This window comes from Woeseia sp. D3-10 (assembly GCF_055809415.1).
Genome location: NZ_JBVVTW010000007.1, coordinates 230,687 through 288,357 on the forward strand (window position 1 = coordinate 230,687; position 57,671 = coordinate 288,357).

At 56.6% G+C, this 57,671-nt stretch carries 51 protein-coding genes (2 of these 51 running past the window's edge); 10 read left to right on the top strand and 41 right to left on the bottom strand.

The genetic code is table 11. The features are described 5' to 3' along the window. From fliF to flgB, 21 genes are all read right to left on the bottom strand, one after another. On the bottom strand, positions 1–309 hold the 5' end (the start) of the coding sequence (fliF, locus tag AC0L8N_RS01840; RefSeq protein ID WP_473665870.1) for a flagellar basal-body MS-ring/collar protein FliF. 1,302 nt of this gene lie to the left of the window's left edge; only the first 309 of its 1,611 coding nucleotides appear in the window; the start codon lies at positions 307–309; the stop codon falls past the left edge of the window. A 17-nt stretch (positions 310–326) separates the two neighbouring features. Then, a complete protein-coding gene (fliE, locus tag AC0L8N_RS01845) occupies positions 327–641 on the bottom strand; it encodes a flagellar hook-basal body complex protein FliE (RefSeq protein WP_473665871.1) in 315 nt (104 codons plus the stop codon). A 10-nt stretch (positions 642–651) separates the two neighbouring features. Further along, positions 652–2,001, bottom strand: coding sequence for a sigma-54-dependent transcriptional regulator (locus tag AC0L8N_RS01850; protein WP_473665872.1), 1,350 nt, complete (start codon positions 1,999–2,001; stop codon positions 652–654). After that, complete coding sequence (locus AC0L8N_RS01855; protein ID WP_473665873.1) at positions 1,994–3,172, bottom strand: sensor histidine kinase; 1,179 nt, start codon at positions 3,170–3,172, stop codon at positions 1,994–1,996. The genes AC0L8N_RS01850 and AC0L8N_RS01855 overlap by 8 nt, the downstream gene beginning before the upstream one ends. Positions 3,173–3,463: 291 nt before the next feature. Next, on the bottom strand, positions 3,464–4,807 hold the full coding sequence (locus AC0L8N_RS01860) for a sigma-54 dependent transcriptional regulator (protein ID WP_473665874.1): 1,344 nt from the start codon (positions 4,805–4,807) through the stop codon (positions 3,464–3,466). Between the two features lie 241 nt (positions 4,808–5,048). Further along, positions 5,049–5,321: a hypothetical protein gene (locus tag AC0L8N_RS01865; RefSeq protein WP_473665875.1), complete on the bottom strand. Its 273-nt coding sequence runs from the start codon at positions 5,319–5,321 to the stop codon at positions 5,049–5,051. A 45-nt stretch (positions 5,322–5,366) separates the two neighbouring features. Then, positions 5,367–5,792 carry a flagellar export chaperone FliS gene (gene fliS, locus AC0L8N_RS01870; RefSeq protein ID WP_473665876.1) on the bottom strand — a complete coding sequence of 142 codons (426 nt, stop codon included), beginning with the start codon at positions 5,790–5,792 and terminating at the stop codon, positions 5,367–5,369. A gap of 18 nt (positions 5,793–5,810) precedes the next feature. Next, a complete protein-coding gene (fliD, locus tag AC0L8N_RS01875; protein WP_473665877.1) occupies positions 5,811–7,202 on the bottom strand; it encodes a flagellar filament capping protein FliD in 1,392 nt (463 codons plus the stop codon). A gap of 113 nt (positions 7,203–7,315) precedes the next feature. Beyond that, positions 7,316–7,675: a flagellar protein FlaG gene (locus tag AC0L8N_RS01880; protein WP_473665878.1), complete on the bottom strand. Its 360-nt coding sequence runs from the start codon at positions 7,673–7,675 to the stop codon at positions 7,316–7,318. A gap of 71 nt (positions 7,676–7,746) precedes the next feature. Next, positions 7,747–8,892 (bottom strand): flagellin, encoded by a 1,146-nt coding sequence (locus tag AC0L8N_RS01885; RefSeq protein WP_473665879.1) that lies wholly within the window; start codon positions 8,890–8,892, stop codon positions 7,747–7,749. A gap of 260 nt (positions 8,893–9,152) precedes the next feature. Further along, positions 9,153–10,346 carry a flagellar hook-associated protein FlgL gene (gene flgL, locus AC0L8N_RS01890; protein WP_473665880.1) on the bottom strand — a complete coding sequence of 398 codons (1,194 nt, stop codon included), beginning with the start codon at positions 10,344–10,346 and terminating at the stop codon, positions 9,153–9,155. Between the two features lie 3 nt (positions 10,347–10,349). Continuing rightward, positions 10,350–12,239, bottom strand: a complete 1,890-nt coding sequence (gene flgK / locus AC0L8N_RS01895) for a flagellar hook-associated protein FlgK (RefSeq protein ID WP_473665881.1) — start codon at positions 12,237–12,239, stop codon at positions 10,350–10,352. Positions 12,240–12,256: 17 nt separating this feature from the next. Beyond that, complete coding sequence (locus AC0L8N_RS01900; protein ID WP_473665882.1) at positions 12,257–13,156, bottom strand: glucosaminidase domain-containing protein; 900 nt, start codon at positions 13,154–13,156, stop codon at positions 12,257–12,259. Between the two features lie 9 nt (positions 13,157–13,165). Continuing rightward, positions 13,166–14,290, bottom strand: coding sequence for a flagellar basal body P-ring protein FlgI (locus tag AC0L8N_RS01905; RefSeq protein ID WP_473665883.1), 1,125 nt, complete (start codon positions 14,288–14,290; stop codon positions 13,166–13,168). A gap of 10 nt (positions 14,291–14,300) precedes the next feature. Continuing rightward, positions 14,301–14,993: a flagellar basal body L-ring protein FlgH gene (locus AC0L8N_RS01910; protein WP_473665884.1), complete on the bottom strand. Its 693-nt coding sequence runs from the start codon at positions 14,991–14,993 to the stop codon at positions 14,301–14,303. A gap of 13 nt (positions 14,994–15,006) precedes the next feature. Beyond that, positions 15,007–15,792 (bottom strand): flagellar basal-body rod protein FlgG, encoded by a 786-nt coding sequence (gene flgG, locus AC0L8N_RS01915; RefSeq protein ID WP_473665885.1) that lies wholly within the window; start codon positions 15,790–15,792, stop codon positions 15,007–15,009. Between the two features lie 27 nt (positions 15,793–15,819). Next, positions 15,820–16,560 (bottom strand): flagellar basal-body rod protein FlgF, encoded by a 741-nt coding sequence (gene flgF, locus AC0L8N_RS01920; protein ID WP_473665886.1) that lies wholly within the window; start codon positions 16,558–16,560, stop codon positions 15,820–15,822. Between the two features lie 37 nt (positions 16,561–16,597). Further along, positions 16,598–17,815: a flagellar hook protein FlgE gene (gene flgE, locus AC0L8N_RS01925; protein WP_473665887.1), complete on the bottom strand. Its 1,218-nt coding sequence runs from the start codon at positions 17,813–17,815 to the stop codon at positions 16,598–16,600. 36 nt (positions 17,816–17,851) lie between these two features. Further along, entirely contained in the window at positions 17,852–18,517 is a 666-nt protein-coding gene (locus AC0L8N_RS01930; RefSeq protein ID WP_473665888.1) for a flagellar hook assembly protein FlgD, read from the bottom strand. 22 nt (positions 18,518–18,539) lie between these two features. After that, a complete protein-coding gene (gene flgC, locus AC0L8N_RS01935; protein WP_473665889.1) occupies positions 18,540–18,959 on the bottom strand; it encodes a flagellar basal body rod protein FlgC in 420 nt (139 codons plus the stop codon). Beyond that, entirely contained in the window at positions 18,959–19,357 is a 399-nt protein-coding gene (gene flgB / locus AC0L8N_RS01940; RefSeq protein WP_473665890.1) for a flagellar basal body rod protein FlgB, read from the bottom strand. The genes flgC and flgB overlap by 1 nt, the downstream gene beginning before the upstream one ends. Before the next feature lie 380 nt (positions 19,358–19,737). On the opposite strand from flgB, the gene flgA reads away from it, so the two are divergent. The 6 genes from flgA to AC0L8N_RS01970 all read left to right on the top strand — a co-directional run bounded on the left by flgA (position 19,738) and on the right by AC0L8N_RS01970 (position 24,417). Beyond that, positions 19,738–20,430 (top strand): flagellar basal body P-ring formation chaperone FlgA, encoded by a 693-nt coding sequence (gene flgA / locus AC0L8N_RS01945; RefSeq protein WP_473665891.1) that lies wholly within the window; start codon positions 19,738–19,740, stop codon positions 20,428–20,430. 148 nt (positions 20,431–20,578) lie between these two features. After that, positions 20,579–20,878 carry a flagellar biosynthesis anti-sigma factor FlgM gene (flgM, locus tag AC0L8N_RS01950; RefSeq protein ID WP_473665893.1) on the top strand — a complete coding sequence of 100 codons (300 nt, stop codon included), beginning with the start codon at positions 20,579–20,581 and terminating at the stop codon, positions 20,876–20,878. Between the two features lie 5 nt (positions 20,879–20,883). Next, on the top strand, positions 20,884–21,339 hold the full coding sequence (locus AC0L8N_RS01955; RefSeq protein ID WP_473665894.1) for a flagella synthesis protein FlgN: 456 nt from the start codon (positions 20,884–20,886) through the stop codon (positions 21,337–21,339). A 27-nt stretch (positions 21,340–21,366) separates the two neighbouring features. Beyond that, positions 21,367–21,579 carry a carbon storage regulator gene (locus AC0L8N_RS01960; RefSeq protein WP_473665895.1) on the top strand — a complete coding sequence of 71 codons (213 nt, stop codon included), beginning with the start codon at positions 21,367–21,369 and terminating at the stop codon, positions 21,577–21,579. A gap of 177 nt (positions 21,580–21,756) precedes the next feature. Further along, on the top strand, positions 21,757–22,347 hold the full coding sequence (locus AC0L8N_RS01965; protein WP_473665896.1) for a hypothetical protein: 591 nt from the start codon (positions 21,757–21,759) through the stop codon (positions 22,345–22,347). Between the two features lie 318 nt (positions 22,348–22,665). Beyond that, the gene (locus AC0L8N_RS01970) at positions 22,666–24,417 is read left to right on the top strand and encodes a phosphoenolpyruvate carboxykinase (GTP) (protein ID WP_473665897.1); all 1,752 of its coding nucleotides are present in this window, start codon (positions 22,666–22,668) and stop codon (positions 24,415–24,417) included. Positions 24,418–24,464: 47 nt separating this feature from the next. On the opposite strand, the gene AC0L8N_RS01975 is transcribed toward AC0L8N_RS01970, so the two are convergent. The 11 genes from AC0L8N_RS01975 to AC0L8N_RS02025 form a co-directional block, all read right to left on the bottom strand. Further along, complete coding sequence (locus tag AC0L8N_RS01975) at positions 24,465–25,364, bottom strand: adenylate/guanylate cyclase domain-containing protein (RefSeq protein ID WP_473665899.1); 900 nt, start codon at positions 25,362–25,364, stop codon at positions 24,465–24,467. 98 nt (positions 25,365–25,462) lie between these two features. After that, positions 25,463–26,275: a methyltransferase domain-containing protein gene (locus AC0L8N_RS01980; RefSeq protein ID WP_473665900.1), complete on the bottom strand. Its 813-nt coding sequence runs from the start codon at positions 26,273–26,275 to the stop codon at positions 25,463–25,465. 148 nt (positions 26,276–26,423) lie between these two features. Beyond that, complete coding sequence (gene dusA / locus AC0L8N_RS01985) at positions 26,424–27,410, bottom strand: tRNA dihydrouridine(20/20a) synthase DusA (RefSeq protein ID WP_473665901.1); 987 nt, start codon at positions 27,408–27,410, stop codon at positions 26,424–26,426. A gap of 284 nt (positions 27,411–27,694) precedes the next feature. After that, positions 27,695–28,951: a hemolysin family protein gene (locus tag AC0L8N_RS01990; RefSeq protein ID WP_473665902.1), complete on the bottom strand. Its 1,257-nt coding sequence runs from the start codon at positions 28,949–28,951 to the stop codon at positions 27,695–27,697. Between the two features lie 756 nt (positions 28,952–29,707). Then, a complete protein-coding gene (locus tag AC0L8N_RS01995; RefSeq protein WP_473665903.1) occupies positions 29,708–30,154 on the bottom strand; it encodes a cupin domain-containing protein in 447 nt (148 codons plus the stop codon). Between the two features lie 20 nt (positions 30,155–30,174). Continuing rightward, positions 30,175–33,039, bottom strand: coding sequence for a TonB-dependent receptor (locus AC0L8N_RS02000; protein WP_473665904.1), 2,865 nt, complete (start codon positions 33,037–33,039; stop codon positions 30,175–30,177). A 383-nt stretch (positions 33,040–33,422) separates the two neighbouring features. After that, complete coding sequence (locus tag AC0L8N_RS02005) at positions 33,423–34,802, bottom strand: glutamine synthetase family protein (RefSeq protein WP_473665905.1); 1,380 nt, start codon at positions 34,800–34,802, stop codon at positions 33,423–33,425. Positions 34,803–34,841: 39 nt separating this feature from the next. Continuing rightward, positions 34,842–35,942, bottom strand: a complete 1,101-nt coding sequence (locus AC0L8N_RS02010) for an ABC transporter ATP-binding protein (protein WP_473665906.1) — start codon at positions 35,940–35,942, stop codon at positions 34,842–34,844. Beyond that, positions 35,939–36,727 (bottom strand): ABC transporter permease, encoded by a 789-nt coding sequence (locus tag AC0L8N_RS02015; protein WP_473665907.1) that lies wholly within the window; start codon positions 36,725–36,727, stop codon positions 35,939–35,941. The genes AC0L8N_RS02010 and AC0L8N_RS02015 overlap by 4 nt, the downstream gene beginning before the upstream one ends. A 17-nt stretch (positions 36,728–36,744) precedes the next feature. Further along, positions 36,745–37,617, bottom strand: coding sequence for an ABC transporter permease (locus AC0L8N_RS02020; RefSeq protein ID WP_473665908.1), 873 nt, complete (start codon positions 37,615–37,617; stop codon positions 36,745–36,747). Between the two features lie 110 nt (positions 37,618–37,727). Next, the gene (locus AC0L8N_RS02025; protein WP_473665909.1) at positions 37,728–38,381 is read right to left on the bottom strand and encodes a TetR family transcriptional regulator C-terminal domain-containing protein; all 654 of its coding nucleotides are present in this window, start codon (positions 38,379–38,381) and stop codon (positions 37,728–37,730) included. A 354-nt stretch (positions 38,382–38,735) separates the two neighbouring features. Between AC0L8N_RS02025 and AC0L8N_RS02030 the strand changes: the two genes are divergently transcribed. From AC0L8N_RS02030 to AC0L8N_RS02045, 4 genes are read left to right on the top strand one after another with little or no spacing between them, the layout of a single operon-like run. Further along, the gene (locus AC0L8N_RS02030; RefSeq protein WP_473665910.1) at positions 38,736–39,761 is read left to right on the top strand and encodes an ABC transporter substrate-binding protein; all 1,026 of its coding nucleotides are present in this window, start codon (positions 38,736–38,738) and stop codon (positions 39,759–39,761) included. A 37-nt stretch (positions 39,762–39,798) separates the two neighbouring features. Next, the gene (locus tag AC0L8N_RS02035; protein WP_473665911.1) at positions 39,799–41,169 is read left to right on the top strand and encodes an aspartate aminotransferase family protein; all 1,371 of its coding nucleotides are present in this window, start codon (positions 39,799–39,801) and stop codon (positions 41,167–41,169) included. Between the two features lie 40 nt (positions 41,170–41,209). Then, positions 41,210–42,025 (top strand): phytoene desaturase family protein, encoded by an 816-nt coding sequence (locus AC0L8N_RS02040; RefSeq protein WP_473665912.1) that lies wholly within the window; start codon positions 41,210–41,212, stop codon positions 42,023–42,025. Beyond that, a complete protein-coding gene (locus tag AC0L8N_RS02045; RefSeq protein ID WP_473665913.1) occupies positions 41,913–42,794 on the top strand; it encodes a phytoene desaturase family protein in 882 nt (293 codons plus the stop codon). Before AC0L8N_RS02040 ends, AC0L8N_RS02045 begins: the two co-directional genes overlap by 113 nt. Before the next feature lie 383 nt (positions 42,795–43,177). Here the strand turns inward: AC0L8N_RS02045 and AC0L8N_RS02050 are convergent, their stop codons facing one another. From AC0L8N_RS02050 to AC0L8N_RS02090, 9 genes are all read right to left on the bottom strand, one after another. Further along, positions 43,178–44,671: an aldehyde dehydrogenase family protein gene (locus tag AC0L8N_RS02050; RefSeq protein WP_473665914.1), complete on the bottom strand. Its 1,494-nt coding sequence runs from the start codon at positions 44,669–44,671 to the stop codon at positions 43,178–43,180. Positions 44,672–44,689: 18 nt separating this feature from the next. Continuing rightward, positions 44,690–46,684: a PhoX family protein gene (locus AC0L8N_RS02055; protein ID WP_473665915.1), complete on the bottom strand. Its 1,995-nt coding sequence runs from the start codon at positions 46,682–46,684 to the stop codon at positions 44,690–44,692. Continuing rightward, complete coding sequence (locus AC0L8N_RS02060) at positions 46,681–48,327, bottom strand: flavin monoamine oxidase family protein (RefSeq protein ID WP_473665917.1); 1,647 nt, start codon at positions 48,325–48,327, stop codon at positions 46,681–46,683. The genes AC0L8N_RS02055 and AC0L8N_RS02060 overlap by 4 nt, the downstream gene beginning before the upstream one ends. Before the next feature lie 10 nt (positions 48,328–48,337). Continuing rightward, a complete protein-coding gene (locus AC0L8N_RS02065; RefSeq protein WP_473665918.1) occupies positions 48,338–49,216 on the bottom strand; it encodes a substrate-binding periplasmic protein in 879 nt (292 codons plus the stop codon). Beyond that, entirely contained in the window at positions 49,176–50,255 is a 1,080-nt protein-coding gene (locus tag AC0L8N_RS02070; protein WP_473665920.1) for a TRAP transporter substrate-binding protein, read from the bottom strand. The genes AC0L8N_RS02065 and AC0L8N_RS02070 overlap by 41 nt, the downstream gene beginning before the upstream one ends. 425 nt (positions 50,256–50,680) lie before the next feature. After that, positions 50,681–52,435 carry an N-acyl-D-amino-acid deacylase family protein gene (locus tag AC0L8N_RS02075; RefSeq protein WP_473665921.1) on the bottom strand — a complete coding sequence of 585 codons (1,755 nt, stop codon included), beginning with the start codon at positions 52,433–52,435 and terminating at the stop codon, positions 50,681–50,683. A gap of 186 nt (positions 52,436–52,621) precedes the next feature. Next, positions 52,622–55,453, bottom strand: coding sequence for a TonB-dependent receptor plug domain-containing protein (locus AC0L8N_RS02080; protein WP_473665922.1), 2,832 nt, complete (start codon positions 55,451–55,453; stop codon positions 52,622–52,624). A 752-nt stretch (positions 55,454–56,205) separates the two neighbouring features. Then, a complete protein-coding gene (locus AC0L8N_RS02085) occupies positions 56,206–56,478 on the bottom strand; it encodes a hypothetical protein (protein WP_473665923.1) in 273 nt (90 codons plus the stop codon). Between the two features lie 451 nt (positions 56,479–56,929). Continuing rightward, positions 56,930–57,671 carry the 3' portion of an NAD(P)/FAD-dependent oxidoreductase gene (locus AC0L8N_RS02090; protein ID WP_473665924.1) on the bottom strand. The gene runs 461 nt beyond the window's last position, so the window shows 742 of its 1,203 coding nt (coding positions 462–1,203); the start codon falls outside the window, past its right edge; its stop codon occupies positions 56,930–56,932.

The window sequence follows — 57,671 nt, forward strand, 5'->3', positions numbered from 1 at the left end:
CTGCATTCTGGCATCGTGCAGATTTGCATCCGGCACCATGATGCTGCCGTTCTCGCTCATCTTGTAGTCGATCTCGGCGCCTTGCAGAACCTCGATAACCTGCGCGGCTTCTGTCGCGTCAAGATTGCCGTAGAGCTGCGAGTAGCTCGGTGTTTGCGACCACAGAAAAATCGCGAACCCCGCCGCTACGGCCGCAGCCACGCCCACGAGCAGCATGACCTGGCGCACCGCCGGAATCTGTATGACGCCACCGAGATTAATCTGGCTCACCGGCATTCCCGATGACTGAACTATTGCTGAATTTTCCATGTGCTTCGTTTACGTCCTTAAACGGGCATGTTCATAATTTCCTGATACGCATTAACAAGCTTGTTGCGTACTTCGGTCATTGCGCGGAACGACAAATCCGCTTTCTGCGAGGCAATCATTACTTCGGCGAGGCTCGAGTCAGTCGCGCCAGTCTCAAACGCCTGCTTCATTCCAGCGGAAGCCTGCTGGGTACTGTTCACTTCGGTAATCGCGTTCTTCAGCAAATCGCCGAAGCCGGTGCCAGCCGCCGGCTGTGCCGACTGCGGACCATGCAGTTCCGACTGCATGGCACGAATCTGGCTGAGCAATTGTTGTGGGCTGATTTCGCTCATCGGTGGATCCTCATCCGTACAGCGTTGATTGTTGATTGGCGTCGGTATCGACACCTTCGTCGCGCATACGCGCAAGTTTGTAGCGCAGCGTTCGTGGGCTTATGCCCAGCGCTTTCGCTGCGGCCGATCGTTTACCGTGGTGTGCACCCAGCGCACTGCGGATACGTTCGTATTCGTGTTGTTTGACTTCGTCCTGCAAATTGGCTGCAGCAGGTAGCGCGGCTGGCAGCGGCGCTGCATCGCATTCTTCGAAGGCGAGGTCTGTTGCCCTAACCGTTGCACCACTGAGCATGATGAGGCTGCGTTGCACGAGGTTGTCCAGCTCGCGAACATTACCGGGCCAATCGTGACTCAATAAGCGGGCAATGGCGCACTCGGCCAGGAGAGGCCGCGGCCCACTGGCATTGTGATGGCGTGCGATAGCCAGTTCCGTCAGCGGCAGGATGTCACCACTGCGTTCGCGCAACGGCGGAATTCGCAGTGGAAAGACGTTCAATCGGTAGTAAAGGTCCTCGCGGAACGCGCCATCGCTGACGCATTGCCGAAGGTTGCGGTTGGTGGTGGCGAGCACACGAACGTCGAGTGCTATCGTCGTGCGACCCGCCAGGCGTTCAACTTCGCGCTCCTGAATGACGCGCAGCAGTTTGGCCTGCAGGGACAAATCCATCTCGCTGATTTCGTCCAGCAACAAAGTGCCACCTTCGGCCTGTTCGAATTTGCCGGGATGCGCCGACGTTGCTCCCGTGAATGCGCCTTTCTCGTAACCAAACAGGACCGCTTCCAGCATGTTTTCCGGAATGGCCGCGCAGTTAATGGCTACAAACGGCTTGTCACGTCGCAGTGAGCGGTCGTGTATGAAGCGGGCGAACACTTCTTTACCGCAACCGGATTCACCACTGATGGTCACCGTCGCATCGCTGCGAGCAACTCTCTCGGCGATACGCAGCAGTTCGATGGTCTTGGCATCGCCGGCAATGGGTTGACTGTCAGCGACATCAACGTGCATGTAGCGATCAACCACGGCGATCAGTTCATCGGCTGCAAACGGTTTGACGAGATAGTCTGATGCGCCATCGCGCATGACATCAACCGCGTTTTCGATCGTGCCGTAGGCCGTCATCAAGACAGCAGGCATGGCCGGGTGTTGCCGACGGATTTCGCTGAGCAACTGATGGCCACTCATCGGCTCCATTTGAATGTCGCTGACCACAAGCCCTACTCGCTCGCGGTCCAGTATGTTCAAAGCTTCGGCACCACTGCCCGCGGACAACACCGGGTAGCGACCGCTGGCCAGGGTATCGGATAAGGCAACGCGTAAATTCGCGTCATCTTCAACAATCAGTACGGCAGCATCATGCATGGCAGAAGCCCCGCTCGGGTGCGCGTAGCGACGCGGGTATTGCGGCTGCCGGCAAGCACAACGAAACAGTGGTGCCCGCGCTGCTGGATTCGAGTACGACCTCCCCTTGATGGGCGTCGACAACTGAGCGAACCACGGCAAGGCCCAGGCCTGTGCCTTGTGGCCGGGTGGTAAAGAACGGTTCGAATACTCTCGCGAGTTCCTCATCAGGAATTCCGCAACCGTTATCAGACACTGTCAGGCAGATACGATCTGCATCCCGCCAAGCACCGAGATCGACCCGGCCTACATCGCCACAAGCGATCAATGCATTGTCCAGTAGATTCAGTAGCGCGCCTTTCAGTGCGCCACGATTGCCCGCTATGCGGAGATTGCTATCGGCGACATTGACGGCAACACGTGATGAGGCGCCCATCGGCACCGAGCCGGTTTCAGCGACATCGGCGAGGAGCAACGCGACGTCAATGCCTTCATCGTCGTGATTCGGACCCGATGCAAACTGCAGCATATCGTCGACCATTCGATCGAGTTCCCGCAGTCTCGCCACCACCTTGCCTCCAGGACTGGCATCGGAACTATCACCAGGCGACATTTGCGAGGCATACAACAAGGCTGATGCCAAAGGCGTGCGAATCTGGTGGGCCAGTCGCGCCGTCATTTCACCGATGGCAGACAAGCGCTGTTGGCGGGCCAGCATTTCGGTCATTCGTCGGGTTTCTGACACATCAGTTAGCAACAGGATTTCGCCAAGATCACGACCCAGCCGCCGGCGTTGCATGCTCAGCACCCGACCATCGTGTAATTGCAGCTCACCGTCCGCGTTGTCGACGGGAGCGAATTCGCGTTTCGCGACTTCAGACCAGGGTCGGCCGAGCAACGGCTGATTCAGCAACGTGGCCGCTACTGCATTGCATTCGCTGATGATGCCGCGGCAGTCGAGAACGACGACTGCGCCGGGCAGTGCTTCCAGCGTATTCGCAAGCTGTTCGCCGAGACGCTCTTTCGCCAGCAACTCGCGGTGCCGGGCCGATTGCGATTCGTCGAGACGCGCCGTCAGACTGGCAACCCGCTGTTGCAGTTCACGGTACGAACTCTCGAGCAGTGCTGACTGCTCGTTGAACGCATTGAACGCTGACTCTAGCGTTGCGGCATTTGTGGCGCTGGCGATCACTGACGAACTCCGATATTCCTCTTCCTGCCCTATCAAAGCAAGATATGTGCCAAGGTGTCTTTACTTGAAAAACAATAACTTACGAACGATTCATGACGGCTTCCGGCGTCGGAAATCTGACACCTGGCGGACTACTGACGAACTCCTGAGACTTCACCCGTGCGTAACGAAGACCGTAATGCGCGCGCTGGCGCATCCGGCCGTTGCCGGCTCGCGGTGCATGTGCAAAGGATTGGAGTGGCTACCGCACGGACGCGCAGTAGCCCCATAAAAGGCGGTGGTGACCGCGTTTCAGGCGATGCCGTACTTGTTGATCTTTTCCAGCAGTGTCGTGCGCTGCATCTGCAAACGACGCGCCGCTTTGGCGACAACACCCTCCGAGGCTTCCAGCGCCTGCACGATGAGATCACGCTCAACATCCTGCAAGTACTGCTTCAGATTGGCAGTGGTTGCGCTGCCGACTGCCGATAATTCCGGCGATTGGCCGGCATCGGCTGTTGCTGATTCGGTGGTTTGGTACTTGTGCGGCAAATCAGCGAGGTCTATCTCGCCTTCCGGAAACATGATCGCCAGGCGCTCGACCAGATTGCTCAGTTCACGAATATTGCCCGGCCACGGGTAGCGCGCCAGGGCGGCAATCGCAGCAGGTGTCAGCCGTAAGCTGCTGTCTGAGCCCGGCACGTGCTGCATCAGTAACTCGTCCAGCAATGCGGGCAAGTCTGCCGCACGCTTGCACAATGGCGGCATCTCAATCGGGAATACATTCAGGCGATAAAAAAGATCTTCGCGGAACGTGCCATCGGCAACCATAGCCGGCAGATCGCGATGCGTAGCGGCTATGATTCGCACGTTGCATTGCTGAGTCGCGTTGCTACCTACCCGTTCAAAAGTACGTTCCTGCAATACGCGCAGAAGTTTCACCTGCATTGGCAAACTCATGTCGCCGATTTCATCCAGAAACAGTGTTCCGCCTTCCGCCAGCTCGAAACGGCCAACCCGGGTGCTGACAGCACCGGTAAACGCGCCTTTTTCGTGGCCAAACAGCTCACTTTCCAGCAAATCGGCCGGTATGGCACCGCAATTGATCGGCACAAACGGCCGTGCTGCGCGCTCGGAAAGGTCGTGGATGGTTCTTGCAACCAGCTCTTTGCCGGTCCCCGATTCGCCGGTGACCAGTACGTTCGTATCAAAGTCTGCGACCTGCTCGATCATCTTGCGGACCTTGCGAATCGTGGACGAACTGCCGGTCAGCCGTTGGCGCTGCTCGCGACCGTCGTAGCGCTCTGCCCGCCGCAACAGCTGTTGCAATTGTGCGCGACGAATCGGCAATTCGAGTGGCCAAGCGTGCTTTTTCTGAAGATTGCTGTCGCGTACCTTGGAGGCCAGCAACACTGGCATGTTCGGTCGTGCATTTAGCAAGTCGCTAACTGCCGTCTCTAGCTCACCACCAACGATAGTATCGCCGAGCATCAAGGCTATGCCGCTATCGAGGTCTAATTCCTGCAGGGCTTTCGGATTGGCGGCGATCAGGGGCTCGTAGTTCAAGAAGCGCAAGCGATGACTGAGTTCTGCCGCACGATCAATGTTCTCGTCCATGACGAGTACTCGGGCCTGACTGGTATTGCTGTTGGTCATCGTGCCTTTCCGAAACGCTCAGCTGCCGGGTGGCAACTGCAGTGGAGAAAAGCATAGTCGCCACCAGCCCTTTACGAACGTGACCGGACTCACAAATAATCAAGATATTGTCAAATTTTTGGCGGTATCTGGTTCTTTCGACCGGAAATTTGTCAAGCGCTGGATTTTTGACGCTACCCCTGCACTTTTTTGCGTACAGGTGGTTACAAACCCAACTATTGTCAAATCGGCCGAATGAGATTCAGCGGTGGGCCCGGTAAATATCGGTGGCTTTGCGGCCCCTCTGCAGTTTTGCGAGATCACCGGCCAGTTCGAGTCGGGCACTCTTGGCCAAAGCCAGCAAGCGGTCCGTGGATTTCTGCGCGGCCCGCAGCGCCGCATTGCGGTCCGAACCGGTCATGCCATCAAGCAAGGCATTGCGTTCCGTCATTAGCGTCTCGACTTCCTCCCAATGGCTGCCGGCCGCCAACACTTCAATGCGCCGGTGTAAATCTGCCAGTGCTGCAAGCGTCATCGGAGGATTCTTGGAAACGGCCATCAGTCTGTCGTCGGTTCCGGCTTACGCCAGTCCGGCCGCCATCGGTTGTTCGGCGATTTCATCGCCAATCGCGTCCCAGGCTTCTTTCACCTGACGCATCAAGCCAGCCACTTCCTGCAAAATCTGGTCGTCGTTCTTCAGGTTAGCTTCAAGAAGGCGGCGAGACATGTAATCGTACAGCGCGTCGAAGTTGCCACTTAAGTCCGAATCCACTTTGTGGTTCAGGCTGGCTTGCAGCCCACTGATGATGCCAATGGCATCACCAATGTGCCGGCCTTTTTCGTTGATGGCATTGCGTTCCAGATGACCGCGGGCAATGGCAATCTTCGCCAGCGTCCGCTCCATCATCAGCTGTACCAAGCGATAGGGTGACGCTCCTTCCACGGCCTGCCTTGTACCCACCTGCCGGTATTCACGCATCGCTGCCATCCCGCTGTTCTGCATCATGTCGTCGTCCCTGATTTCTTATTTGTTGCCAGACCCGCCAACGCTTGGCAATGCAGCCAGTTGCTGGGTCAGGAAGTTACTGGTGTTAGTGAGTTGACCAACCAATGCATCAAGCGCATTGAACTGGCGTAATAACCTAGTTTCGAGTGCCTGCAAGCGTTCGTTCAAACTATCACGCTGCTCACTGAATTGTTCAATCGTGGTATTGAGTCCATCTGTGCGGGTCGTCAAGGGACCCTCGTCGTCGAGAAAACCTTCGACGCGATCAAAGAGGCGTACCGCGAAACCGTTCTCGCTGGCGAACAAGCGTCCCACGTTTTCGAAGTCATCGGCCAGTACCGCATCTAGGTCAGCCGAATCGACACTCATGGTGCCGTCCAGTCCAATCTCGATACCAATCTCACTCAAAGTGTTGAAGGTTGCGTCAAGATCGCCAATGCTGGTACTCATCTCCCGACGCAACTGGTCTCGCACGCCGCGCAAGGACGAATCGCCAAGCAAGGGTCCCGCTATTTCTCGCTCGGCATCAAAAGAAGACAGTTGATCGAACGTCGCCACAAGTTGATTGTAGCTCTCAACAAATTCGTTCACTCGCAACTTGACCGCTGCAGTGTTGTTCTCAACCGTCAGGGTTTCCGTACTTCCGGCATTGCTTTCATGGACATCGATGGTAACGCCATCGATGGCGCCGGTAATGCTGTTGCTGCTGCTGGTTACATCCAGGCCATCGATGCGAATTAACGCGTCCTGCGCCGCGATGCTTTCGGTCAATGAATTCAAACCGTTCAGCGGGTCGTACTCCAGGGCCGCAAGCCCACCGTCACCACCGCTCTGAGTAACCGTGATTGAGTTTGCCGCGCCTGAGTCTTCAGCGCTGAGTATCAGGTAGCTACCTGCTGCTGCGTTGACGATGGTCGCCGCTACGCCACTATTATTGCTCGCTGCGTTGATTGCATCACGAATGCCGGAAAGCGTGTTGTTCTCTTCGTCAATTTCAATGCTGAATGCTGTACCACCGACGTCCAGTTGCAAGGTGCCAGTGCCGACAACCGCATCGGCATCAACGAATGCACCTGATTGCAGTTTTTGAGCTGAGGCAGTGTTGACGACCTCGACGGCGTAACGTGCGGGTACGGCATTACTGTTAACACTGACCGAGAAAATCTCGTCGTTGCCTGACCTGGCCTGTCGATTAAGAAAACTGTCCAGGGTGCGCATGCCATCAAGCTTGTCACGGAACTCTGACAGCGATGACTTGAGAGTGCCAAAAGCGCTAAGCCGTGCCTGTGCCTTGGCTTCGCCACTGGCGATGCGCCGCTCGGCAGGCTGACCTTCCGCGGCAACCAACTGGCTCACCAGGCTGCTGACGTCCAGTCCCGAACCGATACCTGTGGAAATAATGCTGGCCATAATTGCGGTTTCTGCTTCTCGTTGTGCGTGGATGGGTGCTGCAAACCGCAGCGCTACCGCTAATCAATACAAGTTCCGTGCCAAGCGAACCGTCCGACGAGAATGCGTTGGTCTCAGACCACGTCGTCGTAAAGTCTTACCGTCAGCGCGCCGTTCTCCTCGCGTGTCGGCGAAACCTTCTCCGGCGGTATTTGCCGGATAATCTCCCCGGTTTCCCGGTCCAGAACCTGAATCACGGAGTGTCCGCTATCCAGATTGACTTCGAACCTTAGATCCCGACCTATCGATTGAGTCGCCAAATTCAGCTTCTCAACTACGGCCTCAATGTCCACTTGTTCCGGTTCAACCGGCAAGAGCTTGCCGTCCACCGGGACCGGCTTGCCGCTTTGCTCAGTCGTACTCGACGCCGCCGGTCGCACCTGAATTCGGTGCACACCGGTGCCGGAAATCGAATTGGCTGCTGATTCCGACATGACTGACTCCTGAAATAACCGGTAAGGCAGCATCCCTGCCGCCTTACCGATTCAAGCTACTTTCTGCGTGCTTACTGCAGCAGACTCAACGCTAACTGCGGCTGAGCATTGGCCTGAGCCAATACCGAGACGCCAGCCTGTTGCAGAATCTGCGCCTTCGTCAGCGCGGCGGTTTCTGCAGCAAAGTCAGCATCCTGAATACGACCACGTGAGGCCGACAGGTTTTCGCTGACGGTTTGCAGGTTGACAATGGTTGACTCGAAACGGTTCTGGATAGCACCCAGGTTGCCGCGCAAGCCGTTCACTGCGGTCAGAGCCGAGTCAACACGAGCAATAGCGAAGTTAGCGCCTGCTACTGTGTCAACGCCCATGCCAGCCAACGTCGTTGCAGTTGCAGCGGTTTCATCAGCTGTCACTTCAGCGTCCAGGCCAAGCGTGTTGGCGCCTGCTGCGACGGTTTCAGTAATCGTTATAGCTTCGCCGTTCTGCGACAAGATCTGCAGTTCGCCATCACCGTTAACAAAGGCCGCAACGCCAGTGACGTTACCTTCGTTAATAGCGGCAGCTGCCTGCTGTGCTGTGCTTCCGGCCGCAACGACAACGGAACCATAAAGATCAGCGTCCGTGCCATCACCAAATGTGACCGTAATGTCATCGGTAGTAGCCGACGTGTCAAAGTCGGTTCCTGCCACTGTGTTAACCGTACCCATAGCTGACGCTGTTACGTCAGTAGTCAGGCTTACAGAGATCGTGTCACCAACGTTAGCGCCAACCTGGAAGGTTGCCGTGCCGAAGGAACCGTCAAGGACTTTTACGCCGTTGAAGTTCGTTTGTTTTGCAATACGATCGATCTCAGCGATACGCTCAGTTACTTCAGCGTTCAGTGCTTCGCGATCCGATGCAGAGTTGGTAGCGTTGACCGACTGTACTGCCAGCTCACGAATGCGCTGCAGGTTGTTGGTCAGCTCGCCCAATGCCGATTCGGTCGTCTGCGCCAGGGAAATGCCGTCACTTGCGTTACGAGCAGCCTGGTCAAGACCACGGATCTGCGTGGTGAAACGCTCGGAAATTGCCAGTCCTGCAGCATCATCCTTTGCGCTGTTAATACGCAGGCCGGTAGACAGTCTTTCAAGCGACTGATTCAGCAAGCCTTGCGAACGATTCAAATTACGTTGTGCATTTAGCGAAGCAACGTTTGTATTGATCGACTGTGCCATGTCATTAACTCCTGATTAATAATCCCGGCGTCCGTAGCAGCCGGTCTGATTCGCACGGCTCGCGAACTTGTTTCGCTACCGCCTTACGGGGAGGTTATCGGTATGGCTCGGAAAAACTTTAAGCAGATTCAGTACAATTTTTGAAAATGAGACCGGCGTTGCGCCGGCATTTGCAGAAGAATCTTTAGCGACTATTTGTCGAACTGTGACGTGTATCACGAAAGTTGAATCAACCACCTTCGTTATCGGAAAATCCGGCTCTAGAGGAAATTAAACAGCGACAGACCTTGCGTTCGAATGAACGATTGCTGCGCGGCTTCAAGTGTTGTCGCTTGAATACTCAGCCTCGAAATAGCTTCGGCGTAGTCGAGCTCCTCGATCCCGGATATTGTGGTCTCGAGAGTCAGCCTAAACGATGCATTGCTATCGACCTGACTCTCAATAGCACTCAGACGGGTACCGACCTGAGTACGTACCGTCAGAATATTGTCGATAGCCTGATCGATATTCTGTAAGGCACCGTTCACGCCGTTGTGCAATCCAGCGCGTTCGGCATCATCACTCACCGGTCGCTCCAGGATGTTCGCAAGGTTCAATACATTGCTGAACATATCGACATTCCGGCTCGGCTCGATGTTGAACTCGTCGCCGGCAGCCGGCGCGCCATCAATAGTGAAACGTATACCACTGAACGCTATTGAATCGCCTGGCGCAAAACTATTGCTGCTGACAACCGCACCACCGCTATCGACAACGTCATAGCTGTCGCTTGCCGTGAAGCGGACCGTATAACTGTCACGGTCGTATTGACTTGGGTCTATGACACTGTTGACAGAAACAACGCCAGTGCCCGTGTTGCCGGTAGCTGCGCTGCTGCTGAAGGTGCCATTGCCGTCTTTGATCTGGAAGAAGATAGCAGCACCGGAATCACCGTCAGGAATCTGCCGGTCTGCGCCAATCTGTATCAGCCGCTGGCCCTGATCGCCGGCGTAAGAAAATGCATCGCCCTGCTGGCTGACAGGCGCCGTGCTGTCGCGGTTGCCCGCGAACAGGTAGCGACCCGAGCCGTCTCGTTGATTGGCGATCTGCACCAGTTGATCGACCCGCTCCCGCAGTTCAGCGGCAATCAAGCTGCGCGACTGCGGCGATTGCGTATCGTTGTTGCCTTGAATGGCGAGCTCGCGAATTCGTTGCAATGCATCGTTGACGCTGACGAGCGCGGTCTCTTCGTAGTTCAGCCGGTTTTGAGCGACCTCGCCGTTGCGATCAAACTGATCAAGGCGTGACAGTGACTCCCGCATTTCCACCGTTCGCGCCGCGGCGATCGGATCATCAGCGGGAGACAGGAGGCGAAGCCCTGTCGAAAGTTGTTGTTGCGTACGGTCAATGGCCGACTGCAATTGCTGCATCATCGACAGAGCGCTCAGATGTGAACCGCTGGTCGAAATTCGCATATCTTATCTCCGCGTCGCGCTGATCAGGGTGTCGAACATGCTGTTGGCCACGCTGACCACGTGTGCCATAGCCTGATAGGCCTGCTGGTATTTCAGCAGGTTCGCGGCCTCTTCATCGAGGTTCACACCGGACTTTGCAAGCTGGCTGGCTTCAGCGTTGGCCAGTACGACGCTCTGCGCGTCAAAATTCATTTGTACCTGACGGGTAGCGCTACCGATTTGACCAATGAGCTGGCCATAGCTGTCGTTAATGCTGGTCGTACCGCCATTAAGAATGCCCTGGGCCTGAACGTTGGCAAGCAACAAGCCGTTGCGATTGTCGCCACTCGCGCCGCTGTTAGCCTCCAGCGTAAATTCGTCGCCCGCTTGTGGCACGCCACTGATTGCAAACTGGGAGCCGTTAACGATGATCGGCTCACCGCTAACGTAGGCGAACGAACCTGCGCCGTTCACACTGTAAGTTGCAGGCCCGGTGAACTGAATCACCGCTGTATCCAGCAATGCCGGATCGTCACGATCCACTACGTCGGTCGCCGAAATGCTGCCGGTGCCGGTATTGCTCAGACTGGCCAGCGTGCGGGTAGGGCCCGCCATCGCGATCTGCTGTGCATCGTCCATCGTGCGTGTAATGGTCTCGGCGCCGTTCATCGATGACTTGATCATGATCCTGTCACCAGCCGCCGGCGCACCGCCCGCAACGATGCTGATACCGTCCGCCACGAGCGGGTCTCCAACCGTGCCGGTTCCGGTCATGCTGACTGCAGCGCCGGTATCGGCACGCATCATGGAATAAGCGGCACCGTCGTACGTCAGGATGTAATCGTCGCCAGTCACAGCGCCAAGGTCGGTAATAGTCGCCTCTGCTGTACCGCTACCAGTGTTGCGGTTGGAGTAAGTAACACCGGGGTCACCGATGCCAAAGAAATCGCCGCCCATATTGCCGTACAGGTCCATACCTGCTGCGTTTTGCTCATTGAAGGTCACTGCTACTGCCTGGGCTGTTAGGCCCAGTGACTGCCGTGCCGGGTCCAGCATCTGATTGCGGAATTCAAGCAGTCCGCCCAACTGACCACCAGTCAGGCGGTTGTCCATCACTGCTGTTCCAGAGGGCGTTTGGTACGCAACCTCAAGACGCGTTGGATCGAACTCGCTGCCCTGGGTGGTCAGCTGGCGCGCTTCACTGCCGACCACGAGCGTTTGCCCGTTGCCGATAAAGATATTCATGGAACCGTCTGATTGTTGCACGCTGTCAACGGGAACCAGCGCCGCCAAATCACGGACCAGCAGATTACGCTGATCGAGCAAGTCGTTGGGTGGCTGGCCATTCGCCGCCTGACCCAGCGTTATTCGGTCATTCAGATCAGCGATGGACGTAGACAGCTGATTGATGTCGGTCACCGCCGCGGACAAGCGCTGACTGATTTCCGAATCAAGATCGGCAAACTGGCGGTCCATTTCCGAGAAACGCAGCACCAGGCTGTCGGCCTCGCCCAGCAATGCCGCACGGGTTGGCAATGACGAAGGGTCGTTGGCAATGTCCTGCACGGAATTGAAAAATGACTGCAACTGGTTATTAAGCCCGGAGCTCGGATCCGCAATCAGCGTATCGAGGCGGCTGGCAAGATCATTCAGGGCTTCGAAGCGCGCATGGCTGGTCGTGCTGGTTTGCAGCTGGCCGCCAATTATTTCGTCGTAAACTCGTTGAATGGAACTGATCTGGGTACCGGAACCAATATAGCCGTTGTACACGCCCTGCCCCGGGCGCGCGGAAAACTCCGTGACCTGACGGCTGTATCCCGGCGTATTGGCATTGGCGATGTTGTGACCGGTCGTTTCCAGCGCACGCTGAAACGCGATCATTCCCGTTAAACTCGTTGACAATATATTCGGCATAGCGATTCCCTGGGCCGTTAGTCCACACTGGCCATAGTGCCCGCCGAGGTTATCGGCCGACTCGAGTCAATCTTTAGCGCACTGAGCGCGCCCTGCATTGTGTCGCTGCTCAGCACCCGCGATATTTTTTCTGCGTAACGCGGGTCAGTCGCGTACCCCGCTTCCTGCAATGCACCGGCGAATCCGGCTACGTTGCCGCCCTGACCGATGGCCTGGTCATAGCGACCACGGGTCAGCAAGAAGTCTGCGTAGTCATCAAATGCCGCGCCAACATTGGGATAGGAACGGAAGCGCTCAACTCGTCGTTGCGCAACGCCATCTTCGTATTCGACCGTCGAGCGGGCTACGCTGTCACCCTGCCAGTCGGATCCAGCCTTGATACCGAACAGGTTGTAGCTGCTGCTGCCATTGGCGTCCTGCATAACATGGGCGCCCCAGCCTGTTTCCAGTGCGGCCTGCGCAACGATCGCCCGCGGTTCAACGCCCAGTGCGGCTCCGGCGCGCTCTGCGTGCGACCACACATCTTTAACGAACGATTGCGGCTCTGACCAGTCTGGCAACTCCGCCACTTCGCCGTCCTTCCGGCGACTGGCCGGCAGCGTGAAGGTTTCCCGGCTCATCGGCACCTGACCGACTTCACCACCCATTTGCCTGACCAGCATGTCCGCCAGTCCAATACCGCGACCGTTAGCCATTTCCAGAGATAATTGTTGATCGAACATGTCCTGGTACATGTCCATTTGTTCGCTGCCAAACATCGGTTCGGCCAGCTTGGCACCGCGCATATTCTTGAGCATCGACTGCACGAACAATGCTTCGAACTGTGACGCAACCTCACGCAGCGCCGCCGATTCCTGGCGGTCCGCGCTGGCTTTCAAGGTTGTGAATTGTCCGAAGTCGGTGATCGAGGCAGTCATCGAAAAAACTCAGATAACAACCAGCTCGGCACGCAATGCGCCGGCCTGCTTAAGCGCCTCAAGTATCGCCACCAGGTCACCCGGTGCCGCGCCCACACGATTAACAGTGCGCACAATCTCATCGAGACTCGTACCCGGCGCGAACAGGAACATGCTCGAATCCTCTTCTGTAATCTGCACTTGCGAACTCGGTACAACCACCGTCTGACCGGCATCCGAGAATGCGGCTTGTGGCTGGCTGACTAAAGGCTGTTCGCTGATGGTTACTACCAGCGAGCCGTGCGAAACGGCTGCTGGCGATACTTGTACGTGCGCGCCGATAACAACGGTTCCGGTTCTGGAATTAATAATGACCTTGGCGGAACCCTGCCCCGGATCCACTTCAAGGTTTTCGAGGTAAGCGAGAAACGACGTGCGCTGATTAGCATCCGTCGGCGCACGCACACTGACCGAAACCGGATCAAGTGCTTCTGCTGTTCCAGCGCCGATCGTCTCATTGATGAGCGAGGCCAAACGGTGCGAGGTGGTGAAATCCGGCGTGTGCAGGTTCAACAGAATCGCGTCGCTCGCGTGAAAATCGCTGGGAACCGTACGTTCAACAGTGGCTCCGTTCGGAATTCGCCCGGCGCTCGGAATATTGACGGTTACGCTGGAGCCATCGTTACCGCTGGCACCGAAACCGCCGACAATCAGGTTGCCTTGCGCAATCGCGTAAACGTTGCCATCAGCACCACGTAACGGCGCCATCAGCAAACTGCCGCCACGCAAACTCTTCGCGTTACCAATGGACGACACAGTGATATCAATGGTCTGGCCCGGCTTCACGAACGGAGGTAAGTCGGCGTGGATAGTGACCGCCGCGACGTTTTTCAATTGCAGGCTGGTCCCTTCGGGTACCGTGATACCGAACTGCGTGAGCATGTTCTTGATGCTTTGTACCGTGAAGGGTGTCTGGCTGGTCTGATCACCAGTGCCGTTCAGGCCCACGACCAGGCCGTAGCCCGCCAGTTGGTTACTACGCACGCCAGCGACGGCTGCAAGATCTTTGATTCTGTCGGCCAGTGCTGGTTGCACAAGGATCGCAATCACCAGTAAGGCCGTAGCTGCGCGGGATAGTATGTTCTTGTTATTCATAATACGGCGCCTAGAACGGTGTCAGTACGGAATGAAAGAAACGCGAGAACGGACCCATTTTGTTGGCCGCCGCGAGAACTCCCTTACTGCTGTATGAAATATGGGCATCGGCAACCTTTGCCGACGGTATGGAGTTGTCCGGTTCGATATCGTAGGCGCGGATGATGCCGGACAGACGAATGAATTCATTGCCCTGGTTCAGCAGGACGCGTTTTTCACCGCGGATACGCAGGTTGCCGTTCGCATAACGCTCGACAACTGTCACCGTGACATTGCCTTGCAAACTGTTGCTTTGATTGCTCGACCCTGCTCCCTCGAAACCCTGCTCACCAGCCAGCGCGCCGTCGAAGATCGCGATGCCGTCGCGGGTTACCGGGCGACCCAGGAAGGTCGGTGTGCTCAGTTCGGTTTCGGTGGATTTCGATGTCCGCGTGTTGGACTGCAATGAGGCATTGGTACTTTCCAGTAAACGCACGGTCAGAATATCGCCAACCCGGCCGGCCCGCAGGTCCTCAAACAGCCGTGTTGCGCCGCCTTGCTGATAAATGGCACCACTGGTCGCGGGAGCCAGCTCCGGCATAACTGGTATGGGCGGCTCGTAGGGATCACGCATGGCATCGATGCGAGCACAGCCCGTCGCCGCCATCGCGATCACTGCGATGCCGGCGCCGCGACGTATCTGTTCAAGAAATTTACGCTTCATTGCTGATTCCTGTTTACAGGTTGTTGTTCAGGTACTGCATCATTTGATCGTTGGTCGAAATTGCTTTCGAGTTCATTTCGTACGCGCGTTGCGTCTCGATCATGCTGACGAGTTCAGATACGACGTTAACGTTCGAACCCTCGAGAGAGCCCTGCAGCAACTTGCCAAAGCCGTCCAGGCCGGGTGTACCGGTTTGCGGCGTACCACTGGAAGCGGTCTCGAGGAACAGGTTTTCGCCGATAGGCTGCAAGCCAGTCGCATTGATAAAGTCGACGGTCTCCAGCGTGCCGACCTGCGCCGGTATGGGTTGGCCTGCCAGCTTGACGCTGACAATGCCATCGCCACCAATCGTTATGCTTTGCGCGCCATCGGGAATAACGATGCTCGGCTGCACGCGGTAACCACTGGCCGTTACCATTTCACCTTCTGCATTCCGCTGAAACGTGCCGTCACGGGTATAGGCCAGATTGCCATCAGGCGTCAGTATCTGGAAAAAGCCGCGGCCATTGATCGCCACGTCCAGTGCGTTCTCTGTTTGCAACAGATTGCCCTGCGTGTGCAGTTTCTCGGTTGCAACCACTCGTACGCCGGTACCGATATTCATACCGGTCGGCAACGTCGTGTCCTGCGAAGACTGGCCACCCGCCTGGCGCACGTTTTGGTAAAGCAAATCTTCGAACACTGCCCGGTCCTGCTTGAAGCCGGTGGTGTTCACGTTCGCAAGGTTGTTGGAAACCACGGACATGCGCGTCTGTTGCGCATCCATTCCGGTTTTGGCAATCCACAAGGCCTGATTCATATCGTTCTCCGTTTCCTGTATCCGGACTTAGCCAACACGCATCAGTTGCGCGGCTGAGTCAGCGTTTTCTTTCGCCGTCTTCATGGCGTTTACCTGCATTTCATACTGCCGGGACAGCTCGATCATATTCACGAGTGTCATCGCCACGTTCACGTTGCTTTGTTCCAATGCACCAGCCGTCAGCGTTATGCTTGAGTCGGCATCGGCGGTTTCGCCGTCCGGCAAGTGCAACAATCCATCGTTGCCTTTGCTCAATTGCTTGATGTCCGGATTGACCATTTTTATTCGATCGACAATAACCAGCGCTTCAGGCCCCTGCCCCAGCGGCTGCACGGAGACCGTACCGTCCGCCCCGATGGTCAGGCTGGAATTCGGTGGCACCGCTACAGGGCCGCCATCACCCAGGATCAGGTGTCCTGCCCCGTTTGACAGCAAGCCGCCGGAGTTAACCCGCAAGTCGCCAGCCCTGGTATAGGCTTCCGACCCATCCGGAGCTTGCACTACGAAAAAACCCTGGCCTTGTATCGAAACATCCAGATCACGACCGGTGTTCACTAACGGTCCCTGTGCGAAATCTGTACCGTACGAGTCGACGACGGCATTCACGCGCGACTCGGCTCCCGGACCTTCGATAGCGATCGATGAAAAGGCATGCAGATCGGCCCGAAAACCGCTGGTCGAGATATTGGCCAGATTGTTGCTGTTGATGGCCTGTGCGTATTCCGTCTGTTTCGCACCGGTCATCGCCAGATAAACCATTTCGTCCATGTGCCTGCTCCCTTAGGTCCGGTTACCGTCAGTCGTACTAGCGGATGTTAATGACGGTTTGGGTAACGGTGTCAGCAGTCGAAATCATCTGGGCATTCGCCTGGAAGTTTCGCTGCGCCGTTATCATCTGCACGAGCTGCGCGGTCAGGTCCACGTTCGATGCCTCGAGAGCACCGGACTGAATATTGCCGAACGATGCAGTACCGGCTTCACCAAGCAGTGCATCACCAGAGGCAAAAGACTGCCCCCAGTTTGTGTCCCCGAGTTGCTGCAAGCCCTGCGGGTTTACAAAGTTGGCCAATGCCAGCTTGCCCAGCGACGTGGACTGTCCGTTGGTGAAGCGGGCGAAAACCACACCCTCTGCATCAACGCTGACGCCCGTAAGTCGGCCCGTTGTGTAGCCATCCTGTGAAAGCGAGTTCACACCGAAATTGCTGCCGAACTGGGTGGCCGTTGAGAAATTGAGGTCCATGGCAATGTCCGCAGCGCCCGTAGAAGGCGTGTAGGCGGCGAGCGTCATATTGCCGGTTGCTGGCGTATTGAGACTGCCATCGTTGTTGAACGTGATCTGCGTAGATCCCGCAACTGCAGCACCGTCTATCTCCACCTGGGTGTTCCAGGTGTTCGGTGCCGCGTCCTTAACGAAGTAGACGGTTGCGGTGTGCGCGGCGCCAAGTGAGTCGTAAATGGTTACGGACGTGGTGTGGTTAAAACTGGCCGGGTCCGCAGGATCAAAAACCGGGTTGGTCGGGGCCGTCGCGTTGGCGGGCAAGTTCAAGCCGAAGTTTGAGACTGTCGTAGCCGCCGGTGGGTTCGCGCCGGTTGTCAATTGCAAATCCGTCGGTGTACCGGTATTGAACAAGCCGTCACCTGCGAACGGGTACGACTGCAAGCGCGCACCCTGCGCGTTGGTTACGTAACCCTGATTGTCGACACCGAAAGCACCGGCACGAGTGTAAGTGCGTGCGCCGTTGTCACTGAGTACGAAAAAGCCTTCGCCGCCAATTGCCAGATCGAGGGCGTTGTCAGTGAAGTCGATATTGCCTTGCGTAAACTGCTGCGCGACCGACGAAAGGCGCACGCCGCTTCCAGAGGCACTGGAACCAACACTTTGAGTACCGACGGCAAAGACCTCGGCAAACTGAGCGCGTGATTCTTTGAAACCGTTGGTGTTTACGTTGGCGACGTTATTGGCTGTAACTTCCAAATCTGCCGATGCAGCGTTCAATCCGCTAAGAGCTATCGCAAATGGCATGGTGTATCTCCTGAGTGAATTCCGTTTCGAATTTGTTTAGTTAATCTGGCGTACACGAGCGAGCGACATCTGCTCACCGCTGGCCAGATTCAGTGTTAGTCCCGAGCCGCCGCGGCCCAGCGATACGCTGGCGACATCCGCTTCTATCAAGGTCGGCACGCTTTCAATTTCATTGCCGTACTGGACGCGCGCTGCAATTTCGTACTGCCCGTCTGCGACGATCTCACCGCTGTCATTCCGGCCATCCCAGTTAAAACGGGAGACTCCGGATGGTTGTGCACCGATATCAAAGCGCCGCACGAGCTGACCGCTGGCATCCGTGATTTCAATTTGCACGTTGCTGACACTGGAAGGCAGCTCAACGGCGCCGGTTACGCTGCCACCGTTGCTGACCGTGCCTATATCTGATTCAGCCAAAACGGTTCGGCCTACCAGGCCCGCCGCCTGCAACGCCTGATCTGACTGAATAGATGACTGCAAACCGGAGAACGCACCGTTCAATTCATCGATACCGCTGACGGTGCCGAACTGAGCGAGCTGCCCGAGGAAGTCGCCATTGTCCATCGGCTCAAAAGGATCCTGGTTGCGAAACTGGGCCATCATCAGGGTCATGAAGGCTTCCTGACCCAATTCGGTTCGCGCCGAGTTGTCGGCGGACGGCTGACCTATTCCAAGACTGTCGAACGCGTTTATTTCATTCATAGTTGTCATTCATCCTTGAGTGCTAGCCCTGACGGCCAAGCGCCAGCGTCTGCAACAACAGATCGCGGGTTGTATTGATCATTTCAACGTTGTTCTGGTAGGAACGGGAGGCCGACATCATGTTGACCATCTCCTCCACTGTGCTGACATTACTGACGTAGACGTTGCCGTCCGCATCCGCGTCGGGATGATCCGGCCGGTATTGCACGTTCAGCGGCGCCGTGCTTTCAGTAACTCCGGTCAGGCGAACTCCGCTCACACCTGTTTGCGCCACCAACGCGTCATTAAAGGTTGCGAATACGGGCTGCTTCGCTCGGTACACTTTTTCGGGGTCGCCACTCACGCTGCCGGCGTTAGCCAGGTTGCTCGCGGTAACGTTCAGGCGTACCGACTGCGCGTTCATGGCACTGCCGGCAACATCGAATACTTTAAACAGTGACATCAGTCACCTCCTTTGATCGCGTATCGCAGACCTGAAATTGCACCGTTCAGAAACGTCAGGCTGGCGCGGTATTGCACGGCGTTCTCAGCAAACGCGGCTTGTTCAACGTCTGTTTCGACGGTGTTGCCGTCGAGTGTTGGCTGAGTCGGTACGCGAAACTTCAGTTCGGCACCTGTAGATGTAAAACCGACGCCCTGGTTATGCAGCACGCTCGTGGTCTTCATCGGCAACGCGCCGCCCGGGCCGCCCTGTGCGCGTTTGAGCGCCGAGGCAAAATCCAGATCGCGGGCCTTGTAGTTCGGCGTATCAGCGTTGGCAATGTTCGACGACAGCACTTCGTTGCGCTGTGCGCGCACTCGTAAAGCGTGTTCGTGTGTGGCAAATGCCTGAATTTTCATGATCCGTATTCCCGAAGGCTCCAATACTTGCTGCAAATAGCTATGCAACTGCCATGCCAACCCGGGGAAACCGAGCAATCGCAATTCTTCGCTAAAGTTTCGCGTGCGGCTGCCGACATGGAATCGATCGTCCAGGCGGCAAAGCCTTGCCGCAAAAGCGGCAAGGACTGGTTCAATCGGCCGCGAAATCACCGCCACAGGCACTGGCATGCCTCTTGCATTGGCCTATAGACAAGAAATATTCGCCTGCAAACGGATCTGCTCCGTTGTTAGGTGAACCAATGAAATCAAGAGGAACTGCAACGCCAATGGCCAAAGGCTGCCGAAAATTCGTCGAACTTTTGACGCCGCATAGCGGCTGCCGTCGTGTAACTGACGTTATGCGGCTGACACGCCTGTGCTGGATTTTGTGCCTGACACCGTTTGCCGTTGCGGCAGAACAGAACGAGGGCTTGCAGACCCTCGCCGACATCGAACAGGCCGCGGAAGCCTTTCTTGCCGCGCGCACGACCGGCGGCACCGCCAGCGCAGTAGCGCTCGACCAGCGCTTGCGACTCGCCGACTGTGAGGAACCGTTGCAAGCTTACCTGCGCGACGGCGCAAAAATCCGACAGCGCACTATAGTAGGAGTCCGCTGCACAGGTCCGCAGCCGTGGAAAGTGTATGTGCCGGTGAATATCGTCGTAACCGAAACGGTACTGGTGCTCACGAACAACCTGCCGCGCGGTCACGCACTGACAGCCGCCGATCTGAAGCGTGAAAAGCGCGACGTCTCCCGATTGCCGGGCGGCTACCTCGCCTCGGTCGAAGAAGCCGTCGGGCACAGGCTGAAACAATCGCTGCGGGCCGGGAATATCGTGACGCCGGCCGCTTTGCAGGTTGAACTGCTGATTCGCCGCGGTCAGACCGTAACCCTGAACGCGGCTACCGACGCCATCAATATCCGGATGACCGGCAAGGCCCTGATGGATGGCGCGTTAAATCAAAGAATACGGGTCGAGAACATGAGTTCCGGCCGGGTGGTCGAAGGCCTTGTGCGCTCGGCCGAACGGGTTGAGGTGTTGGTCCAGTGACGCGATCACGGGCTGGCGAGCGGAGTTTTTTTTATTTATGTCTGCAAAAGCTAAAGTTGCGCGGCCAATGGCCGATAACGGGCTTGAGCAGCAATGATTGTTGAGGGTTGGGATTATGTCTAACACGATAAAACCGGTGGATCCAAACATGCTGACGAAAATTTCGGACAAAGTAGGTAGCGCCAGGGACGCCTCGTCGACCGGTGATTCCCGCCGTGCCGAAGAGCATCGCCAGGCACCAGACAGTAAAGTAAGTCGCGACACTGTTGAATTGACCAGTGGCGCTAAATTACTGGAAAGGCTGGATAAAACGCTTGCCTCCTTGCCAGATATTGATGCTTCCCGGGTTGAAGCGGTCAAAACGGCCATCGCCAATGGCGACTACGAAATCGACGCGAGCAAGATCGCTGATGCGTTGATTCGCAGTGAACGCGAGTTTGGAGCCTGATCGTGATGCCGTCATCTGCGACCCAACTTGAGAACATTATCGAAGGCGGTATCGACGGTACCAGCCGCCTAGTGGCAATACTCGGTCGCGAACGTGCTGCTCTTGAAGCTCAGGATGCTAGCCTGTTGCTGGAACTTGCGACAGAAAAGAAAGGCTGCCTGGACGAACTCGAAGCGCTTGAAACCCAGCGCACGGCTCTATTGAGGCAGCGCAACTTCAACAACGATAACGCCGGTATGCAGAACTTGCTGGCAGGTACCCGGAGCGCCGACGGCTGGCAGCGATATCTTGACCTCGCGGCCCGCTGCCAGGCAGAAAACCAGACCAATGGCGCGATCATCCGGCTGCGTCATCAACAGATTTCCGCAGCGTTGGCCGTTGTTTCCGGCGAGCGCCAATCCACTTACGGCCCATCCGGTAACCGTCCAGCCGCCCAGTCACGGGCGCTGGCACAAGCCTGACGCGCCACGCAGACCAGGACAGCGCCCATGTTGATCATCAGCCGCAAAGACGCCGAATCCATCGTGATTCGACCGTCCGATGACGTGGACCCGCAAACGACCCTCGCCGACCTGTTCCAGAACGGTCCTATTGAAATTACCGTTTTCTCTGCCGGTGGAAACCGGGTCAAAATGGGCGTTCAGGCGCCCAGCCAGCTCAGTATCTGGCGAAAAGACGCACAAGACGGCGTCGCCGCGTAACCGCGCTCTCTGGTAAAACAATTTACCTCTCTGTTTTTGCTAGCTTTTTTCCCTGAAACTATGCGTCGCCAGATTTTGTTGCGACGCACCAAAAGTTCTTGACAGCCTGTCGCTGAAGCCTTATTGTGCGTTGCAACATTGGTGCACTGCACAATTATTTACCCAGGGACAACAACCATGAACCAGCCTATCGAACAGTCGATGGACCGCATTTCAAACGCCGCTGAGAGTGGCCTGCATTCGCTCGTAAGTGGCGCCCGTCAGCGCAGCAAGCGCGCCGCGCAAAGCATCACCGCTGGCAAGAAACCATTAAAGACACTGACCGGTCTTGGCCTTAAGTTGTCAGCGGTTTCTCACCAGACGACCGACCGCATTCTGAAACAACAAACCACGCTGGCCGCCAATCAGCTCGACATGATCGCCATGCGCCTCGAAAGCGCTGCCGATGCCAGTTGCCTGCGTGATCTGGTCAAGAAGCAGATTCGCCTGACGCCAGAACAATTGTCGCGACTCGGCCGGGATACTAAAGCATCGTTCGGCATCGTAATGAACGCTGGCAGCGAAGCTCGTGAGGTCATGACGGACACGATCAAATCGTTTCGCAAGCCCGCGAAAGCGACAAAGTCACCGACCCGCAAAGCCGCTAAATCGGCAAAAGCAACCGTCGCGAAGGCCAGCAAATCGGTCAAGAAGACCAGCAAGAAGGTTGTAAAGAAGACCGCCAGAAAAACCGCAACAGCGGCCAACAAGGTCGCCAGCGCAAGCTGACTGGCGACGCCTGCATTGTGACGCGCCGGAGACGAATGATCTGGCACGTTGAACGCGTACCCAAGGCGTTCAACCCGAACCGCCTGCCGCTCCCCCGGCGCAGGCGGTTTTTTTTTGCCGCTGGTGCTACGCCAGCCTCGGGACGCCGTTCCGCTGCCGCAGACCGCCCTCTCCTGTTTCACGAACGTGAAACAAGGGGGACTATCGAGTCTCGCTCTGTATAATCCAAACGCAATTACTGCGCGAGTCATCCGGCCTCTTGGCCGTTTTGCCCGTCTGGCTATGTAGATCGGACCATTTACGATAAAGAGAATGAGAATGACAACAAGGCTTGCGGCACTTGAAGACTGGGTAAACTCGGTTGCGAGTTTAACGAAACCGGACCAAATTCATTGGTGCGACGGTAGCGATCCCGAGAATCAACGACTCACTGAGGAAATGCTGGCCAGTGGCGTGCTTTCCGAACTGGATTCGGCCACTTACCCGAATTGCTACCTGCACCTGTCGGACCCTTCGGACGTTGCGCGGGTCGAACACCTGACCTTTGTGTGCACGCCCGAACGTGACGATGCCGGCCCCAATAATCACTGGATGGCGCCGGCCGACGCGCACAACAAAATCGATGCCTTGTTTGACGGCGCCATGCGTGGCCGCACCCTGTACGTGATTCCTTACTGTATGGGCCCCATCGACTCGCCTTATGCCCGCCTCGGCGTTGAGATTACTGACAGCCCGTACGTGGTTGCCAACATGCGCATCATGACCCGGATGGGCCAGTCGGCGCTGGAACGTATTGAGCGTGAAGGCAGCTTCGTGAAAGGACTGCATTCCACCGGTGACCTCAACCCCGAGAAGCGCTTTATCATGCACTTCCCTGAAGAGCTGACGATCAAGAGCATCGGCTCCGGCTATGGCGGTAACGCCTTGCTCGGCAAGAAATGTCACGCGTTGCGGATAGCCAGCTATCAGGCACGCCAGGAGGGCTGGCTGGCAGAGCACATGCTGATCGTCGGCGTCGAGAATCCGCAAGGTGAAACCAGTTATATCGCCTGCGCATTCCCGTCAGCTTGCGGCAAGACGAATCTCGCCATGCTGATTCCGCCCGAGTCACATCCTGGCTGGAAAATCTGGACTCTTGGCGACGATATCGCCTGGCTGCATCTCGACGACGACGGCCAGCTGCGGGCCATTAATCCGGAGTCCGGCTATTTCGGCGTGGTTCCGGGTACCAACGCGAAGACCAACAAGAACGCGTACGACATGATTCAAAGCGACACTATATTTACCAATGTCGCGACTACGGCGGATAACCAGCCGTGGTGGGAAGATAAAAAAGAAGGCGAGCCGGCAACGGATTGGCACGGCAAACCGTACATTGCCGGCGAAGGCGCCGCTGCTCACCCAAACTCGCGCTTCACGGTGTCGGCAACGAAGAACCCGAGTTACTCGTCACTCGCAGAAGCGCCAAATGGCGTGCCCCTGTCAGCGATCGTGTTTGGCGGCCGCCGAAAAGAACTCGCGCCGCTGGTTTACGAAGCACGCGACTGGCGGCACGGTGTCCTGGTCGGCGCGGGTGTTGCTTCGGAAACAACGGCCGCCGCCACCGGCGCGGTTGGCGTCGTGCGCCGCGACCCGATGGCGATGAAACCGTTCTGCGGCTACAACTTCGCTGACTACTGGGCTCATTGGCTGTCGTTTGCCGATCGCTCAACGAACCTGCCGCGCGTGTTTCACGTCAACTGGTTCCGCCAGGACGAGAACGGGCGCTTTCTCTGGCCCGGTTTCGGCGACAACCTGCGGGTACTGCGCTGGATAATTGACCGATGCGAACAACGTGTTGACGCGACTGAAACACCGATTGGCTACCTGCCCAAGCCAGACGACATCGACACCCGCGGGCTGGATATCAGCACAGGTGCGCTGCAATCACTCTTGTCGGTCAACGTCGGACAGTGGCGCGAAGAAATGGCGGCAGTGGGCGAATATCTGGAGAGCTACGGCGAGAGATTGCCAGCCGCACTGAAAGAAGAGCATGCCAGAGTGACTGAGGCGTTGGCCAAGAGCGCCTGAGGCCGGTCAGGGTCTCGTTAACTCGTCGATAACGAGCGAACGCGGCCCTACTCTTCGCAAACGAAATGAATGGCCAGCGGTGTACCGGGTTTAGCGACCCGACCGAGCCCGATGATGCCCTCGCCGGTAATTTCGGTGCTGTCCCTTCGGACAAAGGTTTCTTCACCGTGCACGTTCTGCACGAACGTGCCGTTCGTGCTTTGGTCGACCAGCACGAACTTGCCCCGCCGCATTTCAACCTTCGCGTGTATACGTGAAATCAGGTTGCCTTTGACCACCAGATCATTGTCGTCGGCACGACCCATGTTGATGCTCTTGTGACGTTCATTGACCACGACAGTGGCATCGCGAAACGTCAGCGTGATCTTATTGGCCTTGCGGGTCTTATCGTTCCACTCGATGGTGGGCAACATGCTGGTTGCCTCTTCAGGCTGCCAGACCAGCTCGTACAGCGCGACTTCGTCTATGCGTCCGCGCACGGTGGCTACGTCAATCTGACGGGTTTGCGCGCGCCATTCTTCGGTCATTTGTTCGACGGAAATGCCGGAAATGACGATTTGTCGCGCTTTCGCCTGTGACGTCATGCGATTGGCCGTGTGGACGGCGGCACCGAAAATATCGTTGTGTTCGCGAACGACCGGTCCGAAATGACACCCTATGCGAATAGAGACAGGGATACTGCCGTCGCCACCCATCTCGTTGCCACTGATGCGCGTTTGCATCTGCGTCGCGGCGGCCATCGCTGCGTCGATCGTCGGAAAAGTCGACATCACTTCGTCGCCAATCGTTTTGATCACGGTGCCGTCGAACTGATGGGTCGCGTCCTTCATGACATCAAGGCAATGCGCAACTGTCTCACTCGCTTTTGTGTCGCCAAACTCGTCGTACAACTGTGTACTGCCTACGACGTCAGCAAACAATATAGCGACTTGCAGGTCCTTTCCCATCTAGTCTCTGCCCGTGGTCACGTCAGCGAGCCGCAACGCGGCTGGCGCCAAACTTCGAACGATATACGAGAATCGTATACAAGTCTTTATAACTTCTACTATTTTTCCGCAACGATATAAGCGATCCAGGCCAGATCGGCCTCACCGCGAGCGTCCGGAGTGAAGATGCCGTTGCCCTCGCCGTCTTCATCCTCGCCTTCCCAATACACGGTCGCCGTCGCAAAACCCGCCTCGAGCAACATGTCGCGAATCTCTGGCGCGGAATACAAACGCCACTCATAGGTAAAGGCATTCTTGAGTTTCGAGCCGTCTTTAAACTTGAAATCTATCGCACAACGCATCCAGTTGGTCACCGGGTGGAATTCCGCCTGACGCCAAATATAGGTAAAACCGTGTTCCTTATGCTTCGTTTTCTCTTTGGTCTCTTCCTGCGCTTCCGGGCCGCCGAACATATCGACGAAAAACACGCCGTCCTCTTTCAGGCTGTCATAGGCGCGTCGAAAATAGCGCACCATGGTCGCCCGCTCCTGGAAGATAAAGTAGCTGAAATTAAACGCTGCCATGAGATCGACGGCCGGCGTCTCGGCCGTCATAACATCGGACTCGATCAGACTGACTCGTGCCTGATCAGCGGCGGGCAGCTTGCCTAGACGGTGTTCGCGGCCCCACTCGAGTACTGACGGCTCGATATCCACGCCAATGGCCTGATACTCCTCACCTTGCCTTACCCACTGGCAGGCCGCACTCGCAGTGCCGCAAAAATCTTCGCGGAACAAATGGGCAGTACGGCCACGAATATCCCGAAAGGTGTTTTGCATGAATTCGACTTCATGTTCGACATTCTGAACTGACAGTTCGTACAACTCGTGAATATCGGCTTCATCGGCCATCGTCGGCTTCTTGCTGGACATTAGGACATTCTTCCCGCTCATGGTGGTGAGGTAACTCCGCACTCGGTGATTCGAGCGGCCATTGTAACGGGGTAATGGCTAACAATCACCGCCAGAAAGCAAACAACGGTTACAACCATTGACCAAAAGCCTACTGTACCCATTGTGCTCAGGCGGCTAGCGCCGCGGGCATCTTCGCCAGCGCATCCTCCAAGACCTCAAATCCCGTGCCAGGCTGCCAGGCATGTTCGCTAAGATGTCGCCGCCAAGCGCGCGCACCAGGCTCGCCGGCAAACAGTCCCAGCAAGTGACGGCTGATATGCTTGAGATAGATACCCTCTGATAACGCCTCTTCGATGTACGGGCGCATGCTCATAATCACGTCCTGTCGGGTCTCGTCGCGATCGACGCCATAAACCACCCGGTCCAGCTCGCGAATAAACCACGGTGCGTGGTAGGCCTGGCGGCCGATCATGACCCCATCAACGTGCTGCAAATGTGCCAGTACCTGCCGGCTATCGCTAATCCCGCCGTTCAGTACGATTTGCAGGTCCGGCCTTGCCTCCTTCAAACGATAGACCCTTGGGTAATTCAAGGGCGGTACGCTGCGGTTCTCCTTGGGACTGAGTCCAGCCAGAACCGCGATACGAGCGTGGACAACAAAGGTGTCACAACCGGCATCGGCTACGGTATCGACGAACTCGCGTAAAAAGGCCTCGTTATCGTGATCGTCAATGCCGATCCGCGTCTTTACCGTTACCGGACAAGCCGTTGCCTTTTTCATCGCGCGCACGCAAGCCGCCACTCGCTGTGGATCAGCCATCAAACAGGCACCAAATTGTCCGTTCTGAACACGGTCAGAGGGACAGCCGACATTGATATTGATGGCGTCGTAGCCCGCCTCAGCACCCATGACGGCAGCGTCGGCCATTAACTCCGGCGAACTGCCGCCGAGCTGCAAGACCACCGGGTGCTCTGACGGATCAAACCGCAGGAGCCGCTCACTGTCACCGTGCTTGAGGGCCGCAGCGGTAACCATCTCGGTGTAGAGCAGGGTTTGTGCGCTTAACTGGCGCAAGAAAAACCGGCAATGGCGGTCCGTCCAGTCCATCATGGGTGCCACCGAGACGCGGGCACAAAGATCCTTATTCGCCATCCATTCCTTCCACGCGCGAGCGGTCATTTATCAGGGGCAATAACGCCCGCGCTTAATTATCTGTGCGGCCACAGTTCGCTGGCAGCGAACGACCGAAGGCCGAATTATGCCGCAATACGGCTGGCCTGCAGCAACTGCGGCCAGCCCGCCACGACCGACCACAGCCTTGACAGCGCAGCTCGCGCAACCGCGCGTTCCGCCCTGCAGTAAAACCAGTCAGCACTCTCGCAATCGTCCCCCGCTCGCTCCCGCTGCAGCGGTGCATGCGCACTGGCCGGACTTCGCTAGCCATCCTCCGGTACATCGCCACTGGCAATCGGCCGGACCGCGATCATTTCGGCTCGCCGTGAACTGGCAGACAACACCTCCAGCTGGCAACTCTTCCACGACACGCTGTCGCCGCGTACCGGCAAACGACCCAGAATTTCAGTAATGAGCCCACCGACGGTAGCGACGTTGTCATCGGGCTCCCATGGCAAACCAAACCTCGCGCAGATCTTCCGCAGCTCGACGGATCCGCGAACGTGCAAGGAACCGTCGTTTTGCTGCCAGGTATCATCAATGTGCTCGTCTGTCTCATCGAGAATCTCGCCAACCACTTCCTCAAGCACATCTTCCAGAGTGACGATACCTTCGACGCCGCCGTATTCGTCGACGACAATGGCCATGTGCATTCGTTCGTTCTGAAACGTTCGCAACAATCCGGTCAACGGCATGCTTTCCGGGACAACGACCGGCTCACGTACCAGCTCCGACCATGCCAGTGTTTCGTCGTCAAAATCGTGCATCCAGTGCAACAGGTCTTTGGCAACGACAATGCCCGCAACATCGTCAATGTCTTTGCCGGGCACGAACGGGTATCGGCTGTAACCCTTGTCTTTTATAACCGCCCGCGCTTCGGCGGCGGTCATTTCTCCCGACAGCTGCACGATTCCCTGGCGTGGCAGCATCACATCACTCGCCGTCATTTGCCGCAGGTGCGTTGCACCAACGATCATTTCTGCTGTTCGCGGTCCCACTGCACCTTCGTTACGGCCCATCGCCGCCAGCAAACGAATTTCTTCAACGGAAGTGACCGGTGCAGCTTTGCCGCGACGCAATGAGCGCGAGAACCGTTCACTGACGAACACGAAGGGATGCAGCACAACAGTCATGACCCGAATCATGTAGGCGACGGGAACCGAGAAAACCTTCGGGTAACTCACGCCCAGCGTTTTCGGAATGATCTCCGTCAACACCAGTACTGCAACCGTAAAGACAATAGTGAATATCCACAATGTGCTCTCGTCGAACACGCTCGCGTAGCTCGCACCAGCGACTGACGCACCGACCGTATGCGCGGCCGTATTCAGAATCAAAATTGCAGCGATCGGTACATCAATGTTGCGTTTGAACCCAGCCATCCACTGACCGGCACGCTTGTGCCGCGAGATCATCGCTTCCGACTGAGCCGGGCTGGTCGACAGCAGCACAGACTCGCAAAGTGAACATATGAAAGAAACGGTCAAGACAACCGTAATGGCCGTCAAAAAAATAAACATCGTGACTCCGGGTGAGTACAGCACTGAACAAACTTCCGCGGCGCCGCCCGAACGAATTCGTCAAGCAAGCTGCGGTATTCAAAACAGGCGACACTTGCTGATCAAATTAGCGATTTGCAGGCCGTCCGCCCGACCATCCTGCCAAATTCCTTTGATCGCGGCTATCGCAGACGAAGCAGCCGCAGGCCACCACGGGTGGGACAACAATGAGTTACAGTGCTGAGATCAGGGCCGGCGCGTCCCGTTCCGGAGGAACTCAAAGCACCGCAGGAGGCGTGGGTGGCGCACGCTCCGCAGGCGTAACGACGTTTCGGTAGCCAAGGCGAGATGAGGTACACGCGGTGCATTTACGCGTAAAACACTGCTTCTGTTCAAGCTGGTGACAGCCGGCAGCAATCAGGTACTGCGTGACAACAGGCTCACCGCTGCTCCCTCCCAGTCGCAGCAAGAAGGCGTTTCCGCCCCGGATACGCGCAAACGGTCTTGTCCGCGGCTCCGAGCGCGCGCGTGCCGCGCAGTCATCACAGGTCAGTCGATGGCTGAACTCTTGCGTGAAGATACCGCAGGGTATCCGGACTGCACCGACGCCCCTGACCGAATCGCCACTACTCCAACAATAGCAACGATCCGAGCAGGGGCGGCACCGCCCCCACGGAAGGTGGCAGAACGGTGCCGGTTACAACTGGAGACGATAGCTTGTCGATCTACCACGGCAACGGGCGTTGCAGCCGCAGCGACAAACCGATGACACGCAACTTATTCCACCGGATGCCCGTCAGCATCGACATAGACCAGTGGCGCCGGACCCATGCCGCGGATTTCGACGATGACCTCTTCATCTTTCGCACCGTCGAAGTGTGCGGCTTTCGCCGGGTGCTTCATGTAGCTGCCAGGTCCAAGCGGTATCGAATGTTCTTTGTCCCATACCGTACCTGTACCTGTATACCAGGTACCTTTAATCACGGTGACATAGCGCGTATTCGGATGAAAATGCGGCGCACTGAAAGTACCCGGCGCAAAGCGTGCGCGCATGATGTAATACCCTTCACTACGCGGATCTCCTTCGAGTATCGCCATATCGAGACCGGGCTCAAGCTCAGTCCACACCAGGTCGTCCGGGGTCAGTCGCACGAATTCGTCATCGCCCGCGTTCGCGACCCACGCTATGACCATTAACAACGAGGTAACAGTAAACGCTTTCATGTTTCGCTCCATGACCAGGCCTAGCGGAACCGGGCGTTGATGCCCAGCGTGAAGTTGCGGCCGTTGTAGTTCGAATTATCGAGATACGCATTGCTGCTACCGAAGGTGCGGCGGACGATCGCCTTAGTGCCATCATCGGTGATATCCGTTGCACGGAAGACCAGACGAATGCGGTCCGTTACGTCAAAGTTGGTGGTGAAGTCCAGCGAGTCGTAATCCTGCTCGTAAATGCTCTCCTGGAACTGCGAGAAGCCGAACAGGAACTTGTCCCGGTACGAATACGCCAGATTGGCTTCGAAGCGCTCACCCTGGTAGGTCACCGCTGCCGTCCCGATGGTCCCCGGGGCGTTGAAGAATTCGACATCATCCCGACCTTCCAGCCCGGAATCGGCACTGCTTTCCTGCATCGTCAGATTGATGTAGGTACCGAAACCACTCCAGAAACCTTCCAAGTCAGTGAACTGTCGAATGAAATTCAGCTCAAGACCGTAAACTTCGGCCGTCTTGCCGTTGTAGAACGTTTCGACGTCACCAATTTCGAGACCGGCCAGCCGCGGGTCGTTCTCAAAGCGCGAGGCGTCACCATCGCCTTCCGGCGCGTCATCGTTAAAGATGAAGCCATCGATAGTCTTGTAGAAAACATTCGCGGACAAAATGCCGATACCACCGTAGTAATACTCAACACCGAAATCAAAGTTCCAGGCCTGCGCCGTATCAAGGTTCGGGTTACCCAAGAATATATCTGCCGTACCGTCTTCGATCGCGATTTCCGTCGTGCCGGCAATGAACTGAAACTCCGGACGCGCCAGCGAAGCAAACGCCGCGCCGCGGAATATCAAATCGTCCGACGCGCGATAGTTAATTTGCAAACGCGGCAATACATCGGTGTAACTTGAGTCGGTCTTGATCGGCGTTAAGGTCTCGGTGCCGGCATCATCGTCTTCGATAAGCTCAAGATTCTTTACGGATACTTCGGTCTGTTCTACACGGACTCCGCCGATGATCTCCCACTTACCAATGTTTGCCTGCGCCATGATGTAGCCGGCGAGAATGTCCTCAGTGGCCGAATAGGTATCCGCGTCCAGAGGGATAGAGCCATCGTCAACGTATTCGTTCTCGAGTACGCCGTCGTCAACCAGGCCGAACCCTACGTTGCGCCAGTTACTCAACATACCCTCGTCTATCGCAAAGATTGAACTGTAAGGCGAACCGATATCAGCAAAATTGACATCGTTGCCGCGGAATCCGTCTTCCTCGAAGAACAGATCGCCGTCAGCCTCAAGCACGTTGGCTTCGAACAGTGAGCGCTTCGACTGCTGGTACTTGACGCCCATCTTCATGTATTCGAAAGCGCCGGAACCCGTCAGGTCACGCATCGCGTCAAACGTAAAGGCAGTCTTTTGGTCTTTCGCGCGGTCTTCATCAATATCGTTGCCACTCAACGACCAGCCGGCCGCGTTGGCAATGGCCGCCGAATCCGTCGGATTCAGCACTGGTGAGGGAAACTCGTTGTCCGAACGATCCCATAGTATCGTGCCGGCGCTCATGTCCTTTTCGAATGACAACTCGTAGTCGTTGGGTTCGTCGCGGATACCTTCCGAGTAACCCAGAGAATAGTCGAACCGCCACGGTCCGCGCTGTGTTTCGCCAAGCAAATTGTACGACTGGGAGCGAAACACCGATTCTTCATACTCACCGTAGATACGTGCCGTATAGCCGTCCTCGGGATTCAGCATGCCGCCCTGATACAGCTCGTCGTCATCACCTACGAAAAAGATGCCGCGATTCAGCTCGGTATCGTCAAGGCGGTTGAAGCTGCCTTTGAAGGTCAACAGCGTGTTGTCGGTGGCCTGCAAACTGATCGCGGTATTGATACCGACATTTTCACGATCGTTGTCGAAACGCAGCATGCCGAAATCGTAGACTTCAGGCGAATTGCCGGAGGCCAATGGATCGTCATCGTCCTGTTCGAGAACCGACACCCAGTCTTCGTCATTGAGCAAGCCGTAGCCGGCGGTGCTGCGATCGCTGTAAGCGGCCGACACCAGAATTCCCCAGCGGTCATCCGGACCAAAGACTGTTGCGAAAGTACCTGCAAGCTTGCCACCGAGATCGTCGCTGAAATCGTTGTAGAAACCTTCCGCATTCATATCAATGTACAGCTCGCGATAATCGAATGCGGTCGCACTGATCAGCTCGACTGAACCACCAATGCCATCACCATCGTGGTTCGGCAACAGAGTCTTGTTCACAATAACTTTGGACACAGCTTCGATCTGGATGACATCGAGCGCAACACGGCGATTGTCTTCTTCCTGTTGCGCGACGTTCATGCCGTTCAGCTTGAAGTTGTTGAGCCCGGAATCCAATCCGCGAATGGAAACGTAACGCCCGTCTCCCGCCTTCTCTTCGCGCTGAATGGATACACCAGGAACCCGTCGCATCGCCTCGGCGATATTGCGATCTGGAAACCGCCCGAGCTGATCCGACGAGATGACGTTGGAAATATTGTCATTGCTGCGCTGCTCGTTGAGTGCCGCCGCTTGGGCGCCTCGTACACCCGTGGTAATTACTTCGTCGAGAGTCACAGGACCGATTTCAATCACCGTTAATGCGCTACCCCCGGCAACCACAGACACCTGCTCCACCTTCGACTCAAAACCTATATAGGAAAGTTCTACTGAGTAATTTCCTGCCGGCAGGTTGTTGAAACGAAAAGAACCGTCACTCGACGACGACGTTGTCGCTCCGGTTTCGCGTAATCGAATCATCACACCTGACAGGTAGTTTTGCGTACCGGGATTGACGACCCGGCCGTTGATTGTTCCTGAGCCCGGTTCCTGTGCATTCACAGGCACCGCAATCGAGACAATTGCAGATAACACGATGGCCAACCAGAACCGGGCGATGGACGCCGGCTGAAGTCGAGTGGACCGTCGAGAAGAAGTCGGAGTGATCGTTAAGGTCATGGCTGCATCCCTGATTTTGGGCTATGGGCTGGATTCCAAACTCCTCCGGATACTATACCGCCGCAGGTGAATTGCCAAGGAAAACTGATCGAATGTTCAGCGAATTTTTTGCCTGTCGAAAATGTTTAAAAAATCGCAATAGCCACGTAACATACTGTTAATAAAAGTACTGTAAGGCGTGCACCAACCGGCACGCGAACCCGACCGGGCCACCGACGGTGATCCGCTGTGAAAAAAATGGCACCCCGATCCGGTGCGATCCTGGCCACGCGACACCGTCCGGCGACAGTACGCCTGCTCTAGCTATCGGCCCGCAGGTACCACTCCACTTCCCTCGCCGAGAGCTCGCCGAGAAACGCATCAAACTCAAGTTGCTTGGTCGCCGCGTAGACTTTGCAATACTCCGCGCCAAGGTAGCCTGGCAGGATCACCGCCTCGCTGAGCGCCCGCAACGCGTCGGGCAGTCGCAATGGCAGACCCCCATCCGGCTTTTCGCAAGCATTCCCTGTTCGCGGCGTCGGTGGCTCGCTTCGGGATTCAAGGCCGTGATGCATCCCGGCAAGCAAAGCGGCGAGTGCAAGGTAGGGATTGGCATCAGCGCCCGGGACACGGTATTCGATTCGGCGATCTTCGAGTTTGCCTGCCGGCACTCGTAAGGCGACAGACCGATTGTTGTAACCCCACGTACGCGACATCGGTACGAACAGGCCCGGTTGAAAGCGCCGAAATGAGTTCAGGTTCGGCGCGAAAAATGCCATCCCTTCCGGCATGATATCCAGAACCCCGGCAACCGCATGTCGCAGCGCAGCGCCACCCTGCTCGCTGCCGTCATCGAAAATATTGTTCCCCGATTCGTCCAGCAAACTGACATGCCAATGCATGCCGCTTCCGGCCGTTGCCCTGTAGGGCTTGGCCATAAAAGTCGCACGCATGTCGTGCTTCACCGCAATATTCTGTACCACCTGCTTCAGCAGGATCGCATGATCAGCTGACTGAACAGGATCTGCGACATGCCGAAGATTGATCTCGAACTGGTCGCCACCGTATTCGGCGTTAAGAGCGGTCACTGGTAACTGCAGCTCGCGACAGGCTGCGGTTACATCCGTTACATAGCCCTCAAAGTCATCCACATGCGACAGGCTCATTAACTGCGAACTCTTGTGCCGACGGCCTGCGACCGCTGATTCCGGCTTCTGCGGCATGCCGCCGGCATCCCGCTCACGGTCGACGAGACAGAACTCCAGCTCGCAAGCCACAACAGGGCGCAGCCCCTTGTCCGCGAAACGTGCCGCGACTCCGGCTAACACATTGCGCGGCTCAAACGGATTTGCCGTACCGTCGTCATTGAGAAAACTCACGGTCACCTGCGCTCGCGGCGTAGCGGACCACGGCACCCGAATCAAAGTTCGCGCCAGCGGACGAATTGCGATATCCGGGTCGCCATCGCTTACGCCCTGCCCGATCGGATCCATGCAGCTACCGGTAACCGACAGCATCAGCATGGAAGCCGGAATTTGCAGACCACTAGCGTACAACTGCCTCGCGTGCTCAACGGTCAGGCGCTTGCCCCGACTGATTGCGCACATATCAGGAAAGACAGCATCGATCGCCTCGATTTCGGGATTCTCTTTGAGAAACTGCTCCAGGTCTCCTGGTTCCGCGTACATGGCGGTCGTCATCGAACGTTGCCTCCGATTAGAAAAATTGGACGCTGAAGATCAGTCTGCGAAACGCAGCAAAGCGGCCTGATGCAAGGAAAGCCAGACACGATCGCCGCGTGACGGCAAGCCACTCTCAGTTCCAGACTGACTCCGCAGTGCAACCGTCAACGGCGCATCGCAACCGTCGACAGTCACCTGCAGATGCGATTGATCACCCCAGTACGCAGCACTTTGTACCGTGCCGGCGGTGCACAGCCCGGAATCCGAGGGCCCTGCTGCCAACTGTATTTTCTCGGGGCGAATCGCCACTGTGTGCGCCTGGCCCGACCTTTCACCTGCCAGACACTCCGAAAAATCAACAAGCCCGAATCCTGCAACCTGCACGTCCACACGCCCGTTGTCATGTACGGTCTCGGTCGTCGCACTGAGAAAATTCATGTCGCCGATAAACCGCGCAACCTGTGAACAGTTCGGACGCTCGTAAACATGCAACGGAGAAGCAATCTGCAACACCCGCCCCTGTTGCATCACCGCAATACGGTCTGACATTGACAGCGCTTCTTCCTGATCGTGTGTTACCAGTACGAAAGTGATGCCAACGTCGCGTTGCAATTCGCGCAATTCGTACTGCATTTGCTCACGCAGGTTTTTGTCCAGAGCACCAAGCGGTTCATCAAGTAACAAGACTTTGGGATGCCTGACCAACGCCCGCGCAAGTGCCACTCGCTGCCTTTGGCCGCCAGAGAGCTGATCAGGGCGCCGCTCTTCCAGACCGGAAAGTTGCACCGCTTTCAGCATGTCTGCGACACGCTGTTCGCGATCCGTACGACTCAGCCCGAGATTCCGGAGGCCATAGCGCACGTTGTCGATCAAACTGAGGTGCGGAAATATCGCGTAGTTCTGAAACACCATGTTGCAGGGCCGGCGATGCGCAGGCACACCGTCCATATCGATGCCGTCGATCAATAGTTCGCCACTGTCGACGGACTCCAGCCCGGCGATCATTCTCAACATTGTTGACTTGCCGCAACCGGACGGTCCGAGCACTGAAAAGAATTCACCCTGTTCTATGCTCAAGCTAATGCCATCCAGCGCAATGAAGTTGCCGAATCGCTTGTGCACGTTTCTCAGCTCGACCAAAGGAGGCTGTTGTGTCATGAAGTTAGTTCCGAGTTGGCGTGTCGTCGGCGCAGCCATTCGGCCAGTGCGACAATGACAAAAGAACAAGCAATGATGAGCGTGCCCAGGGCAAGTGCGCTCGGTAGCTTCTTGGGAAATCTGAGCTGCCCCCACAGGTATACCGGTAATGTGGGTTCGCTTGCGGACAGAAAGTACGCAATCAAGAACTCGTCAAAAGAAATAGTGAAGGTAAGAAGAAAGCTGGCCACCACACCTGGCAGTGTCAATGGAAAAACGACCCGCCAGAACGTCTGCCAGGGTGTCGCACCCAGATCGAGCGACGCTTCTTCGAGAAGCACAGAAAAACCTTCGAAACGCGACATCAAAATTGCCACAGCGAAGGGGTAGCAAACGAGCATGTGGCCCAGCACAACCGCCCATTTGCCAAGCCCCAGCGTTGTCTTGTTCATCACGACCAGCAACGACACCGCCATGATCAGCTCAGGAATAACCATCGGCAGCATGATCAAGCCAACGATAGAACGGTAGCCACGCAAACGTTGACGCGTGAGTGCACGAGCCGTCAACACGCCCAATGCGGTACTCAGGGCCGCGGTGATCAAACCAATCTGAACGCTGACCAGCAACGCCGAAATTATCGACGGGTCAGCCGCCAGCTCACTGTACCAGCGGGTGGTGAATGCCTTGAACGGAAAACTGATGTAGTAAGAGTCATTAAATGAGAATAACGGCAGAATCAGTATCGGCGCGTACAGGTAAAACATGTACGACGACGAAAAAACCATCCGTATACGCTGACCCATTGTACGTTTCACCGACACTAGCGGATCCTCGCTGACAGGAAACGGATCGCGGCAACGAACAACAATGACAGCAATGCTACGCTGCTAATGGAAACCACCGAGATGGCCGCACCAAGAGGCCAGTTGTTCGCCTTACCAAACTGGGCCTGAATCAGATTCGAGACCATCAGGCCATCAGGTCCACCGACCAGCGCCGGCGTAATGTAGTCCCCAACCGTGGGAATAAATATGATGACCGCCGCGGCGATAACACCCGGCATGGATAGCGGCAGCGTGACGCGGAAAAAACGGCGGAACGGGCCGTCACCGAGATCCGCGGCTGCGTCAAAAAGATTACGGTCAATTTTCTCGAGCGAAAGATAGATCGGTAGAATTGCAAAAGTCGCCCACGCATGTGACATCGTAAGGACAACCGAGAGCGGGTTGTACAACAGGAACCCGAAAGGTTCATCGATAAGACCAAGGCTCATCAAGCCTGAGTTGATCGCCCCGTTCCAGCCCAGCACAACCTTCCACGCGAACACACGAAGCAGATAACTGGTCCAGAAAGGCAACGTTATCAGGATCAACCAGATCAACTTGCGCTTGCTTACGTCGAAAGCGACGAAATACGCCAATGGGTAAGCGAGAACGATTGTGACCAGGGTAACGCAGCCGGCAATGCCGATTGAGCGCAGCAAGATACGGCTGTAGCCAGGCCGCTCGAGCAGTTTCTCGTAGTTCGCCAGCGTGAACGTCGTGTCGAACTCGCCGTAGCCCTGCGCACTCCAGAAACTCGCGACTACCAGCAGGCACAGGGGCACGAGTAGTGCGGCGGTTACCAGCAGCAAGCCGGGAGAAAGTTGCAAATAAGCCAGCCGCACTGGCCAGGAACGGGACGTCGGCTTCATCGCGGAAATACCGCTCGCCTGTTGTTAGAATTGCCCGCCATCGTCAATTGCGCGCTCGTCAGCGCGACGGCTCGCGGTAGTCATTGCGGGCTTTGCCCGAATGAACTGAATCAGGCCGCATTAGAATCCAGAATTCCGTCGCCATCGAAATGCCGTGGAAAGACACTGGCCAGATAACGGAAACACATCGACTTGCTGGCTTCGCGACTGAAGTCTTTGGGGCTCAACATGAGTTCACGCCACAAGGAATCGATCAGCGCTCCCAATGCTCGCGCGACCACTGCGTGGTCTACATCGACATAACCGCCGAGTTCCGCAACGGCCTTGCAACTCTTCTCCATCACATTGGAGAAGCTGCGATCCCAGCCTTTGCACACCGCGGTGTAAGTCGGTCGCGACCGGGCTTCGCCGAGGAAGGCATACCACACCGCGACTTTCTTGCGAGTGCAAACCCGGGGGTGAAAATCGGATTCAATCAGTGCGGCCAATTGTGAAACCGGGTCCTGCGCTGCATTCTCCAGCGCTTTCTTCCACGACGCAGCGTATTCCTCCGACAACTGCTCCAGCGTTTCGATCAGCAATTTTTCTTTGCTGACAAAATGAAAGTTCACCAACCCTCGCGAGACACCCGCGCGCTTTGACACCTTTTCCAGCGTGGTTTCCGCAAAACCGCGACTGGCTATGGAATCAATGGTGGCATTGATCAAATCCTGACGCGTTTGATCGCGCCGTTTCACTCGGGAAGTACCCGGTTTGGTCGCCATGTCTCGGCCCCTTGCTGCAGAAAAAGGCGTAGATTGTACTAGTTCTGCAGTCCGGGCACCTGTTTGCGCCCGCCCTGCCTGGTTTCGCCCCTGATCCAACCCACTCTCCCCGCACTTGGCTAAACAATTGTTCAGTGATTGTGGACAATCAGAACGTAAACTGCAATCATCCTTTCATATTTCATTGAACAATCGCTCAGCGACCGGAAAGACGGGTAAACCGACGATATGAGACGGCGCATGCAAGCGGCAGCAGGTAGGCAACAGGTGGTCACGAGGCAAGAAAACGAGTCCAGCTCCGGGCGCAGACCGCCCAGTACGGCGCGACGAGCGCTGGCTGGACTGACCGCCTGCATGGCGCTGCACGTAGGTTTCCAGATGGATTCGCTCGCGATAGAGATTGAGCACCCGGTCGCGTTTGTTTGGGCCGGCTACGACAATCCCGCGTTCTACCCACCGTACGTGGCGAAATACGGGCGCCCACCTGACTTCAGCCTTTACGGTGACGAAGAGGAGGCTTTGCAAAAGATGCGCGCCGGCTATCAGCCCGACGTCATGCTGCCCTGCGCCAATGTCGTGGACCGCTGGAACCGTGCTGGCCTGCTGGGCACTATCGATACGGACTTGCTTTCCAACTGGGACGACGTCATCCCCGCGCTGAAAAACGCAGAAGGCGGCATGGTGGACGGTCGCAGGGTAATGATTCCGACGGACTGGGGCCTAACCTCGGTGATCTACCGTACGGACATCGCGCCGGAGTACGTCGATAACGAAAGCTACAGCATCTTGTGGGACCCCAAATACAAAGGGCGGCTGGCCACTATCGATAGCCAGGTCGATGGCGTATCCGTTGCCGCCCTGTATGCCGGGCTGGACCCATTCGATCTTTCGCTTGAGCAGATTGAACAGGTCCGCGGCCTGTTGCAGGAACAACGGGCATTGCTGCGCATGTACACGAGCGACAACACGTCGATCGCGCAATCACTCGCCAGCGGCGAGGTTGTTGCCGCGCTCGGCTGGAGCACGGACTACGCGAACCTGAAGGCCGAAGGCGTACCGGTCGCGTTCATGAATCCGAAAGAAGGTCGGATGGCATGGATATGCGGCGCGGCGATTCATGCGAAATCCACGCATCGACAACTTGCCCACGAAGTCATCGACGCGATGATCAGCCCTGAAGGCGGCGCCTTCACTATCGCAGAAAACGGCACCGGCGTGGCCAACCAGCTTGCGATTGGCCTGGTCAGCGATGCCGTGCTGCAAAGCTTGGGTCTGGATCAGGACATGCAGTCCGTCATAGACAGCAGCGTCATGCAGCGAACACAACGAAATGCCGACGCTATCGCCGTCATGTTTGAAGAAGTAAAACTCGGCTTGTAAACGAAGACCTTAACGACAACTTACACAGGAACATTATATGCCGTTGATCAGCAGACAACGTATCAGGAACCTGCTCGAACGTGAGAAAACCGCGTTCGAATCCGCCCATCCGACGTCCCGCAAACTTGCCGCCGATTCGGCGCCGCACTTCATTGCCGGCGTGCAGATGCCATGGCTGGTTGAGTGGGAAAGTCCGTTTACGCTATTCGTTGACAAGGCCAAAGGTGCACAGATCACAGACGTCGACGGCAACAATTACGTCGACCTGTGTCTGGGCGATACCGGCGCAATGTTCGGTCATTCGCCGGATGTCCTGGTCGCCGCCGTACGTGAAGCCGTTGATCAGGGCCTCACCTATATGCTGCCGACCGAAGACGGCGCGCGTATCGCTGCCGAATTCGCCAAGCGAACCGGTTTGCCACGCTGGTCATTTACGCTGACCGCCACGGACGCCAATCGATTCGCCGCGCGCATTGCGCGCGCAATCACCGGGCGACCCAAGATTCTGGTCTTTGACGGCTGCTATCACGGTACTCACGACGAAACGCTCGCGCGGCTGGACGAAGGGCGCGTCAATCCGCGCGAAGGCAGCGTCGGGCCGCCTGTGCCACTGGAACAAACTACCCGGGTCGTTGAGTTTAACGATCTGGCAGCGCTCGATGAAGCACTGTCGCACGGTGATGTCGCCTGCGTACTCGCAGAGCCCGCTCTGACCAACTGCGGCATGGTATTGCCCGACGAGGACTTTCATGCCGGTATGCGGGAAATTACCCGCAAGCATGGCGTTCTGCTGATCATCGACGAGACCCACACGATATCGTCCGGCCCCGGCGGCTATACGCAGGCCTATGGCCTCGAACCCGACATCTTCGTACTGGGCAAACCTATCGGCGGCGGAATTCCTGCGGCGGTGTACGGCGTTTCCGAGGACATCGCGAATCGTTTTGACGCACTCCTCGACCCGGAACACCCAGTCGTCGTTGGCATCGGCGGCACCTTGTCCGGCAACGCGTTGTCATTGCGCGCGGTGCGCACAATGCTTGAGAACGTCATTACCGAAGAAAACTTCCAGTACATGTTCTCCATTGCCGAACGACTCGAAGAAGGTATTCGGGCAACGATAGAGAAACACAATCTACCGTGGCACGTGAGCCGCATGGGTGCCCGGGTCGAGTACGGACATACCGTGAAACCGCGCCGCACCGCGCGGGAAGTTGAAGCCACAACAGACAGTGAGCTTGAACAGTTGCTGCACCTCTACTGCCTCAACCGAGGCGTGATGATTACCCCCTTCCACAACATGATGCTCACGTCGCCGTCGACCACGGCTGAACATGTTGATCTGCACAATCAGATTTTCGCCGATTGTGTCGATGAATTGATGAGCGTAGCGGCAGAAGTCGCATGAAGGCGGCTAGCCATAAAGCAGTAACAGAGGTCCGGACGTAATGACAATGAACTACGATGCCATAGTGATAGGCGGTGGCCACAACGGCCTGACCTCAGCCGCCTATCTCGCTCGTGCCGGCAAACGGGTCCTCGTTCTCGAGAAGCGCTACACCGTCGGCGGCGCATCAGCGACTGAGGAGTTTGCACCAGGCTATCGCAATTCGAGTTGCGCGTTCGTGGTTGGTTACTTGCGACCGCAGATTATCAAGGACCTCGAACTCGCCAAACACGGCCTTGAGATCAAACAGGTCGAGAACGAGTTTTTCGCGCTAAATGACAGTGAGTACATGCTGTTGACCGGAGACTCGGCAAACGATGACCAGGAAATTCGCAAGTTCTCCGCGAACGACGTCGAAGGCCTGGAACGCTTGCGCGAAATGCTGCTGCCCCTGAGCACGTTTTTCGCCAAGCGCATGCTGCGACCGCCTCCCACCTCCAGGAACGGTCTGCGTGACCTGCTCGAATGGGCGCGCATCGGCATCGACCTGGTCAAACTGGGCCGGCGGAATCGCAACCGCCTGGTTCAGGCCATGTCGCAGAGCGCTGGCAGCCTGCTGGAACGCTACCTTGAAAGCGATCAGGCGAAACTGCCCTACGCGTTTGGTGCCATATCCGGAAACATGAATGATCTGGACACACCGACTACGGCTTTTCGTTTGCTGCATGGACAGCTATGCGAAGTGAACGGAGTTGCAGGTGCCTGTGGGTTTACCCAAAGGGGGCATGGGCGCTGTCTCGGACGCGATCCGCGACGCCGCCGTCAGTCACGGTGCAGTTATCCGAACCAGTACGGCCGTAAAACGAGTACTCATTGAAAATGGCGCGGCGACAGGCGTCGAACTGGACAACGGTGAACGAATCAACGCGACCGTCATTCTGTCGAATGCGGACCCTAAGCGGACTTTTCTTGGACTGGTCGATGCCGAACACTTAGCGCCGGAGTTCCGCGAAGACATCAATGCGTACCGGATGGAATCGGGCACGTTTCGCATGAATTGCGCAATCAGTGAACTGCCAGACTTCATCTGCAAGCCGGGTAAAGAGCCAGGTCCGCAACATCAGGGGATGATCTACGTATTGCCGTCAATCGAGTACATCCGCGAAGCCTTCAATGACACACGCTCCGGAAACTGGTCGCGATCGCCTATCATCGAGGCGGTAATTCCTACCATTCACGACGACACCCTGGCCCCGGCTGGCAAGCACATCATCAGTCTGAGTGCCCGGTACTTCCCCCGGCATTTGTCCGGAGGCAGGAATTGGGATGATTGTCGTAAAGAAGCTGCCAACTGCATTATCGATACATTCAACAAATACGCGCCCAACTTTCGCGCCTCGATAACCGCCCAGACTGCATTGTCGCCGCTGGACCTGGAGCGCGAATACGGTTTGACTGGCGGTGATATTGCGCACGGGCAGTACGAACTGAACCAATTGTTCACCATGCGTCCGCACGCTGACGCTGCCGGCTGTACCACGCCGATAAAGAGTCTGTACATTTGCGGTGCCGGTACCCATCCCGGCGGTGGCGTTTCCGGCATACCTGGCTATCATGCCGCCAAGATTGCACTACGCGCATTGTGAGCAGAGGGCAACTGCGCGACTGGTTTGGATCGGTAAGCTGGTCGCCCCCTCTGCGGGACAAACGCCTACCCGCAAAGATCAGACCGCAGCGACGGTGGCTTATAGTCTCAGCTTCGCCCGTGCTGCCCGGTCGCCATCATCTGGCCAATGACACACTGGTTCGCCGCACCGCGGTTAGGTACTGGAGCATCACTGTATCGGTGCGGTTCTGAGGCCGGACAGATTCCGACGGGCGAAACCCAGACCAGCGGAAATCAAGGTAGTGCCTTTATTCAGGGGCACACTATTTTCTGCACAATCTTGACCGCGGGAAACCGACTGTCGCAGATCAATGTAGTGCGGATATAGCCCGGCGTGCTACTGACAACCTGACCATCCCGTCGCTAACCAATTCGAGTCCAGACGCTCTTGGTCTGCAGGTAGGAATACATAGTCGCGAGACAGTTGTCACGGCCATTGCCTGATTGTTTGACGCCGCCCCAAGGCATCGTCATATCGGATTCGTTGATTGTATTTATCCAGACCACGCCAGCCTGAATGTCACGCGCCAGACGATGCGCCTTGGCGAGGTCCCGTGTGAATACACTGGCCGTCAGACCGTAGATCGAGTCGTTCGCTATCCGAATGGCTTCCTCGTCGGATTGCACGCGTATGACCGAGGCAACAGGACCGAAGATTTCCTCCTGCGCAATCCGCATGCCATTTGCCACGCCCGTGAACAAGCTGGGCTCGACGTAATAGCCGGTGTCGGGCGTTGCAGGCCGATTGCCACCGAACACGAGCGTCGCTCCTTCCTGCCGGCCGGTTTCGAGATAGCCAAGAACCGTCTCTTTCTGACGCTGACTGACTAACGGGCCCAATGTCGTCGAAGGATCCAGCGGGTCGCCCGGCGTGTAATAGCCCGGCGTCATGGCCGTGAGCTTTTCGACGAACTCATCGTGGACGCTGGCATGTACCAGCATTCTTGATGCGGCATTGCAGACCTGCCCTGTGTTGCCGAAAATCCCGTGGATCGCACAATCGACAGCAAAGTCGACATCATCAACGTCGGCGAGAATAATTTGCGGGGATTTACCGCCCAGCTCGGTCGCAACGTGCTTCAGGTTGCTCTCACCGGAATAGATCATCATCTTTCGGCCAACCGCAACTGAGCCCGTGAACGCAATCTTCGCAACGTCCATGTGCAATGCGAGCGCTTTGCCCGCCTCCGCGCCAAGACCGTTTACCACGTTAAAAACACCCGGCGGTCCGCCGGCCTCAAGGAACAGCTGCGCCATGCGGGTTGCACTGAGCGGCGACTCCTCTGAAGGCTTGAGCACGAGCGTGTTGCCCGCCGCGAGCGCCGGCGCAATCTTGCCGGCGGCCTGAGTCAGCGGGAAATTCCACGGTGTAATTGCACCTACTACGCCGAGCGGTTCGTGCAGTATGTAGTTGAATGCCGACGCATCGGTTCGCGTGACCTCGCCATTGAGCTTGTCTATGGTCTCTGCGAAGAAGCGGAAGATGCTGGCCGCTTCGGGAACCTCGCCGTCGATCATATTGCTGATTGGCATCCCCATGTCGAGGGTATCCATCAATGCCAGGTTTTCGGCGTCCGCCTCGATGCGATCTGCAAAATCCATCAGCACACGCATGCGTTCACGGGGCGCCATAGCGGACCATGCCGGAAACGCCCGACGAGCAGCGAATACCGCGGCATCGATATCCTGCCCGGAACCCCTTGCCGCCGTACTGTGCACTGCTGCGGTAGCTGGATTGACAATATCGAACGAACGCCCGTCGAGTGACGCCACGGATCGTCCGTCTATAAAGTGCTTGCCGTCGGGTCGCAATTCTTGCGCCCGTCGTAGCCAGTCCTCTTTAGACAATGCACTCATGATTTCCTGACCCTTTTCTTAACTACCAATAACAGCGCCATCATCGCGCGTAATGACGATAACCGACGGACGCGGCGGCTCGCCTGGCTGCAATTCGGGCCAACGCGTCACTATCGTTTCCAGACTGCTCGCCTCTTCACCGGGGTGCTGAACGGCAAGAAACAACGTGCGGCCATCGGGAGTGAATGCCGGACTGCAGCATTCCGACTCCAACGGTGGCATGTAAAATCGCCGGCTCAGATTACGTTCCGGACCTTCGGTCTCCATCACGTACAACGCATCCCGCGTGCCATTGCCATCATCCGAACACACCCACAGGCGCCCCATAGGATCAACGGAGAGGTTGTCCGGGTCCGTGAAACGGCTGCGCTCGGCCGTCTCCGGGTGGAACGGTGCGGCTTCAGCGCGATCGCCGCACAACAGCATGAGTGACCACTCGAATCGATCGGCCGCGTAGTCGTGCGCGCCATCGCCAACAGTCGGTGCGAACAGTTCTAACAAATGACCGAATTCATTGTTGGCACGCGGATTTGCGGCCGATACCTGGCTCGCCGTGCGGTCGCGATTCTGAGTCAGGGCGAGGAACAGCACACCGCGCTTCGGATCACTGACGAAACCCTCCGGTGCATCCATTGGCGTAGCGCCGAGCAGATCAGCCGCACGGCGCGTTTGTATCAACACATCACCCTGGTCGGCAAAGCCATTGGCGGGCGTCAGGGGGCCCTCACCAAAGCGGATAGGCAGCCAATGCAATGCACCGTTGTCGTCAAGTTGCGCGACGGACAGCGTGCCATTGTCCAGCAAGTGACGGTTTGCGCTTCGATCAGAAGCATCGTAGACCGCGTCAGTGACAAATCGATAGATGTACTCGAACTCCCAGTCGTCGCCCATGAAGACAACTACTCTGCCATCGCTGTTCAAGACCGTGTGCGCACCTTCATGGGCGAACCGGCCAAGTGCCGTACGTTTTACCGGCGGCCGGTCGGGCTCGAACGGATCAAGCTCAACAACCCATTCGAATCGATTCGCTTCGTTCGGCTCCTGTTCGAGATCAAAGCGCGCGTGATAGCGGCCCCAACCATAGTCGCCCGTATGGCTTTGTGCATCGTAGTAATAGCGCGCTAAGTGCGCGCTGTCTTGCGTCTTTTCAAAATCGCCTTTAAAGAAATCGGCTGAGCCTTCTTCACCACTGAGCACCGTGCCCCACGGGGTTAGACCACCGTTGCAGTTGTCGTGTGTACCGAGGACTGTCTTGCCGTCCGGGTCGTCGCTCGTGCGCATCCGCGGGTGACCGCGTGCAGGACCTCGAATATCCATAGGCGTGAACGCTGACACACGGCGATTGAAGCGACTATCGGCAACCAGCTGCCATTCACTACCTTCGCGCTTAACCTCCAGCACTGAGAGCCCCACTGCCGCCATCGAGACATCAACCTGTTCCCTGCTCATTTCCGCTGCGGCGGTACTTTCATCCAAACCGTTCCACATCAGCCACGGTAAAGGGTATTCGTGATTGGCCACCAGCAATCCGTGTTCCGAAGCATTCTTGTTGGCGTCCATCGGCAGGTAGGCCAGGAAATCGTTGTTGTAGCCAAACTGCTGGAGTGCGGTTTCCACATCCGTATTGTCCGCCGCAAACGTCGGCCCACCGGCCTTCAATGGGTCGCCCCAACTGATCAGTATTTGGCGCGAATAGCCATCAGGCAGTACGTCTTCCGCGGCTTCGTCGTAAGCCACTTCGCCGAACGACAACGTTGATTCAGAATCCGGGCCGGGACCGGCCTCCAGCTCGGCATCCCGAGTGCCGCAACCCGCCAGCAACGAGGACATTGGCAACAACGTGGATGCCAGACCGGCAGCAACAAAGCTTCTGCGACCGAGCCGGGTCTCCAGGACCTCACGAAAATCGGCTTGTGCAGACCACGTCCGCCGGACCCTCGAACTGCCTTTGTCATTGAATACGCGGACCTCTCCGTCACCTCGCCGTCCTCTACGCTTCCCGTCGTCGCTCACGCTTTGCCTCCCCGCGTTCTCTCGTCAATTGAGGCCACTGCCGAGTGTGCGGCGGCAAACGCGCCCTCCATCCAGCCTGCCCACAAACTGGCGATATCCCCGGCAAAAAAGACCGAACCCTCAGGCCGAATCATCTGCTCGTACATAGCCGTTGTGGCCGCACTGTCATCAGGCTCCCAGGCAGGCCAGGCACCCCAGCTGAACGGCACCGTACGCCAGGCAAACGATATCGGGTGCTGCAACTCATTGCCGTACCCCGGATGCACATGTTCAGTACTGACGCGGGCGGCAGCGGCGCGATCCTGTGGCGACATCATGTGCCATTGATGCCCAACCTCACCGTCGTTGTAACTGGTAACTATCGTGCCGTATTTTTCGAAGAAACCATTGCTCGGGTACCAGATCTGTTCGATGTCCCGTGTCGTGTACGTCACGCCGCCGTATATTCCAAGATCTTCTTCCCACCAGCGTCGCGACTGCCATGCGGTCTTGACAGAATTTTCGTAGTGCTGTCCCTTGGCGATGGCCTGTTTCTTCTGCGCGGAAAAATTGTTCTGAATGTACTTGTAGCCGGCGAATGGAATCGTCGTTACGCAATAATCCGCCTGCAATGTCGCGCGTTCGCCAAGGTGATCGAAGCCAAATTGATGCGGTATATTTTGTTGCGGAGTATCGAATACCGGCAAACTGCCAGGCTCCGTCTGCCGGTAAACAACCTCCACGCCGTCGTCGCTGTTGACGATCTCAACAACGATGCAATTCGACTGAACGACACCGGCTGGCAACCGATCGGTAAAGGCGGTAACCAGTTTGTCCATTCCGCCAACCGGCTGAAACATCGTTGCCTGATGCCCGAAGATCTCGTCTTCATTGAACATCCAGCCCCAGAAATTTGCGTCGAGCAAATCGCGAAACGCGAGCGGCTCACGCCGCTGGCCAAAATCCGTGCCTGTCGATGGCAGTCGCGCATAACCGGCACGTGTGGACCCGGCGTAATCACCGCCAGAGCTAAGGTCACCGAACTCCTGCAGAAACTCCAGCAACGTTCCTTTGTCGCTATCGGTCAATTCCCGATCCAGCGCACCTTGATTGACGCACTTGCTCAGTAACTCGGCGATGTAGCCGCGCGTGTCATAGTGAAGTTGGCGGTTTTCGATCGAACGGCCACCGAATGCCTTGTCATCGTGATAAAGCGCAGCACGATTGGTCGTAATCTGAACTTCAAGTGGCACGGAAAACTGCCGGCAATAATTAAGCACGCGCCAGTGCTGTGACGAAATTCGCGATGGCCCGGCATTAAAGTAAAGCCCCTCTTCCCATTCGCAGGCCTGGGTTACTCCGTTGAGTTCCTGTACGACATCGCCCTTGCGTATCGTCCTGTTTCTACCGCCGCTGCGATTGGACGCCTCAAGTACGGTAACGTCATAACCGGCACGCCGTAGTTCGAATGCTGTTGCGAGACCGGATACGCCAGCACCCAGCACGACCACTGACTTGCCATTGCCTGAGCCGGGCTGGAGCTCCGGCAGCGCCTGACTGCCGCCTTCCTTTGGCAACATACCCAATGCTTGCATGGAGATGAAAGCGGCACCAAACCCCATTGCGCCGACACGTTCAACAAACTGCCTGCGAGTGATTTTCATTCAGTCCTCTTCATTCTTCGGTTAAACCGTGTATGCCGTACGCCTCAATACCGCGCGCCAGCCAGCCAGATTGAGACAGCACTTGTATTGCGGCATTGATGGCAGCTAACTGTTCAGGACTCACTGTCTTCTTGCTCATTTGCAGTCTGTACGAACCGGCATCGAATGCCAGGCCGTGAAATTCAACGGCAGGTGCTACGTCGAGTCTCGAAACCAGGGCCGATGCAACATTCACCTCGACCAGAAAGCCATCGATCGACTGATTGAGCAAGCGCTCGACATTCTCCGTTTCGCTGACACGAGCTTTTACCTGGTTCGGATACCGGGCGAATACGCCCTCCATCGGCAGCGTATAGGTATCGTCAACAGTCTTGCCAAAAATAAGACCGCCAGCCAGCACATCGTCGATGGAAGAACCGGGGAAAGTCGCGGCCGTTCCTTTGCGCACCAAGAGGCCAATGACCTCTTTGCGGTAGCTTTCCGAGTACCACGACCACGCCGCTCTGTCGCTCTTGTACCCTGTACCGACAGTTACATCGACAACTCCGCTTTCCAGCGCCTCGAGAATCTCGCTCCACGCCATTTCCTGGAACGATAATTCACAGCCAATCCTGGCGGCGACTTCGGTTACGACGTCGATGTCGAATCCCACCGGTACATCGCCGCCCCCGGAATACGAATATGGCTCGTACGGATCCCACGCGACACGCCAATGACAATCGCTTTCTGCTACCCCGGTCGGTTGCGGATTGCAGGCGGCTAGCAACCACGTTGCGACAAGTAGCAGCGTGATGAACTCCGCGCTCCGGTTGTGCCTTAATACTTTCGGGCTGACGCGAGTCTTTTGACTAACGCACATAGTGCTTGCGTCGCGCCACCGTAAAGGCATCTTCGCCGAATACGGCCCAGCGCATTGCACTCGCCCGCGCGGCGCTGAAGCTATCGAAGACCTTTCGGGTCAAGGCATCTCTATCCGCAATCTCGGCAACGGCTTCGTTGGCATGTTTTGCAATTGATCTCATGACCTCATCGTTGAATATTTTCGGTCGTATATCGTGCTGTTCATCGAGCACTGTCAGTGCGGATGAGTTCTGCACGTTAAACTCGGTAAGCGAGCGAATATACTCTGCCGTTGTGACCTCCTGAAGAAGGGCCTGCAGGCGCGCACTGAGGCCGTTCCACACACCAAGGTTCACACCCAGTGCGAGTGAACCACCGGGCTCATGAAAGCCGGGATAGTAGTAGTGAGACGCTACTTCGTGCATGCCAGCCGCAAGGTCATTCCACGGACCGACCCACTCGGCCGCATCCAGGGAACCGTCCTTCAGTGCGCCGTGAATTGCGCCGCCAGCGAGATTCACGGGTACGGCGCCGAGCTTCTGCAACGCAATCCCGCCAAGCCCCGGCATGCGAATCTTGAGCCCTTTAAAATCTTCAACTCGGCGTATCTCGCGATTAAACCAACCACCCATCTGGGCGCCCGTATTGGTACACAGAAGCGGCTTGATATTGAACGGTGCCGACACTTCGTCCCACAACTCCTGGCCACCGCCGTGCAATAACCAGCCTGCCAGCTCTGTCGCTGTCATGCCAAACGGAATGGCGGTGAAGAAGTTGTAGGCGGGTGCTTTGGCCACCTGGTAATAGTCCGCCGAATGGTACAAATCCGCCTCGCCGGCGGACACGGCATCAAAGACTTCGAACGGCCCGACCCGTTCGCCGGCGGCGTACACCTTAACGGTCAGCTCCCCTCCGCTGGCAGCCTCAATGCGCTCGGCCACGCGGTTCGCACTGGTCCCGATCCCTGGGAATCCTGCCGGCCACGAGGTGACCATGGTCAATGTCCGCGGTGATGATTTCGCGAAAGCGGCGGAACCGACGCCAACCGCTCCCAGACCGCTCGTGCTGAGAAATCGCCTTCTGTCCATACGTTTAACCCGATAGTGGCCGAGCGGTCATTATGTCTGCTGCATTTCCTGGAGTCCATAGTAATTGAACAAACATTCAGTCAATATCTGAGGATCACTACGGAAAAAGACGCCCGCTTGAGGATGGCCCGCCACGGCATTTGGGGCCACAAACTAAAACCGGCCGTCTGGTCCCAACTTGAACTGAACCGCAAACTCGCGGCGCACTGCCACCGTCCGGCGCACAGTCACCTAACTGGCGCTACTATGCCGCGGACAGAATCACGCCCTCTCTACCAACTCTTGGTTTTATGCCAATGGGTTTGAACGTCCGGCAAACTCACGGACATAGGAAACGGCTTCTGCGAGTGCAGGAGCTCAGTTCAGACAGAGCAACGCGCGGCCGCTTCTCCCTTACGAATAGGCGGCCTGCAGAGCTCGGCCGGCTAACGCATCGGGGCAGCAGATCGTTTAACGATGACGCCGGGCAATGCCCCTGTCAGTTTGCCAGAATCCAGCACGGCTGTGCCGTTGACGAATACGTATTCGATGCCTTCCGCGTACAAGTCACGCTCCATGACACTGGCTCGATCCCGAATACGCTCGTAATCGAATACCAGAATATCGGCCTTGTAGCCTTCGCGTAAGTAGCCCCTGTCACGCAGCCCGATTATTTGCGCCGGCAAACCCGTAGCCGAACGGATAGCGAAAGGCAAAGAGATCACCTTGCGGTCTTTGGTGTAGTGAGCAATTTTCCGAACAAACGCACCGTACATTCGCGGGTGCGTTCCCGGCCGCCCCTCCAGTCCCGCTACGTCAATGATGCCCGCGTCGGATGAAGTTGCGGTGTACTCCTGGCGCATGTAGTTGTGAACATCCATCTCGTGCATCGAGTGACCACGCATCCAGAAGCCACCCGGCACGTCTTCGAAACCGTTCAACGCAAAGTCAATGATAGTGGCCACGTACGATTCTTCTCGAGAATCAGAGGCTTCCAACAATGTCTTGCCGAGCAGCGAACGGTCGGGATGATCGACAATGATGTGCCGGTCCGGCCCACCCTGATGATTCACCATCCACTCGATGTCACGCTCTATCAGTTTGCGCGTGGCTGGATCAGTCAGATTAGCCCGCAGATTCGCTCGATGCTCATCCATGATTCCGGACTGCCTTAGGCGCGGATCATCATTGCCGCCGGTACGATCGAAGCCCGGCGGAGCAAAGGCCCAAAGCGGTACCATTACCTGCGGTCCGCCACCATTGGTTTCATATGCGTACTGGTCAAAATAGACCGCCAGCCCCTCTTCACGCGCCGCATCGGCCAGGGCAATGTCGTGAGAGGACCGCCCCCACGAGGCACGACCACGAGCCTTAACATGGCTCGCTACGACCCGAATGCCAGTCTCGCGCGCGATGTTGATTGTTTCTTCCAGTGCCTGCAGCCCGTCAATGGGCCAACCATCGACGATGCTGGGCAATTGCCACATCGGCATGGTCGGCTCGCTCCGCTGATGAGCAATATAAAAACCATCGTACCGGGGCAGAACAGATGCAAGCTCCAACACCTCCTGCTCGGAGCTAAAACGTGCGGGCCGGTACTCCAGCCCTGCCCCCAAACCCCATGCACCCGCATCCATACCGTCTCTAAGCAGGGCTTTCATCGCCGCCACTTCCCGCTCCGTAGCCTCTCTCTCGTAGTCATCGCCCATGACTTCCCGACGGATAGTGCTGTGACCGACCATGGGTACCATGTTCATGGCGATACCCAATCGCTCGTAGGCTGCAAATTCCGCAGTTAATGGCCAGACCCGGTTTCGTCCGTCAGCACCGCCGACAACTGTGGTCAATCCCTGGCTGACGAGATTGTGCGCGCGACGGCCTTCGATCTCGTCTGATATCAGGCCATTGTCGGCATGGGAGTGAAGGTCAATAAAGCCCGGGGCAACGAACAAGCCCTCCACATCTATGACCCGCCGTGCGGTCGCACCTGATAGGTCGCCTATCCTGATTATCTGATCGCCGCGAATGCCAATGTCTGACTGAAAGTCCACGTTGCCAGTTCCATCCAGGATCCGGCCATTGGCAATGATCAAATCAAAACCAGAGGACTGGGCAAAGGCAGATCCCGCGGCCACTACAGTGCATAGAATCAGTGCCGCCCAATGACGAACCAATCCGGTCAGATATTGTGTAGCAAACATTTTTCTCTCCCGGTCGAAATCCGGTATCAATACTCAATGCCGGAGGCGAATCACATTCAGTGCAAACGAACTCGTGGCCAATCGAACTCGGGCAGCCAGCGCAGGCTTACATACCGTCACGGCGAAAGAGAGATCATGCCTTGCTGCCGGGATCCCGACAGCAAGGCGACCACTCTGTATGTGCCGCTAGAAACTCACCCTTAGTCCGACTTTGAACACTGTACCCAGCAAATCGTACAACGCCGGATTGGCCGCAATCAGCTGATGGCTCACACCGCTCGGGCCGTTATGAACAATTGCGGGGTCGTCATTCAGGAGGTTGCGAATAACGAAGTACGCCTCAGCATCCGCGTCGCCCATGTCGAAGCGGTAAGCCGAATAAAGATCAAGATACAGTGCGCCGTCTAGGTCGTTTGTATTGACCGTCCGATTGATACTGGTGGAGGTCGGACAGCCGCTGGTGCAGACAATGGCATTGTTATCGTAAACGCCGTCACTGAAGCCACGGGCGGTGAGAGAAGCTGTAAGAGCATCCCGGTTAAACATCGCAGTCGCCCGGTACACCCAGTCCGGCGGACTGGTACCGCCGATCTGGCCAACGCTGTTGGTCGGTTCGGTGATGCCATCGTCCGAGGTCTCCTTGATGTAGTGAGTGGCAATGCCGCTGAATGACAAATCGCCACCCCACATGTCGATCTGACCATAGTTCGCGGCCATATCAACACCTTGAGCGTTTACCACCACGTAGTTGAATGGATTGCGGCGGACTTCGGTAATTACTTCCGTTCCAAGCGGCCCAATACCTCGGGTAATCGCATCACAGAAATTCTGATTACCCTCAAAACACCGGTCCACAATGCTTTGCACACCCACAGAACCTATAGCATCGGTAATTTCAATATCGTAATAATCGACGGACATCCTCAATTTTGGCAGGAACGAAGGCTCCAGAACCACACCGAAACCAAAGGTGTCCGCTTCTTCCGGCTTCAGATTCGGGTTACCGGAAATAATCCCGAGAAACTGCACAGTTTCATTGTTGTTGAATGGATCTGATACAGAGTTGGTCTGCGCGCCGCCCGTCTCAAACAACTCCCCGAGACCCGGCGCACGAATATCGCGTGACAACGTAGTGCGGAACCGAATGTCATCAACCGGACTGAATGTAACGCCCGCTTTCCAGGTAGTCACGTTGCCGGACGTGCTGTAGTCCGTTGCCCGCACCGCACCATTGAATTCGAGCCGGTTCTCTATTATCGGGACGATGGTTTCGAAGTACGCTTCGTTGACGGTGTACTTGCCGAATACGGGCTGATAATTGCCATTGAACCAGCCGGCGTTGCCGGAAATGGAGTCAGAAACACCGCTGATTTCTTCGCTTCTGCTCTCAAAACCAACAGCGACAGAAACTTCGCCGGCCGGCACTGAGAACGGTGCTCCCTGCAACGACATGGCGTAGACTTTTTGCGTCAACTTTTGCTCACGCTTGGGTCCGTACAGCGTGCCTTCTGTCCCTACGCCACTGTAGAGATAATTGACGGTTGCCTCCGAATTGACATCTATGCCCATGGGGTTGTACGGCTTGCAACCGTTGTTCGGGTTAGTCAGTGTGGATCGGCAAACAATCTGTCCGGTTGCCGGATCAACTACTGCGTCAAGCGCCATTGCAAAGCGCTCGCGATTAGTGGTTCTGGCAAATTCCGTTGTGCTGGTCACACCGTGTTGGGCATGTATGTCATAGCTCCAGTTCGAACCGGCCATGTCGAACGAACCGGTCAGACCGGCACTGAAGCGTTCCGCACCGCGATTGTTGCTGCTTTCGATCGGGTTGAGATCGCCATTCATGCTACCAAGACGAAACTCCGTAATACCCAGAGTTGCCATCTGCGCTGCCACCGTCTCTGGAATAAACGCGTTATCTGCCTGAATACTGATATTGGCAACGTTGAACTGCGAACAACACCAGCCGCGGGCGTCATAATCGGAGTTGCTGTACTCGAGGTAACCGTCAACGTTGTCGTTGAACTGGTACGAAAAGCGGGTGAACAGACTTTGCCGCTTCTCCATTGGCGTCAGCGTGACTTTATCGTTCGCTTGAGCGTCAGCCCAATCGCCGCCTTGCATCCATGGATCCTGCAACAATGATCCGAACTGGAACTGGTAAGGCACTCCACCGGCACCGAACGCTGTACCGCGTAACGCTGTATTGGTAATGATGCCATTGCCCAACGCAGTACTCAGACCAACCTGGGACAAGCGAAGAATCTCCGGCTGACCGCCTGTTGGTGTGTAGTCCGGGTTGAACATTGAGAAGTTGCCACCGTTATTCCAGGAACGTGGCACGCCGAAAATTCCTTCTCTATCGGCCAACTCCAAACTGGCAATAAAGTGACCGCGACCATTAAGCAGTTCAGTGCCCGCTGTCAGCGTCGCGCGCAAGGCGTCATCGTCTCCATAGGTTGACATACCTCCGGAAAGGTCGGCCTTAACGCCCACGTAGTCGGTGTCCATGATGAAGTTGATGACGCCGGACAACGCGTCCGAGCCATAGACAGCGGACGCGCCACCGGTCACAACTTCCACACGTTCGATCAACGACTGCGGAACGGTGTTGATGTCAACAACGCCGTCGTTGCTTGCACCGGGTAACCGTCGACCATTCAACAGCACCAATGTTCTGGATTGCCCCAAACTGCGTAGGTTAATGCCGTTGATGCCAGCGCGGCCCGATGAGATCTGAAGATTCGCTGTGTTCGGCGTCATGCTACCAACCACTGAAGGTAGTTGATTAACAATGTCGGCCACATTCTGCGGTGCGTCCGCCTCCATTTGCTCTGCGCCCAGCACCGTAACCGGTGTTGGCGTGTCGTAGCCCGAACTGGCCAAGCGAGTACCGGTTACAACGATGTTTTCGAGAGCGGCTTCTTCAGTATCTTGCGACTCCTGAGCGCCGATGCTCGTGCTGAAAACGGCTGCAAGAACAACCACCAATCTGGTGTCACGATTATTGAATTTCATGTCTTCCCCATAAGGCCCCGGTACAAATCCCGGAACAATCTGTCAACCAGCCCAAACTCCGACCACGCGCTGCATTGCAGCTCCGAATCAAAGCGCTCCCCACTTAATCGACGGCGGCCTACTGGCCGGTAATCGAGAAATGCTTTCGGTGTCCTGCTCGCGTTGCCTGCTACCTCAACGAACAACGCGAAAATGGCACCAGTATTTATTCAACCGCTTATGCGGCTCCCGGCTCGCGAATCGAAAACAGCTGCCCATATCTGCTAGCACTGTCGATGGCTGCATTGGCGTGCTGTCACTGCATCCGAACCGCCGCAATAGTCGCAACTTACGGGTAGACGAACTGGTTTGCTTTATCCGCTACTTTTTTTATTGGCGTTAAGGAAGAGTCTCGACATTCCGGCACCGACTGCGCGAATGTACCCAACGTATATGAGTTGGCTGGGATTGGGCGGAATGAAGTGCCGAGGTTTCCGGCAATCGCATCAATCGGCAGACCGTTCAGGCAGCTAATAGAGCTCAGTGCTTGCGGAGTGCATCCCGGTTGGGTGGTGGCGAACCGCGAATCGGGTCTCGCAGAATCTGCCAGCAGGTGACACCAGGAGTCCGCTAGTTGCCCGACCCTACGTTGCGCTCGATTGTAGAAACCTGGACACAATACCTAACTACACCTATCGGAACCGAAAAAACGATTGGCCGGAACAAATCCGGACGTGACACCAATCGGGCGTAGCTTGAACGCCAACGAATCATCAGGGTTTGACAACTCTTTGCCCGAATTGCCAAAGACTTTCACTCCCCTCGTTGTGATCCTGCAGCCCCTGTGGAAACGCCGAAAGCACGTTCATTCTGTCCCATAGACAGGCGAGCTCGAGCAGAACCCGGCGATTTTGCGTATCAGCCTCGAGCCATTCTCGTAAGCCGCGCAACTCGGCTGCCGAATGCACTTTGTCCAGCTTCGCAATCCAAACACCCGCTTCTTCGTAGCGCCGTTCGGCTCGCAAATCCTGATCTGTCTTATTCACATGCGGCCTCCGTAGCACAGGACGAAACGCGGACCAGTCCCTCGAGATCTACAAGACTTCATTCACGTAAACAGCAACCAATGCCTGCTTTTGCACGGGACACTGCGTTTGCTGATCGTCCTGAATTGCTAATTCAGGACTTACACCTGGCATCTTTGCCTGGCTCATTCGTGCCAACCAGAGTTCAGGTTGTCACCATCATCAAGCCTGCACCGCGAGCTGTCGAGCTTCTGTAGCTCGGCTCCTGGATTCGAAGCAACCACACCAAGGACAGACGAGCGGCGCACGGTTATCCGCTATGCGCATTTTCACTATCAGCTATACAGAGCCGCCGAACCGCTTGTCGCCAATGTGTGGAGAGCGATAATTTCACGTCGCACAAGCGGTAGCGAAGCATCAATTATGCCGTCGAACGCCCCCCCTATGAGACGACACGACAAGCCTTTCGCCGTCAATCCAGCAGTGACTTGGTTTCGACAGCAGGGTCAGCGAGCCGCGCAACATCGACGCGTTTCCCGAACATTTTTTTGCCGGCCATGAATTCTCGCGGCTCATTGATGGCATCAATCGCAACGACTGTGTCGTCGTGGAGATGAAAAATCGCAAACTTGTGCCCGGCCATGTCGCCACGGAAAATCTGCCGATTCCCGTCTGCCGAGAACCCGACCATTTGTAGCTTCACGTCGTATTGATCACTCCAGAACCACGGAACGGAGTCGTGGATGTCGTCACCGCCAAGCATGTTGGTCGCCGCAACCCGCGCCTGATCCATTGCATTGGGTACAGACTCGAGTCGCAATCGTCGTCCCAGTTGCGGGTTCGGGTGATTGGTACAATCACCGGCGGCGTAAATATCGACATTGGATGTGCGACACCGCTCGTCTACGACAATCCCATCGTCGCAGACCAGACCAGCCTGTGCAGCCAACTCAACGTTTGGGATCACGCCGATCCCAATGATCACGAGATCAGCCGCTATCGTTTCATCGCCGCATTGGACTGCGCGCACGCTGTCGTCGCCGGTAAATCCCGTAACCTGGCAATTCGTTCTGATCTCAACCCCGTGGCTCTTGTGCATCGTGTCGTAAAAGCGACTTAACTCCGGCGAAGCAACACGCTGCAACACCCGATCGCCGGCCTCCAGCACACTAACCTGCTTACCTGCTGCGGTTGCAATTGCCGCTACTTCCAAT

What these genes read in the sequence shown, in the direction of transcription:
- AC0L8N_RS02005 (WP_473665905.1), bottom strand. Translation starts at nt 34,802, where the DNA reads ATGACGACCGCCATGTACGCGGAACCAGGAGACCTGGAGCAGTTTCTC.
- AC0L8N_RS02025 (WP_473665909.1), bottom strand. Translation starts at nt 38,381, where the DNA reads ATGGCGACCAAACCGGGTACTTCCCGAGTGAAACGGCGCGATCAAACG.
- AC0L8N_RS01980 (WP_473665900.1), bottom strand. Translation starts at nt 26,275, where the DNA reads ATGTCCAGCAAGAAGCCGACGATGGCCGATGAAGCCGATATTCACGAG.
- AC0L8N_RS01880 (WP_473665878.1), bottom strand. Translation starts at nt 7,675, where the DNA reads ATGTCGGAATCAGCAGCCAATTCGATTTCCGGCACCGGTGTGCACCGA.
- AC0L8N_RS01905 (WP_473665883.1), bottom strand. Translation starts at nt 14,290, where the DNA reads ATGAATAACAAGAACATACTATCCCGCGCAGCTACGGCCTTACTGGTG.
- flgM (WP_473665893.1), top strand. Translation starts at nt 20,579, where the DNA reads ATGCTGACGAAAATTTCGGACAAAGTAGGTAGCGCCAGGGACGCCTCG.
- AC0L8N_RS01885 (WP_473665879.1), bottom strand. Translation starts at nt 8,892, where the DNA reads ATGGCACAGTCGATCAATACAAACGTTGCTTCGCTAAATGCACAACGT.
- AC0L8N_RS02035 (WP_473665911.1), top strand. Translation starts at nt 39,799, where the DNA reads ATGCCGTTGATCAGCAGACAACGTATCAGGAACCTGCTCGAACGTGAG.
- AC0L8N_RS02080 (WP_473665922.1), bottom strand. Translation starts at nt 55,453, where the DNA reads ATGAAATTCAATAATCGTGACACCAGATTGGTGGTTGTTCTTGCAGCC.
- AC0L8N_RS01860 (WP_473665874.1), bottom strand. Translation starts at nt 4,807, where the DNA reads ATGACCAACAGCAATACCAGTCAGGCCCGAGTACTCGTCATGGACGAG.
- AC0L8N_RS02070 (WP_473665920.1), bottom strand. Translation starts at nt 50,255, where the DNA reads ATGGACAGAAGGCGATTTCTCAGCACGAGCGGTCTGGGAGCGGTTGGC.
- fliD (WP_473665877.1), bottom strand. Translation starts at nt 7,202, where the DNA reads ATGGCCAGCATTATTTCCACAGGTATCGGTTCGGGACTGGACGTCAGC.
- AC0L8N_RS02065 (WP_473665918.1), bottom strand. Translation starts at nt 49,216, where the DNA reads ATGCCTTTACGGTGGCGCGACGCAAGCACTATGTGCGTTAGTCAAAAG.
- AC0L8N_RS02020 (WP_473665908.1), bottom strand. Translation starts at nt 37,617, where the DNA reads ATGAAGCCGACGTCCCGTTCCTGGCCAGTGCGGCTGGCTTATTTGCAA.
- AC0L8N_RS01955 (WP_473665894.1), top strand. Translation starts at nt 20,884, where the DNA reads ATGCCGTCATCTGCGACCCAACTTGAGAACATTATCGAAGGCGGTATC.
- AC0L8N_RS01960 (WP_473665895.1), top strand. Translation starts at nt 21,367, where the DNA reads ATGTTGATCATCAGCCGCAAAGACGCCGAATCCATCGTGATTCGACCG.
- AC0L8N_RS01930 (WP_473665888.1), bottom strand. Translation starts at nt 18,517, where the DNA reads ATGAATGAAATAAACGCGTTCGACAGTCTTGGAATAGGTCAGCCGTCC.
- AC0L8N_RS01970 (WP_473665897.1), top strand. Translation starts at nt 22,666, where the DNA reads ATGACAACAAGGCTTGCGGCACTTGAAGACTGGGTAAACTCGGTTGCG.
- dusA (WP_473665901.1), bottom strand. Translation starts at nt 27,410, where the DNA reads ATGGCGAATAAGGATCTTTGTGCCCGCGTCTCGGTGGCACCCATGATG.
- fliS (WP_473665876.1), bottom strand. Translation starts at nt 5,792, where the DNA reads ATGATGCAGAACAGCGGGATGGCAGCGATGCGTGAATACCGGCAGGTG.
- AC0L8N_RS01910 (WP_473665884.1), bottom strand. Translation starts at nt 14,993, where the DNA reads ATGAAGCGTAAATTTCTTGAACAGATACGTCGCGGCGCCGGCATCGCA.
- AC0L8N_RS02040 (WP_473665912.1), top strand. Translation starts at nt 41,210, where the DNA reads ATGACAATGAACTACGATGCCATAGTGATAGGCGGTGGCCACAACGGC.
- flgA (WP_473665891.1), top strand. Translation starts at nt 19,738, where the DNA reads ATGCGGCTGACACGCCTGTGCTGGATTTTGTGCCTGACACCGTTTGCC.
- flgE (WP_473665887.1), bottom strand. Translation starts at nt 17,815, where the DNA reads ATGCCATTTGCGATAGCTCTTAGCGGATTGAACGCTGCATCGGCAGAT.
- flgK (WP_473665881.1), bottom strand. Translation starts at nt 12,239, where the DNA reads ATGCCGAATATATTGTCAACGAGTTTAACGGGAATGATCGCGTTTCAG.
- AC0L8N_RS01965 (WP_473665896.1), top strand. Translation starts at nt 21,757, where the DNA reads ATGAACCAGCCTATCGAACAGTCGATGGACCGCATTTCAAACGCCGCT.
- AC0L8N_RS01900 (WP_473665882.1), bottom strand. Translation starts at nt 13,156, where the DNA reads ATGACTGCCTCGATCACCGACTTCGGACAATTCACAACCTTGAAAGCC.
- AC0L8N_RS01990 (WP_473665902.1), bottom strand. Translation starts at nt 28,951, where the DNA reads ATGTTTATTTTTTTGACGGCCATTACGGTTGTCTTGACCGTTTCTTTC.
- flgL (WP_473665880.1), bottom strand. Translation starts at nt 10,346, where the DNA reads ATGCGAATTTCGACCAGCGGTTCACATCTGAGCGCTCTGTCGATGATG.
- AC0L8N_RS02050 (WP_473665914.1), bottom strand. Translation starts at nt 44,671, where the DNA reads ATGAGTGCATTGTCTAAAGAGGACTGGCTACGACGGGCGCAAGAATTG.
- AC0L8N_RS02015 (WP_473665907.1), bottom strand. Translation starts at nt 36,727, where the DNA reads ATGGGTCAGCGTATACGGATGGTTTTTTCGTCGTCGTACATGTTTTAC.
- AC0L8N_RS02060 (WP_473665917.1), bottom strand. Translation starts at nt 48,327, where the DNA reads ATGAAAATCACTCGCAGGCAGTTTGTTGAACGTGTCGGCGCAATGGGG.
- AC0L8N_RS01850 (WP_473665872.1), bottom strand. Translation starts at nt 2,001, where the DNA reads ATGCATGATGCTGCCGTACTGATTGTTGAAGATGACGCGAATTTACGC.
- AC0L8N_RS01865 (WP_473665875.1), bottom strand. Translation starts at nt 5,321, where the DNA reads ATGACGCTTGCAGCACTGGCAGATTTACACCGGCGCATTGAAGTGTTG.
- flgG (WP_473665885.1), bottom strand. Translation starts at nt 15,792, where the DNA reads ATGAATCAGGCCTTGTGGATTGCCAAAACCGGAATGGATGCGCAACAG.
- fliE (WP_473665871.1), bottom strand. Translation starts at nt 641, where the DNA reads ATGAGCGAAATCAGCCCACAACAATTGCTCAGCCAGATTCGTGCCATG.
- AC0L8N_RS01975 (WP_473665899.1), bottom strand. Translation starts at nt 25,364, where the DNA reads ATGGGAAAGGACCTGCAAGTCGCTATATTGTTTGCTGACGTCGTAGGC.
- AC0L8N_RS02075 (WP_473665921.1), bottom strand. Translation starts at nt 52,435, where the DNA reads ATGTTTGCTACACAATATCTGACCGGATTGGTTCGTCATTGGGCGGCA.
- flgF (WP_473665886.1), bottom strand. Translation starts at nt 16,560, where the DNA reads ATGGACGAAATGGTTTATCTGGCGATGACCGGTGCGAAACAGACGGAA.
- flgB (WP_473665890.1), bottom strand. Translation starts at nt 19,357, where the DNA reads ATGAAAATTCAGGCATTTGCCACACACGAACACGCTTTACGAGTGCGC.
- AC0L8N_RS01995 (WP_473665903.1), bottom strand. Translation starts at nt 30,154, where the DNA reads ATGAAAGCGTTTACTGTTACCTCGTTGTTAATGGTCATAGCGTGGGTC.
- AC0L8N_RS02030 (WP_473665910.1), top strand. Translation starts at nt 38,736, where the DNA reads ATGGCGCTGCACGTAGGTTTCCAGATGGATTCGCTCGCGATAGAGATT.
- AC0L8N_RS02010 (WP_473665906.1), bottom strand. Translation starts at nt 35,942, where the DNA reads ATGACACAACAGCCTCCTTTGGTCGAGCTGAGAAACGTGCACAAGCGA.
- flgC (WP_473665889.1), bottom strand. Translation starts at nt 18,959, where the DNA reads ATGTCACTGTTTAAAGTATTCGATGTTGCCGGCAGTGCCATGAACGCG.